At 41.2% G+C, this 57,671-nt stretch carries 54 protein-coding genes, 1 tRNA gene, 2 pseudogenes and 1 other annotated feature (1 of these 58 running past the window's edge); of the genes and pseudogenes, 28 read left to right on the forward strand and 29 right to left on the reverse strand.

What is annotated here, in order from left to right; all coding sequences use genetic code 11:
- Positions 1-140 precede the first annotated feature (140 nt).
- Complete coding sequence (locus tag V7K50_RS28875; RefSeq protein ID WP_334966178.1) at positions 141-965, forward strand: Rpn family recombination-promoting nuclease/putative transposase; 825 nt, start codon at positions 141-143, stop codon at positions 963-965.
- A gap of 125 nt (positions 966-1,090) precedes the next feature.
- On the opposite strand, the gene V7K50_RS28880 is transcribed toward V7K50_RS28875, so the two are convergent.
- The 3 genes from V7K50_RS28880 to V7K50_RS28890 all read right to left on the reverse strand — a co-directional run bounded on the left by V7K50_RS28880 (position 1,091) and on the right by V7K50_RS28890 (position 3,137).
- Positions 1,091-1,336, reverse strand: a complete 246-nt coding sequence (locus V7K50_RS28880) for a hypothetical protein (RefSeq protein ID WP_190960961.1) — start codon at positions 1,334-1,336, stop codon at positions 1,091-1,093.
- 239 nt (positions 1,337-1,575) lie between these two features.
- Complete coding sequence (locus V7K50_RS28885) at positions 1,576-2,124, reverse strand: phosphate-starvation-inducible PsiE family protein (protein ID WP_334966180.1); 549 nt, start codon at positions 2,122-2,124, stop codon at positions 1,576-1,578.
- Positions 2,125-2,213: 89 nt separating this feature from the next.
- Complete coding sequence (locus V7K50_RS28890) at positions 2,214-3,137, reverse strand: tetratricopeptide repeat protein (protein WP_334966182.1); 924 nt, start codon at positions 3,135-3,137, stop codon at positions 2,214-2,216.
- A gap of 266 nt (positions 3,138-3,403) precedes the next feature.
- Here V7K50_RS28890 and V7K50_RS28895 point away from each other — a divergent pair, with 266 nt between their 5' ends.
- A complete protein-coding gene (locus V7K50_RS28895) occupies positions 3,404-5,452 on the forward strand; it encodes an elongation factor G (RefSeq protein WP_334966184.1) in 2,049 nt (682 codons plus the stop codon).
- Positions 5,453-5,504: 52 nt separating this feature from the next.
- On the opposite strand, the gene V7K50_RS28900 is transcribed toward V7K50_RS28895, so the two are convergent.
- Positions 5,505-5,981, reverse strand: a complete 477-nt coding sequence (locus V7K50_RS28900) for a hypothetical protein (protein WP_334966185.1) — start codon at positions 5,979-5,981, stop codon at positions 5,505-5,507.
- 154 nt (positions 5,982-6,135) lie between these two features.
- On the opposite strand from V7K50_RS28900, the gene V7K50_RS28905 reads away from it, so the two are divergent.
- Complete coding sequence (locus V7K50_RS28905) at positions 6,136-6,789, forward strand: Uma2 family endonuclease (protein ID WP_334966187.1); 654 nt, start codon at positions 6,136-6,138, stop codon at positions 6,787-6,789.
- A gap of 320 nt (positions 6,790-7,109) precedes the next feature.
- On the opposite strand, the gene rplL is transcribed toward V7K50_RS28905, so the two are convergent.
- The 8 genes from rplL to rplS form a co-directional block, all read right to left on the reverse strand.
- Complete coding sequence (rplL, locus tag V7K50_RS28910; RefSeq protein WP_292743931.1) at positions 7,110-7,496, reverse strand: 50S ribosomal protein L7/L12; 387 nt, start codon at positions 7,494-7,496, stop codon at positions 7,110-7,112.
- A gap of 93 nt (positions 7,497-7,589) precedes the next feature.
- Positions 7,590-8,204, reverse strand: coding sequence for a 50S ribosomal protein L10 (gene rplJ, locus V7K50_RS28915; RefSeq protein ID WP_334966189.1), 615 nt, complete (start codon positions 8,202-8,204; stop codon positions 7,590-7,592).
- Positions 8,205-8,267: 63 nt separating this feature from the next.
- Positions 8,268-8,436: a sequence feature (ribosomal protein L10 leader region), on the reverse strand.
- A gap of 96 nt (positions 8,437-8,532) precedes the next feature.
- Positions 8,533-9,246 carry a 50S ribosomal protein L1 gene (gene rplA, locus V7K50_RS28920; protein WP_334966191.1) on the reverse strand — a complete coding sequence of 238 codons (714 nt, stop codon included), beginning with the start codon at positions 9,244-9,246 and terminating at the stop codon, positions 8,533-8,535.
- A gap of 164 nt (positions 9,247-9,410) precedes the next feature.
- Complete coding sequence (rplK, locus tag V7K50_RS28925; protein ID WP_334799956.1) at positions 9,411-9,836, reverse strand: 50S ribosomal protein L11; 426 nt, start codon at positions 9,834-9,836, stop codon at positions 9,411-9,413.
- Between the two features lie 6 nt (positions 9,837-9,842).
- Positions 9,843-10,484 (reverse strand): transcription termination/antitermination protein NusG, encoded by a 642-nt coding sequence (gene nusG, locus V7K50_RS28930; protein ID WP_334966193.1) that lies wholly within the window; start codon positions 10,482-10,484, stop codon positions 9,843-9,845.
- A complete protein-coding gene (gene secE, locus V7K50_RS28935; RefSeq protein ID WP_334799958.1) occupies positions 10,484-10,702 on the reverse strand; it encodes a preprotein translocase subunit SecE in 219 nt (72 codons plus the stop codon). Before secE ends, nusG begins: the two co-directional genes overlap by 1 nt.
- Before the next feature lie 289 nt (positions 10,703-10,991).
- A tRNA-Trp gene (locus V7K50_RS28940) sits at positions 10,992-11,064 on the reverse strand.
- A 153-nt stretch (positions 11,065-11,217) separates the two neighbouring features.
- Positions 11,218-11,580, reverse strand: a complete 363-nt coding sequence (gene rplS, locus V7K50_RS28945; protein WP_229546546.1) for a 50S ribosomal protein L19 — start codon at positions 11,578-11,580, stop codon at positions 11,218-11,220.
- 151 nt (positions 11,581-11,731) lie between these two features.
- Between rplS and V7K50_RS28950 the strand changes: the two genes are divergently transcribed.
- The 4 genes from V7K50_RS28950 (at position 11,732) to V7K50_RS28965 (ending at position 15,405) form a co-directional block, all read left to right on the forward strand.
- The gene (locus V7K50_RS28950) at positions 11,732-12,676 is read left to right on the forward strand and encodes a glycosyltransferase family 2 protein (RefSeq protein ID WP_334966195.1); all 945 of its coding nucleotides are present in this window, start codon (positions 11,732-11,734) and stop codon (positions 12,674-12,676) included.
- Between the two features lie 426 nt (positions 12,677-13,102).
- Positions 13,103-14,284, forward strand: a complete 1,182-nt coding sequence (locus tag V7K50_RS28955) for an MFS transporter (protein ID WP_334966197.1) — start codon at positions 13,103-13,105, stop codon at positions 14,282-14,284.
- Between the two features lie 71 nt (positions 14,285-14,355).
- A complete protein-coding gene (locus V7K50_RS28960; RefSeq protein ID WP_334966199.1) occupies positions 14,356-15,081 on the forward strand; it encodes a hypothetical protein in 726 nt (241 codons plus the stop codon).
- A gap of 156 nt (positions 15,082-15,237) precedes the next feature.
- The gene (locus tag V7K50_RS28965; protein ID WP_334966614.1) at positions 15,238-15,405 is read left to right on the forward strand and encodes a hypothetical protein; all 168 of its coding nucleotides are present in this window, start codon (positions 15,238-15,240) and stop codon (positions 15,403-15,405) included.
- An 18-nt stretch (positions 15,406-15,423) separates the two neighbouring features.
- Here the strand turns inward: V7K50_RS28965 and V7K50_RS28970 are convergent.
- A pseudogene (locus tag V7K50_RS28970) lies at positions 15,424-15,584 on the reverse strand (XRE family transcriptional regulator); the annotation flags it as partial.
- Between the two features lie 75 nt (positions 15,585-15,659).
- Here V7K50_RS28970 and V7K50_RS28975 point away from each other — a divergent pair.
- From V7K50_RS28975 to V7K50_RS29000, 6 genes are all read left to right on the forward strand, one after another.
- A complete protein-coding gene (locus V7K50_RS28975) occupies positions 15,660-15,890 on the forward strand; it encodes a DUF433 domain-containing protein (RefSeq protein WP_334966201.1) in 231 nt (76 codons plus the stop codon).
- 54 nt (positions 15,891-15,944) lie between these two features.
- Positions 15,945-16,241, forward strand: a complete 297-nt coding sequence (locus tag V7K50_RS28980) for a DUF5615 family PIN-like protein (RefSeq protein ID WP_334966203.1) — start codon at positions 15,945-15,947, stop codon at positions 16,239-16,241.
- Positions 16,238-16,396 (forward strand): hypothetical protein, encoded by a 159-nt coding sequence (locus V7K50_RS28985; protein ID WP_334966205.1) that lies wholly within the window; start codon positions 16,238-16,240, stop codon positions 16,394-16,396. Before V7K50_RS28980 ends, V7K50_RS28985 begins: the two co-directional genes overlap by 4 nt.
- 283 nt (positions 16,397-16,679) lie before the next feature.
- Complete coding sequence (locus V7K50_RS28990) at positions 16,680-17,834, forward strand: KamA family radical SAM protein (protein ID WP_334966206.1); 1,155 nt, start codon at positions 16,680-16,682, stop codon at positions 17,832-17,834.
- A 118-nt stretch (positions 17,835-17,952) separates the two neighbouring features.
- Positions 17,953-18,348, forward strand: a complete 396-nt coding sequence (locus tag V7K50_RS28995; RefSeq protein WP_334966208.1) for an SET domain-containing protein — start codon at positions 17,953-17,955, stop codon at positions 18,346-18,348.
- A gap of 320 nt (positions 18,349-18,668) precedes the next feature.
- A complete protein-coding gene (locus V7K50_RS29000; RefSeq protein WP_334966210.1) occupies positions 18,669-19,697 on the forward strand; it encodes a D-alanine--D-alanine ligase family protein in 1,029 nt (342 codons plus the stop codon).
- Positions 19,698-19,873: 176 nt separating this feature from the next.
- Here the strand turns inward: V7K50_RS29000 and V7K50_RS29005 are convergent, their stop codons facing one another.
- Both V7K50_RS29005 and V7K50_RS29010 read right to left on the reverse strand, forming a co-directional pair.
- Positions 19,874-21,250, reverse strand: a complete 1,377-nt coding sequence (locus V7K50_RS29005) for an MATE family efflux transporter (protein ID WP_334966212.1) — start codon at positions 21,248-21,250, stop codon at positions 19,874-19,876.
- Positions 21,251-21,646: 396 nt separating this feature from the next.
- Positions 21,647-23,842 (reverse strand): lytic transglycosylase domain-containing protein, encoded by a 2,196-nt coding sequence (locus V7K50_RS29010; protein WP_334966214.1) that lies wholly within the window; start codon positions 23,840-23,842, stop codon positions 21,647-21,649.
- Between the two features lie 250 nt (positions 23,843-24,092).
- On the opposite strand from V7K50_RS29010, the gene V7K50_RS29015 reads away from it, so the two are divergent.
- The gene (locus tag V7K50_RS29015) at positions 24,093-24,866 is read left to right on the forward strand and encodes an AIM24 family protein (RefSeq protein WP_334966216.1); all 774 of its coding nucleotides are present in this window, start codon (positions 24,093-24,095) and stop codon (positions 24,864-24,866) included.
- 18 nt (positions 24,867-24,884) lie between these two features.
- Here V7K50_RS29015 and V7K50_RS29020 read toward each other — a convergent pair.
- Positions 24,885-27,446 (reverse strand): annotated as a pseudogene (locus V7K50_RS29020) (beta strand repeat-containing protein); the annotation flags it as partial.
- Between the two features lie 112 nt (positions 27,447-27,558).
- The gene (locus V7K50_RS29025) at positions 27,559-28,914 is read right to left on the reverse strand and encodes a DUF3370 domain-containing protein (RefSeq protein ID WP_334966220.1); all 1,356 of its coding nucleotides are present in this window, start codon (positions 28,912-28,914) and stop codon (positions 27,559-27,561) included.
- A 159-nt stretch (positions 28,915-29,073) separates the two neighbouring features.
- Here V7K50_RS29025 and V7K50_RS29030 point away from each other — a divergent pair, with 159 nt between their 5' ends.
- The 6 genes from V7K50_RS29030 to V7K50_RS29055 all read left to right on the forward strand — a co-directional run bounded on the left by V7K50_RS29030 (position 29,074) and on the right by V7K50_RS29055 (position 33,129).
- Complete coding sequence (locus V7K50_RS29030; protein WP_334966222.1) at positions 29,074-30,123, forward strand: BMP family protein; 1,050 nt, start codon at positions 29,074-29,076, stop codon at positions 30,121-30,123.
- Positions 30,124-30,129: 6 nt separating this feature from the next.
- On the forward strand, positions 30,130-31,605 hold the full coding sequence (locus V7K50_RS29035; protein WP_334966224.1) for an ABC transporter ATP-binding protein: 1,476 nt from the start codon (positions 30,130-30,132) through the stop codon (positions 31,603-31,605).
- A gap of 1 nt (position 31,606) precedes the next feature.
- A complete protein-coding gene (locus tag V7K50_RS29040) occupies positions 31,607-31,831 on the forward strand; it encodes a hypothetical protein (RefSeq protein ID WP_334966225.1) in 225 nt (74 codons plus the stop codon).
- Positions 31,803-32,195 carry a zeta toxin family protein gene (locus V7K50_RS29045; RefSeq protein WP_334966227.1) on the forward strand — a complete coding sequence of 131 codons (393 nt, stop codon included), beginning with the start codon at positions 31,803-31,805 and terminating at the stop codon, positions 32,193-32,195. The genes V7K50_RS29040 and V7K50_RS29045 overlap by 29 nt, the downstream gene beginning before the upstream one ends.
- Before the next feature lie 2 nt (positions 32,196-32,197).
- Positions 32,198-32,371, forward strand: a complete 174-nt coding sequence (locus V7K50_RS29050; RefSeq protein ID WP_334801187.1) for a hypothetical protein — start codon at positions 32,198-32,200, stop codon at positions 32,369-32,371.
- A gap of 125 nt (positions 32,372-32,496) precedes the next feature.
- A complete protein-coding gene (locus V7K50_RS29055; RefSeq protein ID WP_334966228.1) occupies positions 32,497-33,129 on the forward strand; it encodes a YfbM family protein in 633 nt (210 codons plus the stop codon).
- Between the two features lie 56 nt (positions 33,130-33,185).
- Here the strand turns inward: V7K50_RS29055 and V7K50_RS29060 are convergent, their stop codons facing one another.
- On the reverse strand, positions 33,186-33,761 hold the full coding sequence (locus tag V7K50_RS29060) for a Uma2 family endonuclease (protein WP_334966230.1): 576 nt from the start codon (positions 33,759-33,761) through the stop codon (positions 33,186-33,188).
- Between the two features lie 6 nt (positions 33,762-33,767).
- Here V7K50_RS29060 and V7K50_RS29065 point away from each other — a divergent pair, with 6 nt between their 5' ends.
- Together V7K50_RS29065 and V7K50_RS29070 are read left to right on the forward strand one after the other, a co-directional pair.
- Positions 33,768-34,814 carry an ABC transporter permease gene (locus V7K50_RS29065; RefSeq protein ID WP_334966232.1) on the forward strand — a complete coding sequence of 349 codons (1,047 nt, stop codon included), beginning with the start codon at positions 33,768-33,770 and terminating at the stop codon, positions 34,812-34,814.
- Positions 34,815-34,885: 71 nt separating this feature from the next.
- Positions 34,886-35,824: an ABC transporter permease gene (locus V7K50_RS29070; protein WP_334966234.1), complete on the forward strand. Its 939-nt coding sequence runs from the start codon at positions 34,886-34,888 to the stop codon at positions 35,822-35,824.
- 190 nt (positions 35,825-36,014) lie between these two features.
- Here V7K50_RS29070 and V7K50_RS29075 read toward each other — a convergent pair whose 3' ends face one another.
- Positions 36,015-36,923, reverse strand: a complete 909-nt coding sequence (locus tag V7K50_RS29075) for a polysaccharide deacetylase family protein (protein ID WP_334966236.1) — start codon at positions 36,921-36,923, stop codon at positions 36,015-36,017.
- A gap of 442 nt (positions 36,924-37,365) precedes the next feature.
- Here V7K50_RS29075 and V7K50_RS29080 point away from each other — a divergent pair, with 442 nt between their 5' ends.
- Positions 37,366-38,424, forward strand: coding sequence for a serine hydrolase (locus V7K50_RS29080; RefSeq protein WP_334966238.1), 1,059 nt, complete (start codon positions 37,366-37,368; stop codon positions 38,422-38,424).
- A gap of 309 nt (positions 38,425-38,733) precedes the next feature.
- Here V7K50_RS29080 and V7K50_RS29085 read toward each other — a convergent pair whose 3' ends face one another.
- Positions 38,734-39,285 (reverse strand): NUDIX hydrolase, encoded by a 552-nt coding sequence (locus tag V7K50_RS29085; RefSeq protein ID WP_334966240.1) that lies wholly within the window; start codon positions 39,283-39,285, stop codon positions 38,734-38,736.
- 437 nt (positions 39,286-39,722) lie between these two features.
- On the opposite strand from V7K50_RS29085, the gene V7K50_RS29090 reads away from it, so the two are divergent.
- Both V7K50_RS29090 and V7K50_RS29095 read left to right on the forward strand, forming a co-directional pair.
- Positions 39,723-40,775, forward strand: a complete 1,053-nt coding sequence (locus tag V7K50_RS29090; RefSeq protein WP_334966242.1) for a dipeptide epimerase — start codon at positions 39,723-39,725, stop codon at positions 40,773-40,775.
- On the forward strand, positions 40,759-41,805 hold the full coding sequence (locus tag V7K50_RS29095; RefSeq protein WP_334966244.1) for a DUF1611 domain-containing protein: 1,047 nt from the start codon (positions 40,759-40,761) through the stop codon (positions 41,803-41,805). Before V7K50_RS29090 ends, V7K50_RS29095 begins: the two co-directional genes overlap by 17 nt.
- 144 nt (positions 41,806-41,949) lie before the next feature.
- Here the strand turns inward: V7K50_RS29095 and V7K50_RS29100 are convergent, their stop codons facing one another.
- The gene (locus V7K50_RS29100) at positions 41,950-42,150 is read right to left on the reverse strand and encodes a hypothetical protein (protein WP_334710182.1); all 201 of its coding nucleotides are present in this window, start codon (positions 42,148-42,150) and stop codon (positions 41,950-41,952) included.
- Positions 42,151-42,368: 218 nt separating this feature from the next.
- Here V7K50_RS29100 and mnmE point away from each other — a divergent pair, with 218 nt between their 5' ends.
- Both mnmE and V7K50_RS29110 read left to right on the forward strand, forming a co-directional pair.
- Positions 42,369-43,790 carry a tRNA uridine-5-carboxymethylaminomethyl(34) synthesis GTPase MnmE gene (gene mnmE, locus V7K50_RS29105; protein WP_334966246.1) on the forward strand — a complete coding sequence of 474 codons (1,422 nt, stop codon included), beginning with the start codon at positions 42,369-42,371 and terminating at the stop codon, positions 43,788-43,790.
- A gap of 92 nt (positions 43,791-43,882) precedes the next feature.
- Positions 43,883-44,494 carry a Uma2 family endonuclease gene (locus V7K50_RS29110; protein WP_334966248.1) on the forward strand — a complete coding sequence of 204 codons (612 nt, stop codon included), beginning with the start codon at positions 43,883-43,885 and terminating at the stop codon, positions 44,492-44,494.
- A 257-nt stretch (positions 44,495-44,751) separates the two neighbouring features.
- Here V7K50_RS29110 and V7K50_RS29115 read toward each other — a convergent pair whose 3' ends face one another.
- The 8 genes from V7K50_RS29115 to V7K50_RS29150 all read right to left on the reverse strand — a co-directional run bounded on the left by V7K50_RS29115 (position 44,752) and on the right by V7K50_RS29150 (position 57,120).
- Positions 44,752-48,417: a hybrid sensor histidine kinase/response regulator gene (locus V7K50_RS29115; RefSeq protein WP_334966250.1), complete on the reverse strand. Its 3,666-nt coding sequence runs from the start codon at positions 48,415-48,417 to the stop codon at positions 44,752-44,754.
- A gap of 3 nt (positions 48,418-48,420) precedes the next feature.
- On the reverse strand, positions 48,421-48,696 hold the full coding sequence (locus tag V7K50_RS29120; RefSeq protein ID WP_334966252.1) for a four helix bundle protein: 276 nt from the start codon (positions 48,694-48,696) through the stop codon (positions 48,421-48,423).
- 161 nt (positions 48,697-48,857) lie between these two features.
- Positions 48,858-52,166 carry a GAF domain-containing protein gene (locus tag V7K50_RS29125; protein WP_334966254.1) on the reverse strand — a complete coding sequence of 1,103 codons (3,309 nt, stop codon included), beginning with the start codon at positions 52,164-52,166 and terminating at the stop codon, positions 48,858-48,860.
- 118 nt (positions 52,167-52,284) lie between these two features.
- Positions 52,285-52,758 (reverse strand): chemotaxis protein CheW, encoded by a 474-nt coding sequence (locus tag V7K50_RS29130; RefSeq protein ID WP_334966256.1) that lies wholly within the window; start codon positions 52,756-52,758, stop codon positions 52,285-52,287.
- A 98-nt stretch (positions 52,759-52,856) separates the two neighbouring features.
- On the reverse strand, positions 52,857-53,219 hold the full coding sequence (locus tag V7K50_RS29135) for a response regulator transcription factor (RefSeq protein ID WP_334966257.1): 363 nt from the start codon (positions 53,217-53,219) through the stop codon (positions 52,857-52,859).
- 482 nt (positions 53,220-53,701) lie between these two features.
- On the reverse strand, positions 53,702-54,904 hold the full coding sequence (locus V7K50_RS29140; RefSeq protein ID WP_334966259.1) for a response regulator: 1,203 nt from the start codon (positions 54,902-54,904) through the stop codon (positions 53,702-53,704).
- Between the two features lie 705 nt (positions 54,905-55,609).
- Complete coding sequence (gene murQ / locus V7K50_RS29145; protein WP_334966593.1) at positions 55,610-56,536, reverse strand: N-acetylmuramic acid 6-phosphate etherase; 927 nt, start codon at positions 56,534-56,536, stop codon at positions 55,610-55,612.
- 149 nt (positions 56,537-56,685) lie between these two features.
- On the reverse strand, positions 56,686-57,120 hold the full coding sequence (locus tag V7K50_RS29150; protein WP_334966261.1) for a DUF3110 domain-containing protein: 435 nt from the start codon (positions 57,118-57,120) through the stop codon (positions 56,686-56,688).
- 373 nt (positions 57,121-57,493) lie between these two features.
- Here V7K50_RS29150 and V7K50_RS29155 point away from each other — a divergent pair, with 373 nt between their 5' ends.
- Positions 57,494-57,671, forward strand: the start of a protein-coding gene (locus V7K50_RS29155) for a translocation/assembly module TamB domain-containing protein (RefSeq protein WP_334966263.1). It continues 5,576 nt past the right edge of the window; 178 of the gene's 5,754 nt are visible here — the first part of the coding sequence; the start codon lies at positions 57,494-57,496; its stop codon lies off the right edge, out of view.

The following is a 57,671-nucleotide window of genomic DNA, read 5'->3' on the forward strand; positions in this document are numbered from 1 at the left end:
CTCATTACTCATTACTCATTACTCATTACTCATTACTCATTACTCATTACTCATTACTCATTACTCATTACTCATTACTCATTACTCATTACTCCAGAATCACCGTGGCTTCAGTCCGGTGAGGATGTCAATAAATCCAGGTGAAAACTGACAAAATATTTTATAGCTTATTTCAAGCTTTTCCTAGCATATTTTTTGCAATAGTTGGCGATAATACTGTTAATGCCAACGCCTACAAATTTGTTTCAGTTGAAGTAAAAGAAAATGCTTTTAGGATTGATGGGGTATTCATCCCCAGAAGTGAAACTACAAACCAGCCACTTTACTTTGTTGAAGTCCAGTTTCAATTAGACTCAACTTTTTATAGACGCTTCTTTGCTGAAATCTTCACTTACTTTCGTCAAAACCAATCAGTCAATTTTTGGCGTGCTGTGGTTATCTATCCCCAAAGGAGTTTAGATCCAAGCGATCGCCTACCATATCAGTTGCTGCTAGACAGTTCACAAGTGCAACGCATTTATCTAGATGAATTAGATACGGGGGATAACTCACTACAAGTTGCGATCGTTAAATTAATTATCGAAAGGGAAGAGACAGCCATTGACAAAGGTAGGGAATTGATTTTACAAGCAAGGCAAGAACTGATAGATGAAACAACCACCAAGCAAATTGTAGAATTGATAGAGACTATTCTGTTGTACAAATTTACCCGGTTAAGCCGAGAGGAGTTAGCAGAAATGTTGGGTATAGACGACGAATTCAAGAAAACAAGAATGTATCAATCAATCAAGGAAGACGGCTTAGAAGAAGGTCGCCAGGAAGGTCGCCAGGAAGGTCGCCAGGAAGCTAAGTTAGAAGCTATTCCCAGGTTGTTGGCATTGGGGTTGAGTGTGGAACAAGTGGCGGTGGCTCTCGATTTAACAGTGGCGCAAGTACAGCAAGCAGCCGAGAATCAGTCTAGCTGATAGTGAGCGCTGCTTGCGTCTAAATTTAATCAGCAAGTGCCTAGGCGTAGCACGTCGTAGACATCGCTTTTGGTTTAGTGAAACTAGATATAAAAGAAGCGATGTCTACGCACTTAAAACTTGGGTTACATCTTACCGTGTTGCAGCACTTGTTGTAGATGTTGGCGAATCTCTTGTGCGTGTTCAATATCAGATTGCCGCAATTTTTGGAACAACTCTACACAAGGCTGAGAACCTACTTGTTCTGCATCTTTGATGTAAGTATCGTAAGCTTTAACGGCTTCAGCCTTGTTGTGCAAAACGGTGACAAAATCATACTCCAAGTCGCTAATCGCTGTTTGAGACTGTCCGTTACCTGTATTTGTAGCCATTGCTTGAACCTCTTTTAGTATTTCTAATTAACTTTATACTCACCCTCAAAGAGCGATTCATCTTCCAAAAAGAGTATATTTCAATACGTCGGAAGTTCCTTGCAAAAATAGGTTATGCCATTTTAGATTTTCGATCCACCCAAGTTGCTGATACAGCCTTAAGCAAAGGAGTGCAGAGTAGGAAAATACTTTTTACCCACTCCTGACTCCCCCTCCCCACTTCCCATTTTCATAGAAGTTTATCCAAGCGGTTGATTCTCATCACATTGACGTGAATACTGTAGTTCCAACTCATTTTGCCGTTCCTTACCTCCTCTATACACAACCGGACAAAAGTTAGTGTTATGGCTCATACAATCCATGTGTGGCGTTTTAGCACATACCACCAGTAGTCCACCCAGAACAAACAACAAACCACAAATTGCCAGCGTATTAACCCAATAAATTTCCAGCGCTCCGTGAACTACTACCTCTCGCAGTAGAGATACAATTGTTACTTCAACTGCTACTCCCACAGAGATACTATGTTCTTGCAAATAGACCATTAATAGTCGGAATAACTCGACTAAAATCAACACAAATAGGATTTTTGCAGTCACATGTTTATAGTCTAGTGGCTGCGTGATGGCGATAGCTATGCCCCACAATTGGATCAGCATGACGGCGAATAAACCCAAACACAAAACAATCACAATTAAGTCTTGAAATGCTTCCATGTTGCGAACAATTGATTGCCGATCAAGCCAGCGATCGCTAAATAAAAATCGACTCTTTAGGCGCTTTTTCATGTACGTTTTATTCCAATCGTGACTAGTTCAGACAACACCAGCGAGTCAACCCAATAGTTTTATGTTATGCAATATTAAGTTTTTGCGCCTCAGCGAGGTTGGTAATTTAAATTTTGTGCTTGTTGCAACAATTTTTCGGCATTTTTCGCCCACTGGGGATTAGCCTGAGCATTATATAAATCTCTAGCAAATTGTAATACTTGTACTGCATCTCCATATTGCTTTAACTGCATAAAAACTAACCCCGCACCATAATAAGCATTGGGATAGTTAGAGTTAGCTTCGGCTGATTTTCTAAACGCCTCTAATGCCTCTTTTGATTTGTGTTGGCTAAACCAAATTGAACCGAGATTGTAGTAAGCTTCTGGATACTTCGGATTAATTTTTACTGCCTGATTAAAGGCATCTCTGGCTTGATCGACTTTGCCTTGTTGGAGATAACACATCCCTACATGGTAAGGAGGTTCTGGTGCATTTTTGCTATATTCTATGGCTTTTTTAAAAGATGCGATCGCTCGCTTACAGTCTCCTTCTTGTTCTCGTACCAATCCCAAGTTATAGTGGGCAAATCCGAGTTTGGGATCAAGTTCTAAGGCTCGTTGCAAATAATCGCTAGCTAACTGTAAATTATTGCCTTCTAATAACGCTCCGCCTAAATTGGCAAACGCTGGAGCAAATTTAGGATCGGCTTGGGTCGCTCGATAAAATGCATCCGCAGAGGGTTGTAATTGTCCTGTTTGTCGGTATGCTAGCCCTAAATTATAGTGCGCTGGTGCTAATGTCGGATCTAACTTCGCTGCTTGTTTAAAGGCGGCGATCGCATCTTGTACCTTTCCCCCCTGAATTGCTTGTAAGCCTTGGTTTAACCAGTCTAGGGCAGTTTTAGCATTAGATTGTGCCAGCTTTGAGTCCACAGGAGGAGATAGAGAAAGAGAGGGAGAGGAAATACTCACAACCAACAAAGTTAAACTTACTAACCCTGCTACACCATATTTAGAGAATGATAATCCCATTGATTTTCTGACTCGCAACACTTTCAGTTAAATTTACTTCATAAAAAGTTTTTTACAAAAATTTTTTATTCAGCATGAAAGTTTGTGATCCTTAACTTTTCTTAAGCTAAATCTTACGACAGGCTACATTTTTTTTAAATTTCGATTAAAAGGAGCATAATAACAAATTAAAGAAGGGGTAATTTTGACTCCAGAGAACCATTTTTTTATCCCTTGATAGATACAGAATCATGCGGTTAATAATAAATTACCGCAAGGGAGGTTTTATGAACGAAAAAGTAAAATCGGGTTCGCGCAATGTTGCAATTGTCGGCCCTTATTTAGGTGGAAAAACCACTTTACTAGAAAGCTTGTTATTTGTCACAGGGGGAATTTCCCGCAAAGGCAATGTTAAGGACAGCAATACAGTAGGAGATAGTGCTGCCGAGTCGCGCGATCGCCAGATGAGTGTAGAAGTCAGCGCCGCTAGCACTGAGTATAACGGCATTCGCTTCACCTTGATTGACTGTCCCGGAAGTGTAGAATTTGCCCAAGAAACGTACAATGCTTTAATTGGAGTGGATGCAGCAATTGTAGTTTGCGAACCCATCCGCGAGCGAGTCCTCACCCTTGCCCCTCTATTTAAATTTCTGGACGATTGGGAAATTCCCCACCTCGTCTTTGTTAACAAAATGGATCGGGCGAATATTCACGTTCTGGAAACATTACACGCCCTGAAAGCAGTATCTAGCCGTCCCCTGGTAGCGCATCAATATCCCATCATGAACGGGGAACAACTCACCGGCTTTATTGATATGGTGAGCGAACAGGCATATAAATATCATCCCGGCGCACCTGCTGACCCCATTCCCTTCCCCGAAAGTTTAAAAGAAGAAGAACATACAGCACGGGCAGAAATGCTCGAAGCCTTAGCAAATTTTGACGACCATTTACTTGAAGAACTTTTAGAAGACATCGAACCACCCCAAGAGGAAATTCTCAAAGATTTAAAAATGGAATTAGGGGCAGATTTAGTTGTACCCGTTTTCTTTGGTGTAGCAGAACAAGATTATGGTGTTAGACCTCTATTAGAAGCCTTATTACGGGAAGCCCCCGAACCAGAAAGCACAGCAGAACGTCGTTTAAAAAACATCAAAGGTGATACAGCTTTAGCGCAGGTATTAAAAACTTTCTACACTCCCCAAGGTGGCAAACTCTCTCTAGTGCGTGTTTGGCGGGGCAAATTAACTGATGGCATTGTCCTCAATGGCATTCGCACTGGTGGAATTTATCGCCTCATGGGACAACAACAGCAGTTTGTTAATGAAGTTTTTGCTGGTGAAATTGTCGCATTGAGCCGTTTGGAAGGAATCAAGACAGGGGATACAATCTCCACAGAACAGCAGTTGGCGATGGAATTACCCAAAGCTGTACAGTTGGAACCTGTGTATGCCCTCGCCATTACACCAGAAAAGCGCAACGATGAAGTTAAACTCAGTAGTGCTATTACCAAGTTGTTAGAAGAAGACTCCTCACTTGCTTGGGAACAACATGGCGATACCCACGAAGTAATTCTTTGGGGTCAAGGCGAGATTCACTTGCAAGTTACCCTAGACAGACTGCGCCGCAAGTATAACTTGCCAATGACAACTCATTTGCCGCAAGTGCCTTACAAAGAAACCATCCGCAAAACGGTGGCTTCAGTTCATGGACGCTACAAGCATCAAAGTGGTGGTCATGGACAATTTGGTGATGTATTTCTTGACATCAAGCCTTTACCACGCGGTACAGGCTTTAATTTTAATGAAACCATTGTCGGCGGCGTGATTCCCAAACAGTACATTCCTGGGGTAGAAATGGGCGTGCGGGAATTTCTGACACATGGACCTTTGGGCTTTCCAATAGTGGATTTGGCGGTAACTCTGACTAATGGTTCGTATCACAACGTTGATAGTTCCGAACAAGCCTTTAGGCAAGCTGCCCGATTGGCAATGCAAACGGGGATACCCCAAGCGGAACCTACGCTGTTAGAACCAATTCTGCGGGTGGAGGTGACAACACCGAGTGAATTTACCTCCAAAGTACTCCAACTGGTGAGTGGTAGACGGGGGCAAATTTTAGGTTATGAGGGGAGAAACGATTGGCAAGGCTGGGATAATGTCTCTGCATACTTGCCGCAAGCAGAGATGCAGAATTTTATTGTAGAGCTGCGATCGCTCACCTTGGGCGTCGGTTCTTTCCACTGGGAATATGACCATCTCCAGGAAGTGCCGGAAAAGCTTGCTGAACGTGTGATTCAAAGTAATGGTAATGGTGGTAACGGTAACGGCAAGTAATTTGGGATTTATTTAAACTCGAAGCCCCGCACTTAAATGTACGGGGCTTTTATTAATGAATATTTAATACGTTTTGGACATGCTGTTGAAATGCTAATCCTTCTTTACCCCAACGGGTTTGGAACTTTCGTAGATTTTCCAATTTTATTGCTTTTCCAAATGGAGGAAAATAAATGGAACAATCAAATACTTTGTTGTTTTCTGGAGGATACTCCCAATTATCCGTCATCCAAATCACCTGGACAAGGCGATAAATATTAAATTCATCTCCAGCATTTTTATCAGGATAAAGTTGCTTATTCAGCATTTTAATAATGTGCGTTACTTTGCTACGTTGTCTTAAAATCATCAGTTCAGCTTCTTGTGGCGCTCTTGCACCTTTTTCATCTCTATTTTCTAAATTTCTCCAATGCAAGGCAAAAATCTTTAATTCTGGATGTATGGTAGAGGTAGGTATGTTTTGATAAGCCCAATCTTCACCATTTAAGGGTTTTACGTTTTTAGTCCAAATTAATCCATTTAAATCCATAATTATTTCTCAATCTTGTTCTAACAGTTATAGTTTTCCCTAAAATCTCGCTAAAATAACAATTTTTTTTGTAAATATCACCAAGACTATTTCTTGGTAAGATAGTTACATCTTGGCTTTTGCAAGCTTCAACATGAAATTTTAATGGAAAGTAATGGTAACACTTCAATTAAGACAATTAAGTGTTCCGCCGGGACATAGAGTAATACTCCACGATGTTAGCTGGCAAGAATTTGAGGCGATTTTAGAAGAACTTGGCAACCATCGAGCCACTCGATTGGCTTACAGCCACGCAACTTTAGAGATGAAAATGCCATTACCGAAGCATGAGAAAGCCAAAGTCATCATTGGCGATTTGGTAAAAATTCTGCTGGAGGAGTTAGAAATTGACTGTGAGACATTTGGCTCAACCACTTTCAAACGTGAAGATATGGCTGTTGGTGTAGAGCCTGATGATTCTTTCTACATTCAAAATCATGCTCAAATGATTGGTAAAGAGCGAATAGACTTGAGGGTTGACCCGCCACCTGACTTAGCAATTGAAGTTGATGTTACTTCCAAAACTCAACTTGATGCTTACGAAGCGCTAAGAGTTCCTGAACTTTGGCGATATGAAAATGGGAAACTACAAATTAATATTCTTCAGGATGGCAAATATCTTGAATCTGAAATTAGTCCTACTTTTCCCAACTTACCTATTTTTGAAGCAATTCCTCGTTTTGTCGAACAGAGCCAAACTTTAGGTAGAAGTCCAACGCTCAGAGTATTTAGGCAATGGGTGAGAGAGAAAATTCAAAATAATTCGTAATTAGAACTCAATACCGTTCAGTTAAGCCCAAAACCCTTGGTAGAGACGCGAAATTTCGCGTCTCTACAGGTCTAAAATCAGCACCAAAAATCCTTAACTGAACCTTATTGAATTATAACTTTCTTAATCTTAGGCGTTGGTGCGATCGCTCAAAAAATATACACGTTTCTATAAATGAGCGTTGTAATACTTAATAAATATTTCCATATATAGCAATTCGTGCAGGAGTCACGAACAAAAAGATCCCCGACTTCTTGAAGAAGTCGGGGATGTGAGCCTCTCTGTGGAGAGCAAATAAAAAACTACTAATGTAATTGTGACTACTTAACAGTCACCTTACCGCCAGCTTCTTCGATGCGCTTCTTAGCATCTTCAGCAGCATCCTTAGCAATACCTTCTTTAACTGCCTTGGGTGCAGCTTCCACCAAGTCTTTAGCTTCTTTCAGACCCAAACCGGTCAATTCCCGGACAATCTTCAGCACGGCAATCTTCTTATCAGCTGGTACTGATTCGAGAATCACTTCAAACTCGGTTTGCTCAACAACTTCCTCAACAGCAGCAGCAGGACCTGGGCCTGCGAATGCTACACCAACAGGTGCAGCAGCACTGACGCCAAAAGCTTCTTCAATTTGCTTGACTAACTCAGAAGCTTCCAGCAAAGAGAGGGTTTTTAGTTGTTCTAAAATGTTATCGGTTGCAGCAGACATTGATATAACTCCTGTAATTTTGATTATTTATTAGTCATCGGTCATTAGTCTTTAACTATAGACTTTTGACTCTTGACTGATGAGTTGCGAAGTCTATTCAGCAGCAGTTTCGGTGCTGCTATCAGCTTCAGCAGTGGTTTCGGTACTGCTATCTTCAACAGCAGCAGTTTCAGTGCTACCACCACTTTGCTCTTGGTCGGCCACAGCCTGCAAAGCACGAGCCAGTGAACCAGGAACTTCGTTGATACCCACAGCAATCTTGGTAGCCAAGGCATTGATAGCTCCAGCAATTTGGGCTATCAGTTGTTCCTTAGATGGCAAGTCTCCTAGTATCTTGACATCAGGTTCTTTGAGTAGGCGACCTTCCAGTACACCACCACGAAGTTCAGTCTTCTTGGTGACTTTTTGGAATTCTTGGTATGCCTTAATTGCCGATGAAAAATCTTCTTTTACCAGCAAAAAGGCGGAAGAACCGTTGAGCAATTCTGACAAAGGTTGCCATTTTTCATCATCTTTAATGGCAATGCCCATCAGAGTATTCTTCGTCACCTTACAAACGGTGCCACTGGGACGCAGCCGCCGCCGTAAGTCTGTGATTTCCGAAACTGTTAGCCCCTGATAGTCAATTACCAGTGCCAGAGTTGACTCACTCAAAGTTTCTTTGAGGTCAGCTACTATCTCTTTTTTATTTTCTAGTGTTCTACCCATTTCAATCTCACCTCCTTAAAATAATCGGTGAAGTGCCCTACTTGTACGTTTTTTCTAAACCTGAACCCAAACAACAAACCCCAGCTAATATAGCCGGGGTTGAGTAGTAAGACTCGTGATGCCATAGTTATCACACCTTTACGCATGATGATTTTGACAATTAGAGTTTTAACCTCGGCAGGATATTTAAACTATTAGCACCTGCTGTCTCCGGCTTTGCCTATTTAATTAGGTACTGGTGATTGGGTATTGGGTACTGGGTATTAGATAGTGAAGATGTGGTATTACCCACAGTCCCCAGTCACCAATCCCTAGTCACCAGTACCTTTTACGCTGCTCCGCTCAGTTTCAAATCTCGTAGGGCGCTGATATCAACTTTAATTGATGGCCCCATAGTGGCTGCCACATAAAATGTGCGCCAATAACGACCTTTAGCTCCTGAAGGACGGTTACGGTCAATGGTCTCTTGCAATGCCTTCAGGTTGACTAACAAATCTTCAGGCGAGAAAGTTGCCTTACCAAACATAACATGAACAATACCAGTTCGATCAGCTCGGAATTCTAATTTACCAGCTTTGAATTCTGCGATCGCACCTGCTAAATCAAATGTCACGGTTCCACCCTTGGGCGATGGCATCAAACCACGCGGCCCAAGCAATTTACCCAGCTTTGCCACCTGTGGCATCACATCGGGTGTGGCAATCAGCTTGTCAAAATCCATTCTACCTTTTTGGATTTCGTCAATCAGTTCTTCTGACCCGACTATATCAGCACCAGCGTTGCTGGCTTCGTTGACCTTTTCGCCTCTGGCTATCACCGCCACCCGCACGATTTGTCCTGTACCTTTGGGCAGTGCTACCGTTGTCCGCAACTGTTGGTCTGTATACTTGGGGTCAATTCCCAACCGGATATGCGCTTCAGCAGCTTCAGAAAATTTAGCTGTCGCTGTGTCTTTAAGAAGGGCTAAAGCCTCTAAAGGATGATAGTCCTTATCTTCTACTTTTGCTTGCAGTCCCTGCAAACGACGTGATATTTTTGGCATTTGTTCTCCTGGGGTAATTCCGAAGCTTCGCCTCTCCCCCGATAATTTTTAATTATGAGTCCTTTGTCATTTGTCCTTTGTCATTTGCTAGTTTTTTGCTAATGACCAATACTTCTCTACGAGAGGCTGCGCCAACGACTACGCTCAGTACAAGTGACCAATGACTAATCCGTGACTGTGATGCCCATATTTTTAGCCGTTCCTGCCACAATCTTCATTGCCGCGTCGATGTCGTTGGCATTAAGATCGGGGAGTTTCGTTTGGGCTATTTCTTGCAATTGTACTTTGGTAATTGACCCAACCTTCTTTTTGTTGGGTTCATTGGAGCCTTTTTCTACTTTCGCTGCCTTCCGAATCAGCACTGATGCTGGTGGCGTTTTGAGTACAAACGTAAAACTCCGGTCTTCAAAAACCGAAATTTCTACAGGTATTACCATTCCAGCTTGATCGGCTGTTTTGGCATTGTACTCTTTGCAGAACATCATGATGTTAACGCCGTGTTGACCCAACGCGGGACCCACTGGCGGTGCTGGGTTGGCTTTTCCAGCATTCAGGGCCAGTTTAATGACCGCCACTACTTTCTTCGCCATTTGTATTTAGCTCTGTTTCTCTACCTGATTAAATTCCAATTCTACTGGTGTATCCCTGCCGAAAATTGAGAGCAAGGCTTTGAGCTTACTCCGTTCTGGAGAGACTTCAATTACCTCGCCTTCAAAGTCTTTAAATGGACCAGAAAGCACCATTATCTTATCACCAGTAGCCATGTCAATTTTAAGAACCGGCTCTTGTTCGCTGGTTTGTTTGAATATACGTTCAACTTCTGAAGAACTCAGTGGTATGGGGTTGACATGACCACGACCCTTACTGCTACCACGTTTTTGTTCTGAACCCACAAAATTAATTACATGGGAGGTGTTTCTTACCACCTGCCAGGTATCATCATCCATCATCATCCGCACCAGCACATAGCCAGGGAAAACTTTTTCGTCTGTATGCTGGCGACTGCCATCTTTGCGGATTTTCACCGCCGGCGTGTGCGGAATTTCTACCTGGATAATTTTGTCAGCTACATCAAAAGTTTGAATGCGTTGCTCTAAGTTAGTCTTTACACGCTTCTCACAGCCGGAGGCTACTTGCACTGCATACCAGCGTGCTTCTTTTGACGCTGCTTCTGCAGTTTCTGATGTTTCCTCTGACTGCAACATTGAGTTGCGTGGTTCATCTGTTGCAAAACTCATTAGAACACCTGTTTTGCTGCCCAACGAAACAATCCATCGACCAAGTATATCAAAGATGCGGACAGTGCCACCATTAACAACACAGCAGCAGATTCGCTCACTATTTGTTTGCGACTAGGCCAAACTACTTTTTCAAGTTCTTCTTTGATTCCCTGTATGAAGTTGTTAAAGCTAAACCCAGTAGTTTCTGGCAATTCTGCTTCACTTTTTTTGGCCACGACCGTTTATCCCCCATTTATCACTCAATTTTGGATTTCGGATTTCGGATTTAACCCATACCTTAAGGCAAAGGTGGTTGATTTCAGATTTTGGTTTGTCGATTTTAAATTTCTTCTTAATCCAAAACCTCAAATCTAAAATTCCTTTATCCCGGTTTGCAGTTTCGACTCTGTTTCACTACTGAAAGCAAAACAACTGCAAATACAATGAGTTTGCCCGAAATTATTAACGCTAACTGCTATGTTAGCAGCTGCATAATTATTTCGGGCTTTGTTTTTTGCTCTTGAGCGCGCCCTGGAGGACTTGAACCCCCGACATCAGGTTTTGGAGACCTGCGTTCTACCAACTGAACTAAGAGCGCACAAGCTGTTTTTGATTCACTCATTGCGCTGAACTAGATTTTAGTTTAACGCAATATGCGATTTATATCATACCTCAATTTTGTTGGAAAAACAAGTTAGCGGCAGATGCCGCTTTCGGCTTGAGATTTCTCCCATAATGATTGAAGGACGAATCACAAAGGGCGGTCAAACCGTTGCTTGATTCGGGTTGCCTTACCTACGCGATCGCGGAGATAATAAAGTTTAGCACGGCGGACTTTACCACGACGTAATACTTTGATGCTGTCAATCCGGGGAGAATGCAACAGAAATACCCGCTCAACGCCTACGCCTTGGAAAACCTTACGGACTGTAATAGTTTCGTTGATGCCGCCATTACGCATGGCAATCACTACTCCCTCGTAGGGTTGTACGCGATATTTTTCGCCTTCCTTGATTTTCACTCCCACTTTTACGGTGTCGCCCACATAAATGTCGGGCAAATTCGATTTTATGTGTTCCGCTTCAATGGAGCGGATAATCTCTTGAGCATTCATAGTCTTTCTGTCTGCTTAAAAAAACTCCCAATCATCAATGATAAATCGATAATCCTATTTCAGTCTACTTGTTGGGATTGATAATTTTACTGATCCGACAGCCTAGAGATCAAAGTTATATTGCAGAATGCTGTACCACAGGGGGAATTTTATGAAATTTAGCGTCGTCATCAGTACCTATAATCGCTTGAATTTGCTGCAAAGAGCAATTGACTCGGCTCGTAACCAAACAATGGAGTGTGAGGTGGTTGTTGCTGATGACTGTTCATCTGATGACACCCAAGTATATATCCAAAGCTTAGGGGACAAGGTTGTTTACCATCGTAACGAGGTGAATCAAGGTCATGCCGCAACGGTAAATGCTGGAGTTGCTAAAGCTAGCGGCGACTGGATTAAGTTTTTAGATGATGATGACTATTTAGCGCCCAACTGCATAGAAGAGATGGCAAAGGCGATCGCACTTCGTCCCGATGCTGTAATCTGCTCTTGTGTGGCGGCTCAGGTGGATGGCAATGAAGTCGAACTCTCTCGCACCCCCCAAGTTGGCCCAGGTTTAGCTTTTTATGTCCCACAAGCCGATATTCACTATGGTATGCTTTTAGAGCTTCTGCCCTTTGGCACACCCGTACAAGTAGCTTGTCGGCGTGATGCTTTTCTGCAAACTGGTGGTTGGGACTCCACACTCGATGCTAACTGTGATGACATCGATTCCTGGATTCGGATTGCCCAGTTTGGCGATGCGATTTTCTTCAATCAGTGTCTTGCTTACCGGACTATCTGGCCGGGTGCGTATAATCAAAAGTTTTCTTTGTCTCGGCGGTTGTCAACAAATATTTTGATGAAGGAGAAAATTTACGCCTTGGTAAATGACCAACATCGCTCAAAGATTCCCGTCTTTCAAGATATCAAAAATTACCTAACACTTCATTGGATTTTAGTAGCACTAAAGCAAAAAAATATCAAGAGTTTTCTTTCAATGATCGATCTGTCTATACTTTCTCCTCAGTCTTGGAAGTTTTTGCTAACTGCTGTTTCATCACGCCGCTCTCAAGGAAACAATTCTCAAGTTCGCAAACTTGTATTGATTGATCCCTAATTTTTTCAGCGTTGGCGATGGTTTTCAGTGTTACAAACTTAGTTTTTACAGAACAAATTTGAAAAAGAATGTAACAAGGGAACAACTAGCAAAGCTTGTCTAATAGCGATCGGATTCAGAACTAATAGTTGATGATATCAGAAAATCTAAGCTGTTCCACAAATAACCTTGCATAATTAGGGCGCTCATGTTGCCTACCCCACAGGAGTTATATAAATTTTGGATCTGCAAATTAGATGTGGTTTAGCTTAGTATACCGATAACTGTCTAAATATTAAATCTGAGCGAGAGAAAATCAGTAGACGTTAGTGTTGAGAGTAAACATTGGTAGAGACCCTATTTAGTAGTGATATGATAATTTCTCCTTTATTGTCTGGTTTTAGCTGTACTGTAAACCAGTTTTTTCCTGTATAAATTTTAGGTTAAATGGAAAAACAAATCTCAAGTAACGGATTAACTAAAGTCCAAGTACTGATTATGGCGATCGCAGCTGGTGTCTGTGTTGCTAACGTTTATTATAATCAGCCAATCCTCAAAAATATTGCATCATCTTTTGGAGTCACTGAAGGCGAAGCGGGTAGCATCTCTGTGCTTACCCAAGTCGGTTACGGTCTTGGACTTTTCTTTTTAATCCCCTTGGGCGATAAAATCAACAAGAAAAAATTAATTCTTTGCTTACTGATATGTTTGTTCTGTTTGTTGATATTCATGGCATTTTCACAAAATATCGTCCAAGTTTGGATATTGAGCGTAGCAATTGGGATTGCGACAGTCTCCGCTCAGATTATTCTTCCTTTAGCAGCAAGTATAGATAGAGTAACTACAGGTCAAACAGTAGGCAACATTTTTACTGGTATATTGATTGGAGTTTTAGGAGCAAGGGTTTTTAGTGGATATATTGCTGAATGGTTGAGTTGGCGTTATGTATATGGATTTTCAGCAGTAATGATTTTAATTGTTATTGTTTTACTAAAAATATATTTACCGAATGTAAAAAATGAATTTAATGGTTATTATTTGGAATTATTAAAATCAACACTTCAGCAATTAAACCGATTTTCATTATTAAGAGAAGCATCTTTAATTAGTGGGTTATTGTTTGGTGTATTTTGCTCATTTTGGACAACGCTAACTTTCCATTTAAGTGGAGCGCCTTTTAATTTTCAATCTGACACAATTGGGATGTATGGCTTTGTGGCGATCGCAGGTGCATTAATGGCACCAGTTTTTGGTAAACTAGCCGATCGAGGTAACTCCCAACGTTCTTTGACTATTGCTGTATCGATGGTGATTGCAAGTTTAGTAATTGCTAAAATTGCTGCTAATTCTGCACTGGCGATCGCTGTTGCTGTATTGTTACTAGATGTAGGTGTACAGGCAACCCAAGTCACCAATGTTGCAAGGATATACACTCTTGACGCTCAATCGAATAGTCGCATCAATACAGTTTACATGACTACCTATTTTATCGGCGGTTCTATAGGTACTAGCATTGGTTTATTATGCTGGAATCTTGGTGGCTGGAATTTGGTGACTTGGCAAATGTTAGTTTTTACTTTGATCGCATTTTTTATTATCGTCAGACCGAAAATAAATACAGCCTCTTGACAAGCTCAAATTAATTACTATAATCTATTAGTTTATACGCATCTCAGCATAACAAAATACGAAATAAACTGATGAACAATCAAGTTAGGATTTTGATAGCAGCAGTATTACTTGTAAGTTCTACAGTAGTTAAACCTTCCAGTGCGGCAGAAAAAAATACTGATTTTTTTGGTGAAAATATTAGCTCTATAGCTGCAGAGCAAATCAAAATAGCACAAGCTATAGAACCTAGAGTTATTAAGCTTCGTCTAGCAGATTCTGGTGTTTCAGTAGGAAGTGTCTTGTCTTGGGGATTTGCTGGTTTGATCCAAAAAAGATCAACCGATTGGGTTCGTTTAGAAATAAGCGATCGCCAAGTAAAAGTAGTACATACAACAAGGACGACTAATTGGTTAACTCAGGTTTCTAAATGGTGGGATCATCCCGTCAGAAAAATTGCTTTTAAGCCAGATTCTTGTAAAATAGATAATGTCCAAAATAAAGGTGGCTCAGATATAGAAACCCAATTGAGAGATATAAAAAAGCTGTATGATTCTAAACTAATAACAGAGCAACAATATCAAGAATTACAGCGCAAAGTTATTAATCAAATAAATACCACACCCAACGAAACTAATACCAATAAAGAGGAATGTGTTCTATTAGGAGAAAATGCTATAGTCCAACTTCAAAATATGAGTTTGTTAACTAAAGGAGAATTTAAAATTGAATATTTAGAAGGTAATGAGTGGAAATATGCAGCTTTTAGAGTACCAGAAAAGAATATCAGTAGCAACCTGCGAACAATAAATTTTTAGCCTTAAATATTGCGAGAGGACAACCCACCTGTACACCAATATTTTTACTCACATATTTGACAACCTTCTTTTTCCTCAACGGACAAATTCTGAATACCTGCTTTATCTTGTCGCACAACAGTTACCTGTATAAATTAGAATGAATAAGCGCACCTTGTGTTATGGTACTTAATGGAGATTTTTAATGCAGTAGATAATTGGCGCAAGCGATCGCTAACTTCTAAGTTAGACTCCTGCGATCGTAATTCTGGTGGTATCTATGCCAACAGAAGTGGATTTTCTTGCAACCAATTGATTCTAGATTCTTTCCGAACATTCCCTTAACGGCTGAACAGATTTTTGCAATGAGTCGCTGATTTCGCGCTGTTTCAGGTTGCGTTGAGAAAGGAGGCGCAGTACCTGAATACCTATGTTGCCCCGATAAAAAGTTCCGAAGCATCCTCTAAACCGAGATCAGCGAATACGTTACCACTGCTTTCTTCAAAAACGGGTTCCTGTGCCATTATTGTTTCTCCCTTGCCACTGCGTCCTTATATCGCGTTATATATATTAATCATCTATCTAAATAATTTTAATTCATGCAGAAAATTGTATCCGATCCAAAAATCATGATGGGCAAACCTGTCATTTCAGGAACTCGTATTACAGTTGAATTAATTCTCGAAAAACTTGCTGCGGGTGAAACACCTCAGCAAATACTCGAAGCGCATCCGCGACTTAGCGATGAAGGAATTAAAGCAGCTTTGGCATTTGCTGCTCAAGCTTTGCGGTATGATGTGATTTATCCAACAATTGAGAAAGCTTCTTGAAGTTTTTAGGGGACGAAAATTTAGGTTGGCAAATCGTTGAAGGTCTGCGACTTGATGCTCCCCGAAGTTTTGTATGTTGTGGAAATGGAACCAGAAATTCCTGACGATGAAGTTTTGAACTTGGCTAATAATGAAGGTGCAATTTTATTGACATCAGATAAAGATTTTGGTGAGTTAGTTTTCCGTTTGCGTAGAATTGCAGCAGGTGTGGTGTTAATTCGGTTATTCGGTTTATCTCCAAATGATACGGCAGAAATTATTACCAATGCCATTAATAAACACGCAGATGAATTATTAGGAGCTTTTACTGTTATTTCATCTAAAAGTATTCGCATTCGTAAAATAACGTGAATTTTAGATGCGATCGCAGATGCAATCAAGAGTGCGAGCCGTTAAAACGCGATGCTTCGGCACTAAAAGCTGCTGCTAGTTCAGGGCTGGCGATCGCACTCCCAAATCCTTACCTGAATAAATATATCCGATTTATGTACGTAATAATACGGTAAAGCTGACCTGCTGAAGTTGACAAAAACATTGGAAAAGCGATCGCTGTAATCCAGTTCTTGAGTATACTGGCGACAAGCCGAAGAAACCTCTACGCCTTTCTGGAGTTTAGTGGCGGAATAAAATTTAGATTTCGGTTTTTCACCTGCATCAAAAAATAACCTGTCAAAAATGCCCCAAACATATTCTGAGTATAGATTGTGACGAGGGCGATCACAGGACTGATGATAAATGCGGGATAGGCTGTGATTGGTTTATTATTCTCAGGTTAATTTAGTTCTAATCATGCTCAAAAACACTACTTTAGATCCTCTAGTAACCGATGTTCGGTGTGAAGAAATTTGTCAGATTTTGGGAGAGACTTACAATCAAGAACGCTGGAACGATTGGCGCTGGCAAATGCGGCATCGGTTAACTAAGCTGGAACACTTTCAGAAGTTATTAAGGCTTAGTGCTACCGAAGAACAGGGACTTTTAATCGCACCAGAGAAGTTTGCTGTAGCCGTAACCCCATATTTTGCATCACTACTTGATCCAGAAGATCCCTTTTGCCCACTACGGTTACAAGTGATTCCACGGGAAGAAGAACTAATAGTTAGTACAGCAGACATGGTAGATCCATGCGGCGAAGATCATGACACTCCAGTACCAGGACTCGTACACCGCTACCCCGATCGCGTGTTACTCCTTGCCCTAGATACTTGCGCTGCTTATTGTCGTTACTGCACCCGCTCTCGTTTGGTGAGCCAAGGTGAGATGTACCCAGTAACACGGCGGTTGGATGCGATCGCCGCTTACCTGGAGGAACACACGGAGATCCGTGATGTGCTAATTTCCGGTGGTGATCCTCTATTGATGGCTGATGAACCTTTAGACAACTTGCTTGGGCGGCTACGTGCCATTAAGCATATTGAATTTATCCGAATTGGTTCTCGCGTGCCGAGTTTTTTACCCCAGCGAATTACACCAGAACTGGTTGCTTTGCTGCGTAAACATCGGGTGTGGCTGTCTTTGCACTTTTGTCATGTGCGGGAACTTACCCCAGAAGTAGCACAAGCTTGCGATCGCCTAGCTGATGGGGGGATTCCTTTAGGCAGTCAAACTGTGCTATTAAAAGGTGTAAATGATTCGGAAAAAGCCCTGAAGGATCTGTTTCACGGTCTTCTCAAGCTGCGGGTGCGACCTTATTATCTTTACCAATGCGACCCAGTTGTTGGCACCGCACATCTGCGAACAAGTGTTCAAACTGGGCTTGATTTAATTTCTAAATTGCGTGGTCATACCACTGGCTACGCTGTACCAACCTATGTGATTGATGCCCCTGGCGGTGGTGGCAAAGTCCCAATTCAAGCCGAGACTCTACTTGCTTATGAGAAGGGCACAGCGACAGTGCAAAATTGGGCAGGTAAGACATACACTTATGTAGATCCAGTGGAGTAGAGGTAACACTATATATTTGTATACGAGTTGATCGCCATCATCTAAAAGAGCCAGTTGGAATGATTCTTTTAGATTATGGCAAACCAAAAAACTGAGTAATTGCCGGAGATTAGTTGAAATGTTGATTGTTGGTAATACAAACATAAAAGGTCGAGGTATCTTCGCACAGAAGCGCTTTTTGAAAGGAGAACTGATTGAGAAAGCGCCAGTTGTTGTTATACCCGCAGAACAGGTTGAATTGCTAGATAAAACAACTTTGGGTAACTATTACTACGATTGGGAAGATAAAGCGGCGGCGATCGCTTTCGGTTTAGTGTCCCTGATTAATCATTCTTACTATCCCAATACTTACTATGTGAAAAAATTCGCTGAAGGAGAAGTGGAATATATTGCCTACCGAGATATAGAAGCGGGAGAAGAAATGACTGCCAACTACAACGGTTCTCCTGAAGATAAATCTCCTATATGGTTTGATGTTGTTGATGAGCTATCTTCGACTCCATTAAGGATTTAGTAATCGGAATTCCTCAATTAGGGGCTTCCAAATAAAAAAACATCCCAAAACTGACGCAAAAATCCTCTCTACTTCTCTTCTCTCTGTGTTCTCTGCGCGGCAGTCGCTCATGGGGGAAACCACGCCAGATGCTCCACTTGGGGAGACCCCAAGACCGCACTGGCTCCCCAAGACCGCGCTGCCTTGCCTCTGTGGTAGCCTTCGGCAAGCCCTTCGGTCTACGTTTCTTTGGATAATTTATTTCTTGGAAATCCCTTAAGACACCTAATTTAGACATTCAAGCTAACAGCAAAAGCTTTCTCACTGGGAATTATCGGGCTATGGGGTTATTAATTGGTCTGTGTTATGACCTGAAGGCAGACTACCTAAAGGCTGGTTTTAGTGCCTCTGAGGTAATGGAGTTCGACGACGAAGAAACTATCATCGGGTTGGAAGATGCACTATTTCAGTTAGGTCATCAGGTTGAACGTGTGGGCAATGGTAGAGAACTTGCTCTGCGTTTGGTAAAGAGCGATCGCTGGGATCTGGTTTTCAATATTGCTGAGGGTTTGAAGGGTCGCTCTCGTGAAGCCCAAGTCCCGGCGGTTTGCGAATTATTCGCTCAACCTTACACCTTTTCCGATCCGCTTACCTGCGCTTTAACCCTCGACAAGGCACTTGCTAAAAGAGTAATGCGCGATCGCGGTTTGCCTACAGCTCCCTTTGAAGTGGTGAGTACTACCGCCGAAGCCGCAGCCGTATCGCTGCCAATGCCCCTTTTTCTCAAACCTGTGGCGGAAGGCAGTTCTAAAGGGGTAACAGGGCGTTCTCTTGTCAAAGAACGCAAAGAGCTAGTAAATACTTATCAATTGTTAAGCGAACTTTTTCAGCAACCCATACTGGTAGAAACCTTTCTTCCCGGTAGAGAAGTAACAGTGGGCATTGTTGGCAACGGCAGCAAATCACGGGTAGTAGGTGTGATGGAAGTAATTTTTACAGACCAAGCAGAAACCTCCGCCTATACTACCCTCAACAAAGATGAGTATCTAGAACGGGTATCTTATCGTTTGGTCATAGATCCCGAACCACTGGCAGCACAGGCAAGGCAACTGGCGCTGGATGCCTACCATACTCTTGGTTGCCGTGACGCTGCCCGCGTGGATCTGCGCTGTGATGCTTGCGGTGTGTTGCAGTTTCTGGAGGTTAACCCATTGCCAGGGCTACACCATATCCGCTCAGACTTGCCAATTATGGGACGTTTGGGTGGTGTGACATATACAGAAATCATTGCTGAAATAGTCGAGTCTGCATGGCAAAGGTACAAATTTGGAACTAGGGACTGGGGATTGGGGATTAGGGACTTGTACTGAGTTTCGACTACGCTCAACTACCGCGACTTGTGCCGAGCCTGTCCTGAGCGTAGCCGTTCGCGCAGCGTCTCCGATAGGAGAAGGGCGAAGCCGAGGTAAGCCGAAGTATTGGGGACTGGGAAGATACAGCAGATTGCGAGTTGGTGAGGTACAAATGTTCAAGTTTTTAGAGATGTTCAACCAGACTCAATCTCAGAAGTCAAAAGATAAAAACGCCCAGTTAAAAGCACTGCACCCATGAGTAGCCCTAATACTAAACCCAACCATAAACCTATAGCACCCCAGCCTAAAGGGAATGCCATCAGATAGCCCCCACCTAGACCTACTCCCCAGTACGCAAACATAGTGATTAACGTTGGTATTTGGGTATCCTTCAACCCGATCAAAGCACCAGCAGCAATAGTCTGAATAGAATAAAATATCTGGACTATTGCCCCCACAGCTAGAAAAGAAATTGCCGTTTTAACTATCTCGATATTATCTAGATTGCTGGTATCTAAAAACATTGCCACAATATACTTTGGAAACAGCCAAAAAATTAGTGCCACAATGCTCACAATGGGAGTAACAAGGGCAATGCAGACAAATCCCGCTCTGCTTGCACCCTTGAGATCATTTTGTCCCCTCAACTGTCCTACTCTCATGGTGACAGCATAGGAAATACCTATAGAAACTGTTTCGACAAAACTTTCTGTCTCGACGGTAATTTCATGTGCTGCTAATGTCTCTGTTCCAAACCACCCCATCATTAAAGCAGTGGCAGTGAATACTCCAATTTCTGCTCCATACTGCAACCCCAAAAACCATCCAGTTTGGAAGATATCTACAAACATCTCCCGATCGAATTTATATAAAGCGCTATTAAGTTCGTATTCTTTAAAGTAGTTATCGAAGCAAATCCAACTGGCGGCGGCGATAAAATTCAGCCAAAAGATGAGTGTGCTTCCCCAACCGATACCGGCTAAACCCAGGGCTGGTAAACCAAATTTGCCGAACATTAACACGTAATTAGCAGCCGCATTTAATAATAGTCCTGACACCGTAATTACTGTTAGGAATTGGGGGCGATTGAGGGCAGAGGTAACTTCTTTTAAGATACAAAAACCGAGTGCGGCCGGAAAAGCCCAAACAATAGATCGCAAATAGGTTTGAGCCAATAATACATTGCTTTGTTCTTGACCCGTCAGCAGCAAGATATAGTCAAAGTGCCAAATGATAAACATCACAGGTAAGCACATTGTCACAGCTAACCAAATTCCTTGACAGGTAGCACGGCTAACTTGGTCTATTTTTCCTGCACCAAAAGCAGTTGCGACACTCACACCCGCAGCTGAAAGAATAGAACGACAAACGGAAGCTAGGGTAGAAAAGGCAACAGCCCCTAAAGCACCCGCAGCTAAAGCTTGGCTGTTAAGTAAGCCCATCATCACCCCATCTAATAAAGGAATGCCCGCTTCTAATATTTGAGTAATTACTAAAGGAACTGCCAATTGCAGGCAGGCTTGGACTTCTAATATCAGTTCTGATTTAAATTCTTTTGAAGTTAACTCCATTGGGCAGAAAAATTAAGGAGGGTGCGAAAAAAGTAACAATTAATATATTAAGATATATTAACCCTTACAACTGCGAGTAATTTCAGTTATTAGCGATCGCTTCACCCTCTCAACAGAAACAGGACTTAGGCAAACAATAGCCCAAACCCTGATTTTTGAGTAGGGGCAATTCATGAATTGCCCCTAACGCGCGTAGTTTTGCGATGCCCCATCTTGACCTTAGCTAAACACACATCACTAAGCTAATCGGCATTAAAGTTGCATCATTAGGGCGGGCAAGACTTCGGCGTGAGCGCTCAGTCGAACGCTGCCCACCCCACAAGATATTGAGAAAATTTTAATATGCAATTTAGATGTGTTTTAGCTTATGAGTTGTGAACTTTGAATTTTGAATTGTTAACGCGCCGGCAGCTGTGGGTGTGTAGTCGAGTACTTGGCGACGATGCCAGAAATCTCCGGGTTGTAAAGTCTCAAATAATTCCAGTAGTTGCCAAATACTTGCCGCACATAATTTTTGGTTTCATCAAAGGGAATTTCTTCAACAAACTCATCTGGATCTTGTGTAGTTTGAGTTTGCAGCCATTTGGAGACATTGCCGGGGCCAGCATTGTAACTGGCGATCGCTAGCAGGGAGTTATTGTTATATTGCTGATGGGTATGATCCAAATACCATGTACCCAACATGATGTTATCGTTGGGATTTTCTAAGTTTATGGTTTTAATGTCCACCTTGATTTGTGGGGCAATCCATTGAGCTGTACTCGGCAACAGTTGCATTAAACCAGTAGCGTTAGCAACAGATTTGATTTTTGGTTCAAACCGTGACTCCTGACGAATTAAGGCAGTGACTAACAAAGGATTGAGTTTACGCTCAGTAGACCACTTTTCAATCTCCCGAAGATAGGGAAATGGATAACGGGCTTGCCAGTAGGTGATTTGTTTGCTGAGAGTCTGATATTGGGCAAGTTCTGCTGGTGTTTCCCGATCTTCCAACTTAGAAATTTTGTCAATTCCGATGAGATTTTCTCCCTTAGCCTGCCGGATCAACCCTTCGGTAAATTGCTCTGTTACCGTTGGCTGAATTTTGTTCTGAAATTCTGTTTGCCATTGTAACCAAGCATCGCGGTCTTGACCCAGCAGATATAATTCTTTAAAAGTATCAGAACCAGCAGGCGGTAATGGACGCTGGGGTGCGATTACTTCCGGGTTCATGACGCGCACATTGTCAAAGTTGCCGACATTTAGCCCCAACATGGTCGCGGCTCGCCATGCATAGTAAGAGTAGGGAAACTGTTTAATCACATACTCATAAGCAGTTTGAGATTCCTGGTGTTTGCCTAGTGAAGCTGCCCATTTCCCAACCCAAAAGCCTGCTCTTGGAGCCAAAATACTGTTGGGGTTGTTGGTAACAATTGGTTCTGCCCATTGCCAAGCACCGACATAATCTTTAGCTTTGGCTTTATCTTGGGCGACTTTCCAGCGATACTCTGCCGCATCGTCAGAATTTCCGTACTTGGCTATCAGTAATTGCCACGTTTCGCTTGCTGACTTTTGGCTATTCGTGGCCTGGAGAGTTTTGGCTTTTTGTGCCAGTGCCGTACCAGCTTGTTTGGGAAATTTACTAATTACCTGCTCAAGATAGGGTAAGCCATCTTTAGGAGTTTTTGCCATTTCTGCTAACCGCAGTAGAGCATTTCCAGTATCTTCGGTATTGGGAAATTGCTGCACCAATTGTTTATAGGTGGCGATAGCTTTTTCTTTATCTTTACCCCCGATCTGTAACCCTCGTGCGGTACGGTAGAGGTTACGGGATGTTTTTGGTGCTTGGGTATAAGCATTGGCCGCTTTGAGAAATTGACTATTTTCCCAATAGCTTGTACCAATTAGTTCCCAGTCTTCGGGTTTGAGGTTAGGCTGTTTTACTAGCTGATCCAAAACGCCCACTATGCCTGGTTGATCGTAAGCATATTTAGCCAAAATCAATTGTAATTTTGGCTGATTGGGATTTTCTTGCAAGCGTTTGCGAATAATTTCCCAAGTTAGAGGATTGGAGGGAAATTGAGCGATCGCTATTTCTTGTTGCTTTGGTTGGGCAATCAGATATAACGCTTTCACGCTGGCCGCTTCTTTGGGATACTGTTTCAGCACGCTTTGCCTGAGATCCGAGGCTTTGCCATCTTCGCCCAGCATATCCTCTGCCTGGGCTTGTTTCAGCAAAATATAGGGCGCGAGAATGGGATAGTCTTTCTCTAGTCCGTCCAGTAAAACCAGGGCTTTTTTCCCTTGGGTTCTTTCAACGTAATCACTTGCCAAAAGATAACGAGCGCGATTCCGGTCTGGCGAAGGAGGCTGCCCAGCGATCGCTGCTAGTTTTTCCGCCCGTTCTGGCAGCGATTGTGAAATCAGTGGAAAGACGGCTGATTGGGCAATAGTAGCATCAGATGGTTGCTGTGCCTGATTCTTACCCAGTTTGAGCCATTGCCCAACGGTTTTACCAATCTCTGGTGCTGATACCATTGCCCCAGCTAAAAAGGCAAACAGTGCTGCACCCGCAATTATCGAAATTTGCTTTTTCTGTAGTTTCTTCACCATGAATACCTGCTGAAAAGTTCCGGTGAATTTCTTGAAACTCTAGCATTCCTAACCATCAGTGTGACCAAATTTTAATTTTAGATTTTTAATTTTATGTAGAAAAATACTAATTTTCAATCCTACGATTGGCAGTATTGAGTAATTAGCACATATTAGATGCTATTACATCTATCTTGGGTATATCATAAATGCAATTCGTTCCCACCGTTTGTTAAGTCAAAACCCAGTCCCTAATCCCCAGTACCTTACTATGTCTGACTTCAGCAGCGAACCGATACCAGAATTGAGAAATCCCCAACAAACCTTTCATTCCGGTGACTTAAGTTTAAGAATCGAAGGAGAAGTAGTACCTGTAGTAGATGTCCATCTGGGACAACAGCAATCAATTTACTTTGAGCATCATATTCTCCTGTGGAAACACCCCAATGTTCGCCTCGGTGTCAAAGGTTTAAAAGGGGCAGCCAAGCGTTTCTTTGCCGGACTGCAAATTTTTATCAGTGAAGCACACGGCCCAGGGAATATTGCTTTCTCCCGTGAGGCTCCAGGACAGATTGTGGTGCTGCAATTAGAGCGAGGACAGACAGTGGATGTGCGCGAACATCAGTTTTTGCTAGCTACCAGCAATGTTGAGTACAGTTTCTTTTTCCAGCGAGGACTAGCGAACCTCTTTTTCAGCCGCAGTGGTGGGTTATTCATCGATCGCTTCATTGGTCAGCAACAAGGGGGGCTGCTTCTAATTCATGGTTACGGCAATGTTTTTGAAAAGCACCTCGCTGCTGGAGAGGTGTTGGATGTAGAACCAGGGGCATGGTTGTGGAAAGACTCATCAGTGAAGATGGAGACGGTAACGGCGCTGCAATCTAGTGGTGGCATCTTCGGAGCAATTGGGGTGATGCTTGGTGGCATTTCATTTACTCTTAACCGGTTTATTGGCCCTGGTCGCTTAGGGTTGCAGTCTATGACTTATCACCCTCCTGCATCTGAGGGTGCAACTCAAGTCGGTGGCAGTGTTAATATCGGGTAAGCTACCCGCTAATCAAGGTTAAACAAGCACAAAATTGTTTTTGGTTAGTGACGATCCAGGAGATAATTGTGCAAATTGTACCTGAGTAAAGGCGATCGCACTACCATCTTGGTCAAAGAACAATGCCCCTGTAACATCGTTGTAAATAAATCGCTGAGTGCTAGTGGTTGCAGATACTCCGATGGCAAACTGACTTGTATTAAGTGAACCTGGTGATAATCCCCCACCAAAACCAGCAACTGATACTTGAATCAGTTCATTAGTAGTGCTGAAATCATCAAGTCTATCAATGCCTTCATTGAAACTATTAAAAGCAAAGGTATCAGTACCACCACCACCATTGAGGGTATCATTACCGTTGGCACCTGTTAGGATGTCATCGTATTGTGTACCTGTGATATCTAATCGTTCGATATTCTTGTAGCTAATCCGATTCGTGCCATCTGTAATTGAGCCTTGGTTAGTGGTGGCATTGAATGTTGTTGTGATTGCATCGCTACCATCGCTGTCATCGACGATCAATAAATCGTCACCTTTGCCCCCATCTATTGTGTCATTGCTATTAAGATACCTACTGGTATATAGGGAAGTCGGCGCGGAATATGCAACGTTTCCTATTATCGTATCGTTGCCATTGCTCCCCACAATATTGTCATCCTCGAATGAACTTGCGATATCTAATCGTTCGATATTCTTGTAGCTAACGCGATTGCTGCCCGCCGTAATTAAGCCAGTATTAGTAGTAGCATCAAAAGTTGAAGTAATTGCCTCGGAATAGGAGCCATAGGACAAGAAATCGTCACCTGCGCCCCCATCTATCGTATCATTGCCCCCATACCCGGAAAGCGTATCATTGCCATTGTTGCCTACAATATTGTCATTGTTGTTTGTACCTCTGATATCTAATCGTTCGATATTCTTGTAGCTAACTACTCTCGTGCCTCCCGTAATTGAGCCAATGTTAGTAGTAGCATTGAATGTCGTTGTGATTCCCTTGTCACCTGAGCTATCCAACCTCAACAAATCATCACCTGCGCCCCCATCTATTGTATCATTCCCATCAACTCCCCCGGAAAGCGTATCATTACCATTATTCCCCACAATCAAGTCATTGTTGGATGTACCAGTGATATCTAATCGTTCGATATTTTTGTAGCTAACCAGTCTCGTACTCGCCGTAATTAAGCCAATGTTAGTAGTAGCATCGAATGTCGTTGTGATTCCCCCGGGATAATAATTATTTTCGTCATTAATCCTCAATAAATCGTCACCAATTCCCCCATCAACCGTATCATTGCCACTATTGCCTAGGTCAAGGGTATCGTTGCCGTTGCTCCCCACAATCAAGTCATCGTACTGTGTACCTGTGATATCTAATCGTTCGATATTCTTGTAGCTAACCTGATTCTTATCTAGGGTAATTGAGCCAACGTTAGTAGTAGGATTGAATCTCGAAATGATTCCCCTGATAGAAGAACTGGGGTTATAGGACAACAAATCGTCACCTTTACCTCCATCTATCGTATCATTGCCATTGTCGGACTCGGAGAACGTATCGTTGCCATCACCCCCATTCAGCAAGTTGTTGCCTTTTGAAAAGTTAACAATCAAGTAATCGTCACCAACACCACCGTTGAGGGTGTTATTGCCATAGGAGTAACGGGTGTCATAGCGTCGGTCGTAGCCGGAGGCAGAGAGAGTATCGTTGCCATCGTCCCCAGAGAGCAGCTGATTGCCTGCTTCTGCTAAATGATCAAAACTCAAAGAACCAACATCTAAGCGATCGCCACCAGCACCACCAAAAAGGGTATCATTCCCCGTACCAGCAAGAAGGGTGTCATTGCCCGTACCACCCCACAACAGGTCGTTACCACTATCACCCTTAAGGTAGTCATCCCCTTCACCACCGTTGAGACTATCATTGCCTGTACCACCGCGCAGCAGGTCGTTACCACTCTTGCCATCGATTTTGTCATTACCCCCCTGACCATTTACCACATCATTTGAGTTGTCAAAACCTGTAATGTTGTTGTCGAGGTCATTGAGGAATGTCACCGTGTTCTTGTTGAACAGGTTAGTTTGAGTGGAGTTGGCATTAAACACATCAAAACTGTCGGTGATGCTGGTTTGTCCATCAAACAGGATATTCCCAATAGCGGGTCGTGAAGAAGTTGCTGGCAGATTATCCAGGTTTTCTAATTTGAAGTTTTGAAGGATGACTTTTGCACCTAACACATCATCTTCAAAGGTGATTTCCAGATTGCTGCCATTCTGAGTCAGCAGCAAATTTTGAGCAGTCAACGTAGCACCTTGGAATTGAATGGTATCCACTTCGGCAATGACTCCTGCTGAGGGAGTTACGCCTTTACCTACGCCACCGAAATCAGTGATAGTATCGGTGTTGCCAAAATTAAACCCGTATAAGTTGTAGACAAATTTATCCTTGCCACCGCCACCAGTCAGAGTGTCGTTGCGAAAATTACCTGTGATAGTATCGTTACCTGCTTTACCATTAATCGTATCCTCGCTGTCAGTGCCTAGTAGGGTATCATTCCCGTTGGTTCCAATGATATTTGCCATAAGTTTTTCCTAGCTGAATTGATATTTTTGACTAGATTAAGTTCTCAAGTTGCAGCAAAAGCCTAAAAGCTGATCATTGTATTTATTGCTGATTTTATTTTTTGAAAGTCTTTTATAAAGTTTGAATTGTTAGCATTTGAGGGGGTGTAGCATCGGGTGGGTAGAGAAAACCCACTTCTACCAGTCGCCGTTGACCAGGAGATATTTTTAATTGAGCAAGGGGTTTTCCCATCTGTCCCTCTTGTTGAACTAAATGCCAATATTGGGTTCTGGGTAAGCCGCCATCGTCCTTGTAGCGAATACGGACTGTACCTCGAAAAAAGACGCCTGGTTCGGGTGGTGAAAAAAAGCGTAGCCCTGGTTTAATTAACTGATCTTCTTTGATAGGTGTTTGGAAAAGCACATTGACAGTTTGCAACTTATCTGTATTATTGATTAATGGTAGAGAAATGTTGTATTCAATGCCGTAGTTGCCGTGAGCTTCGTAAGCAGTACCAGGATAACGGGCTACTAGTTTGGCGGTTTGGTTTTGTCCAGTACCCATTTTCCCTGCTAAAAGGGTACTTAAACCGTAGGAAAAAGCTTGTCCTGATTCGGGAATTGTCAGGTATGAACTATTTGAGTCAGTAAGTTGTGATTGCCAACGAGAGCCAACAGCTACCCCTGCTACCCTACCATAAATTTCTGTTGCCCCTGCAAGCTGATCTGGAGGACTGGGAGCAGGTTCACGGGGACCTGCAAAATCACCATTTTCTAACAAATTCTCCCATTCTTCTAAAGTAGGCGATCGCTCACTACCATCTGCATTGGGTTTGGCAAACATCGCCAGGTTCGCCAGATAAACTGGATTGTCACTATATAAATGCAACAATGTCGAACGTCCATTTAATGGCGGCGTTAAAGTCCGCACTGGAATGGGAAGATTCATTAACATCCGGCTTTGTTTTGCTGGAATTACCAACTGGGTTGGCCATCCTGACTGCTGTTTGACTCGTAGCAAATCATTCATGACGCGATCGCCCGGCCCAGCATAAATATTTCCCGAATTATTTTCCTGCATCGGGGGAAGTTTGATAAAAGGTGCATCAGGTTGACTAACATAACTGGCTGCTTGCAATATATTGACAGTTGCGGTGCGATCGCTTGGATTGTAAACAATCACCCCCAAATAAAGAGTCCGCAAATCATTTGGAGTCTCAATCGCTCTGGCAATATGGTGAGAAAATAAATCAAACCGCCCCTGAAATGGAAAGTTCAGGTGGGCGCTGGGCACTTTTTTGCCTTGAGGAGGAAATGTAGACAGCAGAATCCCTTCACTCTGAACTACTTCGGGGTTATTACTGTTAAATACTGGTACTGTATCAAGATGTCCTGTTAAAGGTCTTGTTTGTTGGGGAATGAAGATTTCTTGTGGTGCAGGTGCAGGCGTTGCTTGAGCCAAAAACAAGTAGGAAATTAAATTAAACATTTATTCAAAAAGCAATTTATCGCTGAAGTTAAGAATACAGCATACCTTCTGCGATCCATGACAAGTTAGAGGATGTTTGCCAAAATTCTGACTAACTGGTAAAATCAGCCACTATGCTAATTTTTACCACAAAAACAACAATATATAGTCAAGTAGTATATGACACTAAATTTTAGCCGGCGTAAATTTGTTTTGTCTAGTTCAGCTACTTTTGCTGGTAGCTTATTGCTGAAAGCATGCAGTAGTAATCAAAGCACGACACCAACAGTTAGTAGTGGTGGGGAAGGTTTTAAAATAGCGATCGCACTCCCCGGAACAATCACTGATAAAGCTTGGAATCAGTCTGGTTACGAAGGCGTAAACTTAGCTAAACAAAAGCTAGGTGCAGAAGTTGCATATCTGGAACAAGTCGCCCAAGCAGATCAAACAGAAGCATTAACAGGCTTTGCCCGCAAGGGTTATAATGTTGTATTCGCCCACGGTGGACAATTTGATGCAGCTATAGAGCAAGTTGCGGCACAATTTCCCAATACATTTTTTGTGGGTGTAAATGGTAATAACAAGGGAGCAAATATTGCCTCTTTGCGAATAGATCATTTGCAAGGTAGTTATTTATGTGGCATTATTGGCGCGGCGATCACTAAATCTAATAAATTAGCTTATATTGCTGGACAAGAATTTCCCGCTACCCAAGAAGAACTACGGGGATTTCAATTAGGAGCAAAATCAGTTAAGCCCAATATTCAAATTACTTCTACATTTATCGGTGATTGGAATGATGTTGCTAAGGCGAAAGAAGCTACACTTGCTTTAATTTCTTCCGGTAATGATGTAATTTATCAATGGTTAGATAGTGCTTCACCCGCAGTTTTACAAGCAGCTAGCGATAAAGGAGTTTATGCTTTTGGAAATACAAAAGATCAGTCAGATTTTGCCCCCAAAGCAGTGTTAACAAGTGCTGTTAAACGATTAGATATAGCAATAGCTTATTTAGCAGAACTCGCAAAACAAAAAAAACTCCAAGGGCAGATATATTCTATAGGTTTAGAAAGAAAAGATATATTATATTTAGGTAAATTTGGGGTAGCAGTGCCGGAAACCGTTAAACAAAATGCTTTGAAAGTGAATCAGGAGATTGTTGATAAAAAAATTATCTTTGAAAATTGTCAGGAAGCTGGTAAAGATACCCGTTGTGTCAAAAAAGCATGAAATTCAATGTATTTACGTTTAGAAAATATTAGTAAACGTTTTAATTCATTTGTTGCTAATCAGAATATTACCTTCAGTGTTGATGCTGGTAAAATTCATGGAATTTTAGGTGAAAATGGCGCAGGTAAGACTACTTTAATGAACATTATTAGTGGTCTATATCAACCTGATGCCGGAACAATTTATCTAGAAGATAAACCAGTAAAAATTACCTCTGCAAATGAGGCAATAAAATTAGGTATAGGCATGGTATATCAACATTTTATGCTTGTACCTAACTTAACTGTTACCGAAAATATCATCTTGGGTAGAGAAAATAATTGGTGCTTAAATCTGCGGGAAAAACAACAAGAGATTGCGGCTTTATCCCAAGCCTACGGGCTAGAAATTGACCCCACAGATAAAATAGAAAATTTACCAGTAGGGACACAACAGCGAGTAGAAATTCTCAAAGTATTATATCGCCAAGCCCAACTCTTAATTCTCGATGAACCAACAGCAGTTTTGACACCAACAGAAGTAGAATTATTAATTAATATCTTGCGAAAACTGGCGTTAGCTGGCAAGACGATTATTTTTATTAGTCACAAGTTAGAAGAGGTAATCAATCTCTGCGATACAATCACAGTGCTACGACGAAGTAAAGTAGTAGCGACAACCACAGCTAAAGAAGTGACTCCTCAACAATTAGCAGAATTGATGGTGGGGCGCGAAGTTGTTTTACAAGTCAACAAATCTGCATCTGTACCGGGAAAAGCGATCGTGTCGGTACAAAATTTGTCAGTTGTTAATGATCGGAATATTCCTGCTATCCGTAATCTTTCATTTCAATTACGCGCTGGGGAAATCTTAGGAATTGCTGGTGTAGATGGCAATGGACAGCGAGAATTAGCTGATGCAATCGTAGGTTTAACAAGTATCAAGAATGGTAAGATTGAGTTTAGTAGCTCCCGTACTCGCCAAAAAATAGGTTACATCCCCGAAGATCGGCAAAAAATGGGTTTAGTGTTGCAGTTTACCATTGCCCAAAACTTGATTTTGAATGCTTTTAAAAGCTTACCATTCTGCCGCAATTTTTTATTACAACTACCAGCAATCAAAAATCATGCTCAAATTGTCATGGAAAAATTTGATATTCGGGCGACTGGGGAAGATGTCAAGGTAAGCCAACTATCGGGGGGAAATCAACAAAAGGTAGTATTGGCGAGAGAACTGGCGGGAGAACCAGATTTAATTATAGCAATGCAACCCACACGGGGATTAGATGTAGGGGCGATCGCTACAGTTCATTCTCAGTTGTTAGCACAACGCGATCGCGGCGCCGCAATCTTGTATATTTCTACAGAGTTAGAAGAAGTCATGGCCATGAGCGATCGCATTGCTGTAATCTACAGAGGTGAATTTGTCGCTATTTTGGATGCACAGACAGCGACTAGAGAAGAAATTGGTTTATTGATGGCTGGCGGGACGCGCAGAGGATAAAATGCCAAGTCTTTACATCATTGGTGGTGCAAATGGTTCAGGAAAAACCACCGTGTCCATGAGTTTATTACCAAATTTTTTAGACTGCTTTGAGTATGTGAATGCAGATGCGATCGCCTCCGGCGGGCGGTTACGCCATCGCTGCTGGGTTATCCCCATTAAATCCAGATTCAATGGCTATAGAAGCAGGAAGATTAATGATTACACGCCTGCGGACGTTATCTAACTCTGGTAGTGATTTTGCTTTTGAAACCACATTAGCCGCGAGAACTTTTGCACCTTTTATAATTGAATGTAAAACAAAAGGTTACATAATTAATTTAATTTACTTTTGGTTACAAAGTCCTGATTTGGCAGTAGAACGGGTAGCACAAAGGGTTGCTAGCGGCGGACACTCGATTCCAGAAGATGTGATCCGAAGACGCTACCAGAGAGGGAGAGTAAATTTAATTTCTTTATATTTACCTTTGTGCGATCGCTGGATTATTTATAATAACTCTAGTAATGATGCTAGCTTAGTAGCTGAGTATAGCTATAGTCAACAGCTTATTGTATATGAAAGTAGAATTTGGAATCAAATCAGAGGATAAAAATGGCTGATCAAGAATTAGAACTTTTATCAAGTAAAATTGATGCTGGAGTTAAAGCCGCAATTGCCGCAGCCATAGAACGACATCGTAAACTTGGTCAATCTATTAGTATTATGCAAGATGGGAAGGTTGTAACTTTAACTGCTGATGAAATTACAGCGATTCAGAATCAATAGAATAATATAAATCAATGTTCGTAAGATTTGGAAATAGAGGGAATGTGATCGCTATAAAAAATTAAGACGTTGCTGAATCCGGGGATGAATTTACCTCACACAAAGGGCGCAAAGGAAAACTAGCTATGGGCATAAACGGAATATTTATGCAATTATCTCATAATTTACTAGAAAAACTAAAACAAGAGCCTGGATTAATTAGAGTGTTTACTCATGCCCGATATGTATCTGAATCAGATTTAATGCAAGGTAAAGGGATTTTTTTATATTATAAAGAGTTTGATGAAATAAAAGCAGATATTCCTTTGGTTATTGCCGAAGGTAGAAATGAAGAATTAGATATTGATAAAGCTTGGCACATTATGCACTTTATACTAACCAATGATTCATCTTGGAAGGCGCTTCAGCTACCTTTTTTAGTTTACGAAAACTCAGATTCGGATGGTTTATCTTTAGTAAATGCTGTTATGGGAGGAACTCCAATAGAAGAGTATGATAGAGATTTTACTCCTGTCAGATACTTAACAAATGATGAAGTAAAGCAAGTCGCAGAGGCTTTACCCGGAATTACAAAAGCAGATTTAAAAAAAAGATTGAATCAAGCTATTATACTTAATATTGATATATATAAATATACCGTCTGGTTAGGAGAGGATGATGAGCTATTGGAAGACTTAATAGCTATCAAACAGGAAATTACAGAATATTACCAAGATGCTGCTAAAAAAGGAAACGCTATGTTGCTATATCTCAGTTAACTGAATAAAGATTGATTCTTTAACTCTTCTTTGCATCTCTCCATGAAAACATATATTTATTCTCGATTCTCAAAACTCACACCTTCATAAATCAAATCAATTTCACAACTAAAACCAACACTTTCTATAGTGATATCGTCACCAATTGTATAGGGAGAATACAGCCACATTCTGCCTTCTCCTCGACGATAAAATTCAATTCCAATTTTTTCGGATTCAATCAAAATATATTCTTGCAAACTGGGCATAGTGCGATAAGAAGCAAACTTTTCTCCTCTATCTTTAGCTTCTGTCCCAGGAGAAAGAACTTCCACAATGATTTTGGGATATTGAATAAATTTCCGTGCATTTAAATCTCTAGCATCACAGCTAACCACCACATCAGGATAGTAATATGGGCTTTGAGTACTGACTTGCACTTTGACATCTGCAACGTTAATTCGACAACCTCTAGCACGCAGATGGGGATACAATGCTCTGTAGAGATTTAGGGCAATATCATTGTGAGGAATTGTCCCGCCAGTCATGGCAAACACTTTGCCATTAACGTATTCATAGCGACTCTCTTGTAATGGTTCCCATTCAAGATATTGGTCGATACTCATTTTTTGAGGTTGAGGGATGGCAATCATCGCATCATGATCACAAATAAACGCTTTCAACTCCTGCTACCAATTCTATCACCGCTAATTGCCATCGCCTCTGCTCTCATCGTCGGTGCTATCCTCATATTACTCGCCAGAGCAAATCCTATAACTGCCTACACAGCTTTATTTCAAGAATCTCTCTCTACTTACTTTGGCTTTGGCAACACCCTCACCAAAATGACACCCCTATTATTCACCAGTTTAGGGGTATTAGTAGCATTGCGGGCTGGTCAATTTAATATCGGTGGCGAAGGACAAATTTACCTTGGTGCGTTGGGTAGCACTTTAATCGGTTTATATGTGCAAGGATTACCAGCTATCATTCACATTCCCTTAGCGCTTCTCGCTGGCTTTGGATTTGGTGCGGTTTGGGGTTGGATACCTGGTTATCTCAAAGCAGTACGGGGAGTCAATGAAGTCATCACTACCCTCTTACTGAATTACATAGCAGTGAATTTAGTTAGCTACTTAGTGCAAAATCCCTTAAAAGCACCAGCTGCACCTAGTCCTTATTCACCTTTGATAGCTAAATCTGCACAGTTGCCGATTATCTTACCCGAAAGTCTTGCCCATGCTGGCATAATACTGGCGTTAATGGCAGCAGTCATATTGTGGGTGTTATTGGTGCGATCGCCTCTAGGATACCAAATTGCCGCCGTTGGTTTTAACCCCACAGCAGCCCATTATGCCCGAATTTCGGTTAAAAATACGATCATGTTAGTAATGGGGTTAGCAGGTGGTTTAGCTGGGTTAGCGGGTGCATCTGAAGTGATGGGATTGAAGTACCGCCTATTTGAACAGGTTTCATCTGGTTATGGATTTGATGCTGTGGCGATCGCCTTCTTAAGTCGCGGTAGTATTAGCGGTGTAGTATTAACTTCTTTATTTTTCGCCGCCTTGCGTAGTGGTGCCAATGTCATGCAACGTAGTGCCGGCGTACCCGTAACTGTAGTTTATGCCATCCAAGGATTAACCGTCTTATTCATTGCCATCAGCCTCGCCGTAGAAACACGAATAAAAACCCAAAGTAACACTTGACGTTTAACGCGAAAATTTCTCTGCGATACTCTGCGCTTCCCTTAGCGTTCCTTTGCGTTTAAAAAAAAACTATGAATAACCTTAACTTCCTCTCTGATTACTTAATTGCTAGCTTAAACTTAGCCGTACCCCTAGCATTTGCTGCCCTTGGGGGAATGTACTCAGAACGTTCAGGAGTATTAAATATTGCCCTAGAAGGAATGTTAATAACTGGTGCTTTTACCAGTGCAGCCGCTACCTTTTACACTGGCAACCCTTGGCTTGGTGTTCTCTGTGCGTTGATTGCTGGGGGATTAGTCGGTTTACTCCATGCCTTTTTATGTGTAACTTTATATGTCAATCAGTTAGTATCAGGGCTAGCAATTAATTTAGTAGCTGCGGGGTTAACATCGTTTTTAGCGCGGTTAGTATTTGCTAGCAGTAGCACTCAAAGATTACCAGGAATTGAGCCTATAATTATTCCTGGTCTTGCGAATATACCGATACTTGGTGCTATGTTGTTCCAGCAAGATGTGCTTGTATATTTACTGTTAATTTTAGTTGCTTTAAGTACCTATATTTTATTTCGTACTAGCTTTGGGCTAACTTTGCGGGCGGTAGGGGAATATCCCAAAGCGGCGGCGACGGCTGGGGTTTCAGTATCAAGGGTGCGATATTTGGCTGTAATCCTGAGTGGCTGTCTTGCCAGTTTAGGAGGTGCTGATCTCGCTTTGGTACAAATAAAATTTTTTACAGAAGGGATGAGTGCAGGTAAAGGATTTATTGCGATCGCAGCTTTAATTTTCGGTAGGTGGCATCCTTTAGGTAGTACTTTGGCTTGTTTATTATTTGGCGCTACGGAAGCTTTACAGTTAAGAGTTCAAGCCTTGGGTGTAAATATTCCCTATCAATTTTTAGTCATGTTACCATACGCGATCGCTCTATTTGCATTACTGGGATTAGCTGGTAAATCTATACCACCCCAAGGGTTGGGTGTTCCTTACTCGCCAGAAAATCGCCAAGACAATTAAGGACAAGATCAAGGAACGCTTTTAGCGCTAGTTATTCCTCCAGGTGCGATCGCTTAATCTGTAATTAGCAACTTGTATATGACTTCTATTTGATTTTTTATTTTTGAAAAAACTCTGTACAACTCGAAAGGACTGATTCCCTATTCCCTAGCTACGCAAATAAGTAAAAAAATCAAATCGAATTGCTATATTATTTTTTATTGACAATCAATTTTTGATTTTTATCTTCCATTTCTAAGAGTTCAGGGATAGTCACAAAGCTATAGCCCTGCTTGCGAAAGTTGGCAATAATTTCAGGTAAAGCTTGTACAGTCTTAGAACGATTACCACCACCATCATGCATCAACACAATTCCACCAGGTTTTGCCTCTCGGAACACATTATGGATTAATTTGGGTACAGCAGGACGCGAATAATCTATAGAGTCAGATGACCACAAAACAATCGCGTATTTGCTATTTCTAGCGTAATCAACCACCCCATTATGCATAATTCCTCCAGGTGGCCGAAATAAATTTGTTTTTAACCCTGTAATTTTATAAATCAGATTTGCTGTCTGGTCAATTTCATAAGCGGCGGCTTGTGGATTCAAGAATTGATACCAATGATGCCAAGTATGGTTGCCAATCACATGACCTTCAGCAATCTCCTGCTTCAGTAAGTCGGGATAATTTTTCACATTTTGCCCAATCACAAAAAATGTTGCTTTAATCTGATTTTTTTTCAGAATATCTAAGACTTCTGCTGTACTTTCGGGCCAAGGACCATCATCAAAGGTGAGAGCAATTACTTTCTGAGGTGGAGAGAGTTTTGCCGAGTCAATTATTGCACCTTGAAAACTGGATGGTATAGAGTCAGAAAAACCCTTTACTTGGGCTTGTTGCTGCCAACTTGTCAGCATTGCTGCCTTTAATTCCTCAACTCGCTGCTGGGTTCCTACATCTGCCGTTATATTATTTACATTTACACTCTGTTGTGATAGTGCTTTAAAAAGATTTATTTTTATCAAAAATATTAAGCTAAGACTAAAACTACTACATAAGGCAAGCAGCCCAACTAATTTTGCTGGAGTCCAAAGGATCGGCTTATTATTGATCACGTTAAGTTCCTTTAATAGTCAAATAATCAGTCATTATACTGAATAGTAAGTTAGATTTTGTATCTGCTTACTTTCAGGGAAAGTATAACTATCTATTCATGGATTGCCAAGAGTGCGTAGGCGTAGCTCGTCGTAGACATCGCATACCCACGCAACTTAGGTGTTCTCAATATATGATTGTAAGGGCAATCATATAACTAAAACATCCTTTCGTCATAATTTTGTAATATTTTCATCAAGAATGTATGTAAAAATTTCTAGTTATAAACCAAGATTTACTGGGAATTATTGATGTCCCAAATAAAATAATCAATTTAAATATTGACATCGTAAACAAATATAACTATGATTTTGACATATTATTTGACATATTATATGTAAAATATACAAATTCTTCAAAAAAGCTGTCCAAGCAAGTAAATTTATCCTCGGAAATAAATCAATGAGATTACGCTGGTTTTTACTAACTATTATTAGTACTTTGTTACTAACATCGCCCACATTGGCAGCAATATTAAAATCTCCAAAAATTAACTCGAATCAGAATCATCGAGAGTCAACAACAGATTGGAAGTCTTTACTGGCTAACTTTCAAAATGAAGGAACCGGGCAGAGAAATCTTATTCCTAAACTCAATCAACCGGAGATTTTCAGCAATACAAATGATCCTTCTTTATTTGGTGGCATTATTCCATTAGGCCAAGAAATAACAGAGCTAAAGTCTCAAGTTAGAGCATTAATGGCTCATTATAGTTTTCTCAAACCTGGGATGTTTTTCTTAGATATAGAAACAGGTAACTATTTGAATATTGATGGCGAGAAGGTATTTCCCGCAGCTAGTACCATTAAATATCCGATCTTAATTGCTTTATTTGAACAAGTAGACTCTGGGAAAGTCAAACTTGACGAAAAGCTAGTGATGCGGCGTGACTTAGTAGCAAGTGGTTCGGGTGAATTGCAGTATAAACCAGCAGGAATCAAACTGAGTGTCATCGAAACTGTTAACAAAATGATTACGATCAGTGATAATACTGCAACTAACATGATTATCGACCGTTTAGGCGGGAAAGCAAAACTCAATCAACGTTTCCACACTTGGGGACTAAAAAACACAGTAATTCGCAATATGTTAGGAGACTTTAAAGGCACTAATACAACTAGTCCAGCAGATTTAGTAAGGTTGTCAGCCTTGGTTGACCAACATAAATTGATTTCAGAGAGTAGTCATTTACAAGCTTTAGATATTTTGCGTCATTGTCATAATAATAAGTTGCTGGCGGCTGGTGTGGGTAAAGGTGGAACTATTGCTCATAAAACGGGAGATATTGGATTTTTGGTTGGGGATGCAGGGATTATTGAAATGCCAAACGGTAAGCATTATTTAGCAGGGATTTTTGTTAGAAGACCCCATGACGATGAGCGAGGAAGGGAGTTTGTACGTCAAGTTTCTCGCCTAGTTTACCAGTACCTCGATCAACCAAAATTATCCCAGAAGTATTGATTTTAAAAGCTGCTGGCATCGCCTTGGGTGACTGACATCTTTGGCAAGCTAGATGAAAACCTTAAATGTGCAGCTTTATTATATCAAGCTTTAATTACATTTTCTTGACAAAGTTATTACCAAGTTGTGACAAAAGTGTGACTAGACTGATTTTGCTACGTGCCTCTATTTTTCCTTAGTTCAACCCAACCTACATATTTTTATTTTTTGGGCTTAACCAAACCGTGTTTCTCCCACCCCTTGAAGCGATGGGATTCCGGCGATTTTTGTTGATTTTGTTGGGTTTCTCTGTAATTAACCCTTGAATTATTAATAATTTAGAAAATTTAAACCTAAAAACAGAGCCGCTACAGTACCAGCAACAGAAATTTCTCCCTGAATAATTTTATCTAAAACTAATTCTACAGGAATAAATACAACTTCAATCTCTTCTGTAATATCTAGTTTTTGCTCTCCAACTTTACTCACATTTTCCGCTAAAAATAAGTGTATTTGATTGGTATCCTTACTCGGCTTATCGTATAGAGTTCCGATCTTTCTAAATTCTTGGGGAATATAACCAGTTTCTTCTGTAAATTCTCTAATTGCTGCTACTTCTGCACTCTCTTTTGTGGGATCGAAATTCCCTGCCGGCAGTTCCAAGAAAAATTCACCTATAGCGTGTCTATATTGCCGGACAAAAATAATTTCTTTATTACTAGTGATTGGTAAAACCATCGCAACGTCAGGCTTAATACTGACAAAATAATCATCTATAATTTTACCATTGGGCAATTCTATTTCATCTTGCCTTACCTGACACCAGTAATGATCTAAGACCATTTTTGATTTTAAAGTCTTCCATTTTTTTAAGTTGTTCATCAAAATGAAGATATGAAAATTTTAGTCATTAAGCAATGAATGTAAAAAAGTATAACAGATGCATCCAATAATCTAAATTTTGAACTTATACCAATTCTGTATGAAGATGCGCCAAACTACATGAGGAACGAACCGCAAAGGGCGCAAAGGGCACAAAGAAAGAAAGAAAGAAAGAAAGAAAGAAAGAAAGAAAATTTGGCGCAGCCTCACAAAGAAATGGTATTACAGCGATTTTCAGCTAAATGAACCACAAATAGACCTCACTTCCATTCCTCTCTCCTACGTTCGCGTAGCGGCACGAAGTGCGGAGAGAGGCTTTGATTTTCTCCCCTTCCCTACAAGGGAAGGGGCTGGGGGTTAGGTCTTATAATTGTGGTCTAAATACATGAAAACTGCTGTAAACTGGCTTTTGCAATAGCATAATATGTATAACAAGTATGCAAATAAATGTAAATCTATTCACAGTCAATAAGAGATTTCCATTAACCATAAGTCGGGGTACAACAGCGCAGACAACGAATGCCTGGGTGACGATTTCAGCCGATGGCATCGAAGGCTGGGGGGAAGCATCACCATTTGGCGTGGGTAATCATCGCCAATCCACTGATGCAATCAAAGACGCCTTACAGCAAGTTGTGCCACTGTTGCAAGCATTCAGCCCTTTAAAAAGACAGCAAATTGAGCAAGTTTTAATCCAAAACCAGGTTCCTTCTGCTGTTAGAGCCGCCCTGGATATGGCAATGCACGACTGGTTGGGTAAGCGTGTAGGATTACCCTTGTGGCAAATTTGGGGACTCGATCGCAATCAAATAGTCCCGACTTCTGTGACAATTGGGATTAATTCGCCTGAAGCTGCCAGGGCGAGAGCGCGAGACTGGTTAAAATTTACAGATGTCCGCCTTTTCAAGGTGAAGCTAGGTAGTGCAGATGGCATAGATGCAGATAAAAAAATGCTATTAGCAGTGCGTGAAGAAGCACCGGAACCAGAATTTTTTGTTGATGCTAACGGGGGTTGGAGTTTAGAAGATGCGATCGCAATGTGCAATTGGCTGGCTGATTTAGGTATAAAGTATGTAGAACAGCCATTACCACGGGGACAAGAAAAAAGTTTAGCAAAACTCAAAGAAAACTCTCCTCTGCCCATCTTTGTTGATGAAAGTTGTTTTACAAGCGCCGATATTCCCCATTTGGCAAATTACGTGGATGGTATTAATATCAAACTGATGAAATCAGGAGGACTAACGGAGGCAATGCGAATGGTACATACAGCGCGAGCATATCAGTTGCAAGTAATGTTCGGTTGCTATTCTGACAGTTCCCTAGCTAATACAGCAGCATTACAGCTAGCACCACTAGCTGATTATTTAGATTTAGACAGTCACCTTAACTTAATTGATGATCCCTTTACGGGTGCATTGCTAAAAGAAGGGAGAGTTTTGCCAAACGATTTACCAGGTTTGGGAGTACAACACAGTGCGTCTACCACTTAATCAACGAGTAGCTATCTTACTTCATGAAGGAATTACTGGGCATCATGGCAAAACAGGCCTAGCAATTTTACGTTACAGTGAAGCCCCAATTGTAGCCGTAATCGATCGCGAGTCTGCTGGTAAATCCCTACCAGAATTAACAGGTATCAAGCGTGATGTCCCAATTGTGGCATCGCTAGCCGCAGCCTTGGAATACAAGCCAGAAGTTTTGGTAATTGGCATTGCCCCCGGAGGTGGTGCTGTACCAGATGATTACTGGCTGGAAATCAAAAACGCTTTAGAAGCTGGAATGTCTCTGGTGAATGGTTTACATACACCAATGGCAAGTATCCCAGAATTAAATGCACTGCTCAAACCAGGACAATTAATTTGGGATGTGCGTAAAGAACCGTCTAATATTAGCGTTGCTAGTGGAATGGCACGCACCCTCTCGTGTCGGCGGGTGTTGACAGTGGGAACCGACATGGCCATCGGTAAAATGTCAACTAGCCTAGAATTACATTGGGCATCGAAACTGCGGGGCTGGCGTTCTAAATTCCTCGCCACAGGGCAAACTGGGGTGATGTTAGAAGGGGACGGAGTGCCTTTAGATGCCGTGCGGGTAGATTTTGCCGCCGGTGCTGTGGAACAAATAGTCATGCGCTATGGCAAAAACTATGACATTTTGCACATTGAAGGACAAGGTTCACTATTACACCCTGGTTCAACGGCAACTTTACCCTTAATCCGTGGTTCGCAACCAACCCAACTAGTGTTAGTACATCGGGCGGGACAAGTTCATGTACGTAATCATCCTCATGTATTAATTCCGCCTTTACCAGAGGTGATTCGGCTTTATGAAACCGTTGCTAGCGCCGGAGGTGCCTTTGGAAGTGTTTCTGTAGTAGGTATAGCATTGAACACAGCCCATCTAGATGAGTCTGCGGCCCAGGAAAGCATCGCTCAAACAATAGCAGAAACGGGGCTACCTTGCACCGATGTAGTCCGTTTCGATGCTAACGTGCTTTTAGATGCGGTGATGAAGAATTAGGTGCTGGAGAATGCCTTAATCCTGACAAATTTCGGTGTTTGGTTTCCACAGCACAAGAAGAGAAGCAACGCTGCGATCGCTTGGCGGCAAAAGTGCGAGAATATAACTTCCACACTATCTTGCTTGTGCCTGTTGGACTAAATCCTATGGATCTTCAGGAAAAACCCATTTTGGCGGTTCCGTCATTTTTTTTCGCAGACGTTCTTGTGCCAACTCCAGCATTTTATCTAAGGGAGTCTCTTCAATAAATTTCGCGGCTGCCTCTCTAAACTCGATATTGGGGCATTTATCCCCTAAAACACATCCGTTAACACAAGCTTGGGCGCAGTTAATTTTTTGCTCCACAGTAAATTCCTCTCTAAAAATTATGAGTTATGATTTTCACACCTAACTCTTCACTATCAGGCATCACGCTCCAGATAAATTTTAACTTGTCAGTTGCAATGTCATTAGTCTAAATATCTACCATTAAAAAAGTTATGAGTTCTGATTTTACCCCGTGTGAGACTTGATCTCAAACCAAACTCCTAACTCCTAACTCCTAACTCTCATAAAGGGCGCTCATGTCGGAAATTTTTGCTACTACTGGAACTATAGCCGCGATCGCTACTGCTGTTGTCCCCCAACAGGGTAGCGTTGGTATTGTGCGGGTGTCTGGTTCTCAGGCAATGGCAATCGCCCAAACTCTCTTTCATGCACCAGGGCGACAAGTTTGGGAAAGTCATCGGATTCTCTACGGTTACATTCGCCATCCCCAGACGCAACAACTAGTGGATGAAGCCCTGTTGTTAATTATGAAAGCACCCCGTTCTTATACCCGTGAAGATGTCGTCGAATTCCATTGCCACGGGGGAATTATGGCAGTGCAGCAGGTATTGCAACTGTGTTTGGAAAATGGCGCTAGACTAGCGCAACCTGGAGAATTTACTCTCCGCGCCTTTTTGAATGGAAGATTGGATTTAACTCAAGCTGAAGGTATTGCTGATTTAGTGGGAGCTAAATCGCCCCAAGCTGCTCAAAGTGCTTTAGCTGGTTTACAAGGAAAATTAGCTCATCCGATTCGTCAGTTACGCGCTAACTGTTTGGATATCTTGGCAGAAATTGAAGCTCGGATTGATTTTGAGGAAGACCTACCACCCTTGGATGATAAAGCAATCATATCACAAATTGATAAAATTGCCGCACAAATAACTAGATTATTGGAAACCAAAGACAAAGGTGAATTGCTACGCACTGGTTTAAAAGTGGCAATTGTTGGGCGTCCGAATGTGGGTAAGTCCAGTTTATTGAACGCTTGGAGCCGGAGCGATCGCGCCATTGTGACTGATTTACCAGGTACAACCCGCGATGTTGTCGAATCCCAATTAGTTGTCGGGGGAATTCCCATACAAGTGCTAGATACTGCGGGGATTCGGGAAACAACAGACCAAGTGGAAAAAATTGGCGTGGAGCGATCGCGTCGTGCCGCCAATGCAGCTGATTTAGTCTTGCTTACCATTGATGCTTCCGCAGGTTGGACTCAAGGCGATCAAGAAATTTACGAACAGATACAACACCGTCCGTTAATTATAGTGATTAACAAAATTGATTTATTAGAAGCAGAGGATAGGAAAAATATTCAATCGAAAATCCCAGTGGCGCTGTCAGCGCACCAAAGGTGCAACCCAAAATCCCAAATTGTCACAGCCGCAGCCCAGAATCAAGGTATTGATGTTTTAGAAACAGCAATTTTAGAGATAGTTCAATCAGGGAAAGTGCAAGCTGCTGATATGGATTTAGCCATTAACCAAAGACAGGCAGCAGCCTTAACTCAAGCTAAAATATCTTTAGAACAAGTACAAGCAACAATTGCCCAACAATTTCCTCTGGATTTTTGGACAATTGACTTACGGGGTGCAATTCAAGCTCTAGGAGAAATTACTGGAGAGGAAGTAACAGAATCAGTTTTAGAGAGGATTTTCAGCAAGTTTTGTATTGGAAAATAATCTAACTAGATTAAGCCACCTCACAGCCAATGTTTTAAGGCTTGATAACCAGATTTTCAGTAGCCTTTTAGTAGCATCTAGAGGAAATACCGATGTTTTCATCCCCTTTGGTTTTGCAAATTCCCTCATCCATGCAAATGACAGACGAACAATTTTTTGAGTTCTGTCAGGTGAATCGTGATTTACGCATTGAGCGAAATAAATTTGGAGAATTGGTAATTATGCCTCCGACTGGTTCAGAGACAGGAAACCGAGAAGGTAATATATTTGGGCAGCTATGGGTTTGGTCGGAACAAGATGGTACAGGTATAACTTTTAGCTCTAGTACCGGATTTAAGTTATCAACAGGTGCAGAGCGATGTCTGACGACAAGCCACTCCGTGTCTACGCCAGATGCTTCCTGGATTAAACTAGAACGGTGGAATAGTCTCTCAGCAGAACAGCAGCGAGAGTTTGCTCCCATTTGTCCAGATTTTGTAGTTGAACTCAAATCTCCCAGCGACAACCTCCAGACTTTGAAGGAAAAAATGGAGGAATATATGAAGGAACCAGGAATACAGCTAGGCTGGTTGATTGACCGTAAGCACCGTCAAGTGTATATTTATCGTTCTGGATTGCCAGAGGAATGTTTAAATAATCCTGCTAGCGTTAGCGGCGAGTTAATATTGCCTGGGTTTATTCTGAATATGAGTAAAGTTTGGTAGACTGATATATTGCCCCTACACCTCGTCATGTAACCTTGTACTGCATCTGAATGGAAACCGCTATAGGGTTTTTAGCGGATGAAGAAAACCGACTTCTTAATTTTGGATAAAGTCGGGCTAAGAGGTTGTTTGAAAAGACCACTTTTCAAACAACCTTTTACACCAGTCGCACAGAATTCAAGTCTGAGTTCTGGCTCACTTCGACTACGCTCAGTGACCACCTGACTTCTGACTTCTGTTTTTTCAAGCTAAAAGCATCAATGATTTACCACCATGAGTAAATGGTTTGAATCACCTGTATTACTGTTAATTAAGCTGTTAATTGTAGAAAGAAACTCATGCTCTAAATAAGGTTTGGTCAAGTAAGCCTTTGCACCCAATTCTTGAGCAAGCTGGCGATGTTTTTCAGCGCTGCGAGAAGTGAGAATTACTACAGGTATTTTTTCTAAATTTGGGTATTGACGGAAATTGCTCAACAACTCAAAACCATTCATTCGGGGCATCTCTAAATCGGAGACGACAACTTGAATTTCAGGATGTAGCTGTAACTTTTCTAGAGCTTCTACACCATTTTGGGCTTGTATTACTTGATAGCCAGATTTTTGCAGAGTGAGAGAGAGAGTTTGTCGGAGACTAATTGCATCATCTACGACTAAAACAACTTTTGGTGATTTATTATCTGGCTCTTGAGAATAACTGGGTTGTTCTTGAGAATAACTGGGTTGTTCTTGAGAATAACTGGGTTGGGTTTTTATAGTTGTTGTGGAAGTCGATGCAGTGAGTAATGGTGTAGATGGAAAAGTATGTCCTGATATCGGTAAGGCTTTTTTATTTGACGAAGAAGCTACTGGTAGTGCCCTGATATTAAGTGTTGTTTGTTGGATCTCGCTAGACTTTACCAGCAATGAAGCATCAATCACTAAGATGAGATTACCATTGGCTAAACTACTACAACCATAAATGTATTTTGGCGGTGCGATCGCATTTCCTAAAGGTCTAATTACCAGTTCTTGTTCACCAATTATTTGGTCAACTTCCAAAGCAAACATTCCCTGATTTCGTCGTAGCAAAAGCACCGGATTTTTCGCCACGCTTGGATCATGACTATTTGATGGGTTGTATGGAGTGGCACTATGAATGAATGAACCATTATAATCAATCAATTTTGAAAGTTGACGGAGGCTGACCATAGTCTCATCATTGTCTGTATTCCAATGAAAGACTTTTTTACCTTCAACTTCTTTAATTTGTTGTTCAGAGGGAATCAATATTTTTTCGATACTGTCCAAAAGAAGTCCATAAACAACACCTTTGGCTTGAACGAGCATTAACTTTTCTGTAGTCATAGAAAAAGGAATTTTAAGGATGAATATTGTTCCTTGGTTTGGTAAGGATTGAACTGAAATTGAACCATTGAGTGCGTGCATCTGAGTACGCACAATATCTAATCCCATACCGCGCCCAGAAATTTCGCTCACTTTATTAGCAGTAGAAAATCCGGGCGAAAATATCAAATCTAAAAGTTCAGGATCACCCAGATTAGAAGCATAGCTCCTAGCTTTTTCTTCACTTTCTATGGGATAAAATTCAACAGCTTTTCTGCGAATTCTGTCTAAATTCAATCCCTGTCCATCATCCCGAACTTCGATAACAGTTTGGCTACCCTGATGATAGGCGCAGATTTCGATTAAACCTTGTTCTGGTTTACCAAGCTCTCGGCGAAATTGCGGTGCTTCAATACCATGATCAAAAGCATTACGCACTAAGTGCAATAAGGGATCATAGAGCTTTTCTGCGATCGCTTTATCTACTAGTACCTCAGTACCAGTAAGTTTCAATTCTACAAGTTTGTCATAAACATTCCCCAACTTACTTACCATGTGGGGGAAGCGATTCAGGATATTGCCTAAAGGTGACATCCGTGCTTCTACTAAGCTATCTATAATATTAAGAGTTAAATTCTCTTGTTTGTCACTAATTTGAGCAGCTTGCGTCACGAGCAAGTCCAGAGACTCTGTGGTTTCTTGTAGTTGCAGTGTCTCTTCTATTGCTTCATGCAATGTCATGTGAAATTCTGTATATACATCCATTTCTAGAGAGTCAAAATTCACTGCAAAATTTTGAGTTTGTGGTGAGCTAATATTTTGTATCTGTAATGGCAAATCACGTAATTCATTTAAAGTTGTTTGGTGTCTAGCGAGTTGCTGTACTAATTGCTCAATTATTTCTTGGACTTGTTCATCTTGCAAACTACGCCGTTTTTGGTAAATCAGCAATTCTCCAGCTAGATAATTGAGGTGTTGCAGCCTCTCTGTATCTACTCGAATAAATGAAGGTTGGCGCAAATTTTTAGTTTGAACATACTGTGATTTATCTTCTATTTCTTTGTTGATTTGTGTAGCTACATTAGGCATAACTTCAATAGCTGTTTCAGAAATACCTACAACTACCTGCTCACTGACAGTTAATGAATCAAGCTTTTCTGAAGAATCATTAGTCTGGATATTCACGACTTCAGCAGCAATATTTTGGTTAGCTTCTTCTCCCCATATTGCTTCTAGTAAGTTATCAATTGCTTGAGGAAATACACATATCTCTTTAATAACTAACAGTGTTTGTAACTTGGGGCTATCAAGCCAATTTTTCTCTTCACCAGTTACAGGAGGATACTTTTTATATTCTTTTGCTACTTTATGAATTTGGTTCTGTAGGATTTTAATTATTGAGAGGTAGCTATCAGACTGGTTAAGAGAATATTGAAATTTTGCAACCGCAAATAGGATGATTAAGATGATACCACGTCGATAAATACAAAGACTTTGACTATCTTCTTCACCTTGGACAAAATCAAGAAAACTTTTCAGCCAATTTTGGATATAATCAACCAGACTTTTTCTTTCTAATGTGGGAACCAGTAAAGTCAACCTGAGTTCTGGCTCTGGTATTTGCATCTCGTGATTAAACCAGCCAAAAATGTAACGAATTACTTTTAAATAAAACTTGGCAGTTGTTGGGTTGACGGATTCGTTTTTATTGTGATCAGATGTAGTGATAAACTCATAAAATTGTTCTTCATTGATGACAAATGTGCTAGCAGATGAATTATTTTGCAATTCTTCAGATAACTCATTATTTGCTACTATTGTAAGTTTTCGCAAACCTGGAGAAGGTTCTCCACCAGATGTGCGATCGCCTGCTAACACTAATTTTTGTGCTTGTTGTAAATCTGCAAGAGCAATTTTTGCAATTTGCTGCACCTGGCTAGGATTTGCTTGCAGCGCTGATAGAATTGTTTGGGCAATTTCTCCTAATCCAGGTAAATTTAGAGATTCTGCCAAGCCAAAAAATACTTCAGCTTGAGAGTGTAAAAATTCAATAAATTCGCCACTATTTGGTGGATTATTAACAGCGTCAGCAATACTGTTTAGACGTTGTTCCACTCCTACTTCAAAAACGGACTCTACAATATCAAATCCCAATTCTTCAGAAGTGGGAATATGAGACTCAGCACCAAATGCATCACCTAGTTTCTCTTGCAACTCTGCAAACACTGAAGTTGCTCGATGTAGCAGTTCTTCATCATTAACATTACTGCCTATTAGTTCAGTATTTAATGCTATGCTCAAACACTCATAAGCTTGTAATAAAAGTGTTTGTAACTCAGCATCAACTACCACCTTAGGATTATATAGAGCCTTAAAGACATCTTCTAAAAAATGGGCTATCATCTTAATTACTTCTAGCCCAACATTAGCAGCACCACCTTTAAGTGTATGAGTAGCTCGCATTAAGTTGTGAACTTTAGCAATGCTATAACCTTCCGACAAGCTAAATAGTTCTTGCTCGATAATTTGAACTAATTCTGGGGCTTCAGCCAGAAAGTAGATGTACCCTTGTTCGCGAATTTCGTTATCTGTGATCATATTTTAGATTTTGGATTTTAAATTTTGGACTTCGGCTACGCTCAGTCGAACGATTTTGGATTTGTTACGTAAAGTTTTGATTGATGCAACTGTCATTGCAAGAATTTCGGTGTTTTCTGACATCAAGCTGCTTACTTTTTCTAGTGGTAATAAACCAACCTCAACGATAAGTTCCATCCAATAAAGACTTTCATCGGCTTCTTCCTCTACCAAACTGAGTTGAGCAATGACATCGGCGATTGACTTACCACGACAAGCTGACCGATAATTAGCTCCCACAGATGTTGCTGAACGGATTAACTGCTTGCCAATTACATCTGCCGTTCGGCTCTGTGGAGTGGCTCTCTACTAAGCGGATTACTCGCAATGCTAACTGCTTTGTTCTCCGCTTAAAATCCTCTTCATTCATAATCCAAAATCTAAAATCTAAAATCTAAAATTCATTTGACTTTAAACTTACCAGCAGTTGTTAATAGCTCTTGCGCCATTCCTGATAAATCTTGGAACACAGTTGCAATTTCTTGGGATTCAGCAAAAGTTTTATTGGCAATTTCTGCTACATCTTGCATTGATTTAGTTACTGTTACAGATTGCGCCATTTGTTTTTGAGTCGCTGCGGTAATTCGCTCGATTAGCTGACTAATTTCGGCAGTTGCAGAAACGATCGCATTTAAGTTTTGGCGAGTGTCACTGACAAGATTTGTACCTTCTACTACCTGCTGAATACCAGTTTCCATTGCTACTGCAACTTCCCCAGTTTCTGCTTGAATTTCCTGGACTAATTTTTCGATTTCGATGGTTGCTGCTGCTGATTGACGAGATAAAGAACGGACTTCATCAGCTACAACTGCAAAGCCTTTGCCATATTCACCGGCACGGGTGGCTTCAATGGCTGCGTTCAAAGCCAGTACGTTTGTCTGTGTGGCAAAATTACCAATCAAATTCACCACTTTGGAGATTTTTTGCGAGGATTCGCCGAGGCGTTTAATCTTTTTGCTGGTTTGAGCAACGGTTTCGCGAATTCCTTGGATTGCTTTTACAGTCAGGTTCATGGCGGTATCGCCAGACTCTACAGTTTGATTGGCTTGTTGCACTGCTAGTTGAACCAACTCAGCATTTGCCACCACAGCTTGAGTAGAGTCCACCATCTGTTGAATTTCGCCTAAAGCTGCGGTAATTTCCTCAGATTGTTGTTGCGCTAGATTGGTCAGTCCCGCTAGTGAAGCCTCGCTATTGGTAGAAGTTTGGGCAACTTGTTGAGCAGCCCCCTGTACCTGAACAACGATTTGCCGCAGCGCTTGCAGGGTATTATTGTAAGCATCAGCGATCGTACCTAGCTCGTCTTCTGTGATCGGTGCGCGTACCGTTAAGTCACCATTGAGAGCGGGTCTCAGGGCTGTTAGGAGTTGAATAGACCGTTGTTGTAGTAATTCCTTGGCGGCCTTTTCTCGTGCTGCTGCTGCTGCTAATTTTGCTGACTGCCCTTCTACTTGTTGCAAATATTCCGCCTGTTGTAATGCCAGTCCCAACTGACTGCCAATGCGTGTTAACAAACTGACTTGGGATTCTTCCCAATCACGAGAACCTGAGTTTTGATAAGCTCCCAACAAGCCCCACAATTGTTCCCCAGCAAATACAGGAACAATCATATAAGCTTTGGCTTCAAACTGCTCTAAAATCTCAATGTGGCAGGGAGCAAGCCCTACTTGATAGATGTCATTGACGATAAAGTTTTCACCTCTGACATACCTACCTCCCTGAGTTTCTTGCAAGTAGGTATCGTCTAAAACGGTTCTAATATCAGGACCTACCAGTTTTGTCCAACTATTACCCACTGACTCAGACACAAATTCGCCACCCCAGTTAGGGCTAAAGCGATAGACTGCGACGCGATCGCATCGCAATAATTGTCGCACTTCTTGAGTGGTTATCTTGAAAATATCTTGCACATCGAAGATTTGCCGGATGCGGTTACTGATTTTTGTGAGAGCTTTTTCTTGTTCCGCTAACTGAACAAGTTGTGCAGATTTAACTCGCACTTGTTCAACATATTCTGTCTGTGATATGGCTACACCAAATTGCAAGCCAATTTGAGTCAAAAAGCTGACTTCCCAAGATTGCCAATCACGATAACCGGAGTTTTGATAAGCTGCTAATAATCCCCACAATTTTTCCCCAGAAAATACAGGTACAATCACATAGGCTCTAACTTCATATTTCTCTAACATCTCAATATGGCAGGTAGAATGACCTACCTGATGGATGTCATTAGCGACAAAGCTTTCACCTTGGACATATCGACCTCCTTGATTTTCTTGCATGTAACTATCTGCCCAGATAGTTCTAATACCAGGGCCTACCAGTTTTGTCCAACTATTACCCACTGACTCAGCGACAAATTCACCACTCCAGTCAGGATTGAAGCGAAAAACGACGACGCGATCGCATTTTAGTAATTGGCGTACTTCTTGGGTGGTTGTTTTGAAAACACTATCTACATCTAAGCTTTGTCGGATACGGTTGACTATTTTGGTTAAAGCTTTCTCTTGTTCAAGTATTTGAGCTAGTTGCTCAGATTTTTTATCCACTTGTTCCAGATATTCACCTTGGGAGATAGCCACACCAAATTGCAGCCCAATTTGAGTCACAAAGCCTTCTTCCCAAGGTTGCCAATCACGAGGCCCAGAATTTTGGTAAGCTGCCAGCAAACCCCATAATTTCTCTCCAGAAAATATCGGTGCAATGATGTAAGCTTTCATTTCATACTGCTCTAAAATGTCAATGTGACATTGATAATGGCCCATTTGATAAATGTCATTGACCACAAAGGTTTCACCCTTGGCATAACGTCCTCCTTTAGTCTCTTGTAAGTGGGTATCTTCCCACACCATATAAAAATCAGGGCCTACCATTTTTACCCAACCATTACCCACTGATTCAGCGACAAACTCGCCACTCCAGTCAGGTTTGAAGCGATAGACAGCGACGCGATCGCATTTTAGTAATTGACGTACTTCTTGAGTAGTTGTTTGAAAAATTTTATCAACACTTGATGCCCGCAGAATTTTATCGATGACTTTAGCCACCGATTTTTTTGCTAGTATCCGGTGTTCTTCTTCTTTTTGGAATTGAAAGCTCTGCAATTTGTAGGCCAGTTCTGTTGTAATTTGAGATAGGAGACTAATTTCTACCTCTTGCCACTGCCGCGTTGAGTAGCAATTATTTACTGACAGTAACCCCCATACTTTACCTTCTACTAAAATTGGTAAAGTCAAACTAGCTTTAATTTGAAATTTCTCTAGCAGTTGCTTTTGATAAGGGGTAAGTTGTATCTGATTGATATCGTCAATAACTACAGGTTCTACATAGTCTTGATTGCTATATAAACCAAAAATAATTCCGGGAATATTTTCGCCTAAAGTCGGTGTCCAACCTAGTGTTCTGGATTCTGCTAAAACATTACCTGAATCTAGGGAAGTAAACTGATAAATTGAGGCGCGATCGCAGCTAATCTTTTCTCTAATTTGCGCGACAGTGATTTTGAGTAGTGTATCAAGGTCTGGTGCTTGGCGCATATAAGTTGCGATATCTTGCAACTGCCGACGCCAAGTTTTAAATTCCTGAGCGATCGCATTTAATAAAGATATTTCATTACTAGCAATATTCGCTATATGAGCGTTACCATTCTGATTTTCTAATTCCGAGATTAGAACCTCATTTTCATGGCTATTGTTATACAAAAACGTCATGTGATTAACCTCAAAAATTGTGATGGGTAATAATTTGATCTGTGGCAGTTAAGAATGATCTGGTACTTGGTTATTAAGTATTAGTAATTGCCAAATACTCTACCTAATCACCCAATATTCAATTATGAATGCACCATATCGGAGCTTGGATAATACTTGTAGCATCCAAATTAAAAATCATGTCCTCCGAATCATTAATAAAGTATCCCTGTAAAAAAGGGGATATTTTAGGATAAAATAATTCAGCATTTGCGGGTTTCATTTCCTTGCTATCCAGCCATTCAATATCTATAAGCTGTCGCACCAATAGTCCCAAATACTTACCCTTATTTTCGAGAACAATCGCCATCATTTTTGAAAGTAAATTTGGCCCTTGGGAAATTGGAGGATAACCTAACATTTCCTCTAAATCAACTAACCAAAGCATCTCACCGCGCCAGTTATAAATGCCCAAGACGCTACTAGGCATCTGAGGAACACCACATATTTCTGGTAATGATACTTGCAAAACTTCTGTAATGTGTTGTAACGAAATTACGGCTGTATCGCTTACTCCCAAATTAAAACTTAAAAACTTTTCCTGGGTTTCCAAAGTTATTGATCCTTTGTCCTTGATTATTTATTTTTAGCCACTATTTGCAGTTTCTTTTATCTAGTAGAGGTTCTATCTGAAAAATAGTGACTTCTTTACTAATTAAGTAATCGCTTTAAAATTACCACTAGTTCGTCTCGATCAATCGGTTTTGATAGATAACCATCAGCGCCCAACATATTACCCCAAATTTTATCTACATCACTATTTTTTGTAGAGCAAAAAACCACAGGTATTTTGCTAGTTTCAGGATTGTTTTTCAGCTCTCGACAAATTTCAAAGCCACTTTTACCCGGTAAAATTACGTCGAGAAATATTAGGTCTGGCTTATTTTTATCTATTTTATCTTGAGCCTCTTCACTGCTTGTGGCACTCATCACAGAATAACCTGCCTGTTGTAAGTAACGGCTGATTATTTCCATATCTGTTAAGCCATCTTCAACAACTAAAACAGTATTCATGGCAATTACTCGTTAACTTTTTCTCAAAATGGAAACACAATTAGACATACAAATCCTAAATGATTGCTTAAAAAAGACATGGAAGGGACTAGAGACTAGCCCTAACCCCTTTGCCCTAACCAATATTTCACAAACCAAATAGGACTGCTATAAATACAAAATTTGTATTTGTCTAATTTTGATTCAATGTTTATGTATCAACCTCAGAAAAAGTACGTAATATATATAACTTAATATTTTTTTGTAAATAAAATAGTTCTATCACCTCAATACTTTAATTTTTACTGAGGTGAAAAAGTCTATAAATTTTGACGAATAATTCCGAATTAAAAATTAATCCGCTTGGGTTAAGGATTTTTGGTACTGGTTTTTGACCTGTAGAGACGCGTTAGCGTAGCGGGACGAAGTACAATTGTGCGTCTCTACCAAGAATTTTGGGCTTAACTGAACGGGATTGAATCAAAAATAGCTTCTAATTCTCTCTAATTACAAACCTCTAAATTAGATTTACTATTGTCAGTGGATACACTCGGTGTAGGTAAATACTTACGTACTATACTCATTACCTTGTCAGCCATTACAGGTTTAGTAAGAAAATCTGTAGAACCAACTACTTTGGCACGAACTCTATCTAAAAGACCATCATTGCCTGTTAATATAATTATTGGTGTGTTAGAAAAGGTAGATATTCGTCGTAACTGAGTGCAAATTTCGTAACCACTGGCAACTGGCATAATCAAATCTAAGAAAATCAGGTCTGGTTTATCCTGAATTAGGGTTGGTAAAGCTTGTACAGCATCTTGAATTTTGACAAATCTTAATCCATTGGAAGTGATAATATCCTCTAGCATTTTACATACCTGAGGGCTATCATCGACGCAAGCCACTAGTGGAGCAATTCGCTTCTTTGTTTGAGTGCTGGTAGAGTTCTTGTTGACTTCAGTAACTCCTAAGGGCAAGTCAGGTACTTCCACTAATTCAATGATTCCTTTAAGGATATAGGGAAGCAACGAACGGGTGAGTGGTAGTACACTCTGCTTCATTTTTATGGCTAAATCTCGCAGAGTCAATCTGCCGTTGATTAAATTCACAAAGTTTTTGTACACAGATGGACTTACCATCTGCTCAAGTTGCTCTGGTCGGCGCAGAACTGGGGCTAAGTCAGGAGAAAAATTTGCTAAACCAGCTTCTGACCAAATTTTCCACGAGTCTTGCATGTGCTTTAGAGACATTTCTGCACTCGTGAAGCTGATGGGGGTTTCTAAGATAACTTCTTGGTTACGATTGCAAGTTATAGAAGCAAAGTTTCCTTGCAAAGCTAAGTCAAATAATAGTTCTGCTATGGTATTTTCGGCAATAGATTGAATCTGTTCTCTCTGAATTTTCTGTTTTTTATAAAAAACTTCTATCAGTTTATAATCCCAGTAATCGATTGATAGGTCTTGCAAACGTAACTGCAACTTATCAACATCGATTTGGGGACAATTTTGAGCTATATGTCTACGCCAGCGCCGGAAGGGATGAGTTCCTCCTGTTGCCCAAACTATCCGTCCTAGCCGATAGTAAAAAGTCCATTGACTGCCCTTTGAACTCTTAATATTTAATTTGCCATTGTATTGTAGCTGAGTACAAGTTTGAAATTCATTTACTAGGTTATTTGAAACTATCACTTCCGGGTGAGTCATATCATGTTCCTTTCATTAAAAAGCTAGCCATTGAAAACCGACACTACTAGAGCATGGCGTAAATCTAGTTACCATCTCAACTAACCAGATAAGTAGAGGCAATTCATGTAGACACCTTCGCGCACCGTCTCTAAGAGTTGCGGCTTCCGCAGGGTATTGCCCCTACTTGAGCAACTGGTTAAAGGTAGGCAACACTTCTGCCACAGTGTTCTAGCTATATAGTGATAAGTGCAAATACATTTGGTATATAGCAGTCTAAATCAAGATTATTAAAAGTAAAGTAGATGAGAAGATAGCAAACTATTGCTAGTAAATAATTTATCTAGCATAGAGTTTTTATTGGCAGATTTTATTTTTCTGCTAAGATTTATGACTCAAGTAGGTTGCCATCGTCCAGATCATGATGTATTAGTGTTGATATCTTATTTTAAGAATTTATATACTGAATTATATCCGTATAAGTTCTGAATTTATCTTTAAAAAAGATAAGCAGTCTCTAGAGATTTCTGCTTTAGTTATTGAGAGTGACAATAAATGTTAAAAATATTTATTTAACTTTACTATTCTTAATTATGCTAATTAGAGTACTTCTTTTAGGACTTACGCAAACAATAGCTAAAACCCTGATTTTTAGGTAGGGGCAATTCATTAATTGCCCCAGAGCGCGTGTAGTTTGCGTAAGTCCTATCTTTAGCGAAAATTTCTTTAAGGTTGATTGTGGTTTTGATGGCTCACAACAGCTGCCCTGAGATTACTTTGGTGTTCTGAAAGAAGCCGATCGCCTTCGTCTTTTTCCAAGCCAGTCCAGTGCATCAATAGCGCTAGCTTCACCCATTTACCACTGCGTTCTAGTAAAAAACCAGCCGCTTCTCGACTTAAACCTGTGAGGTCTTGTAAAATTCGCAAGGCGCGATCGCGTAACTTTTGATTTGTTACCGCCACATCCACCATGCGATTGCCATAAACTTTGCCTAGTTTGACCATCACGCCGGTAGAAAGGATATTTAAAGCTAACTTCGTGACTGTACCAGCTTTTAGGCGAGTTGAGCCGGCGATTATTTCTGGCCCTGTCAATAGGCGAATGTCAATATCGGCATCAAAGCTAACTTGTTCAGCCGGAACACAGGCGATAAAAATCGTAGTGGCTCCCCGTTGACGGGCAGCATGAAGGGCACCGTGGACATAAGGTGTTGTGCCACCGGCAGTAATGCCGACTACTACATCTAGTTGGGTAATGTGTCGCCCAGCGATCGCAGCCTCGCCATCTTCGATGCGATCTTCTAAATCTTCGGAACTGCGTACCAGTGCGCCAGCACCACCAGCAATAATCCCCTGTACCAACTCTGGGGGTGTACAAAAAGTAGGTGGACACTCAGCAGCATCTAACACTCCTAACCTGCCACTTGTACCCGCACCGATATAAAATAAACGTCCTCCGTGGCGCAAACGCTCTGCGATGCGATCAATTGCCTCTGCCAACTGAATTTTTGCCGCCGCAACTGCTGCGATCGCCTTTTGGTCTTCGTTATTAAACAGCTCCACCAATTCCAGAGAACTGAGCTGGTCTAAGTTTAGACTGTTAGGATTTACCATCTCGGTTAAAAGATGCCCGCGTTCCTGCAAGTTTGTCATTTCTCCTCTGTGCTTTGTCTTTTGTCCTACCCTACGGGAAGCCGCCCTTTGGGTGTCTATGTCCGTTGTCATTAGTCAGTTAGCGACCAATAGCCAATGACCAATACTTCGACTACGCTCAGTACAAGTGACCAATGACTAATGACTAATTACAACAATCCTTCCAATTTGCGACGAACCTTCTCTAGTTCAGAATCAGACAATTCTAATTCTGGTTCTTCTAGTGGCTGTTGATTTAGAGGGAAGGTATCTTCAACAGTATCCTTCTTCTCGGCCTCTGCTTGCCAGTCAGTTTTTTCCACATTCAGTTCTGGGACTTTACTAACTAAAGGACTGTTTTCTGGGATGATTTCCCATTCATATCCAGCACTTTCGCAAAATTCCTTGATTTCCTCAGCATCCATCGGCTCTGGTGTAGGTGAGGGGAAATCCTGAGCTTCTAACATCAGGGCAAAGCGCGTGGCATCGTCTTCTGACTCGAACATCAGAATTTTATTGCGATTGCCCTCCCGAATCGTGTGAATCCCCTCATTTTCCGTTCGAGCATTAAAAATTAACACAAAGACGCGCATTGGTGTAATCATCTGTCTTTTTAAGGTCTATTAATATTAAAGTTCGAGATTAGACCTCTTGCAAAAGTCCCTAACACCCCTCCCCGCTCTTCGGGAGGGGAGAATTTGACGTAAGTCAAAGGCGGGGTGGGGTTCTTTTTTTGATTTATGCAAGAAGTCTATTGTGCCTCAAGGAAGGTCACAGAAACAATTTTCACTCTATGTCAGATTTTCCTGAAAACGCCAATATTATTAAGCATAAGTATTGGATGCTCCCAAATACCGTAACTTAACCTATGAGGTCTTGGGTTTAGTTGGCGTATCCTGGAAATGGCATACTGAATCAATGTGCCAGTTAATGCTTGTGTGTGCCAGCGACATCCGGCAATTAATGCAGTGAAAGCAAATGACTAAATCTCCCAATCCCGATCATCACTCCCCGTCCCCTAATCGCAAGCGTTTGTGGTTGCTGGTGTTGAGTCGGGGTAGCATTGCCTTGGGCGGACTTTTACTGTTAGGAACTATTGTCGGTATTTGGCGGTTGTGGACTTTTGTGCAAACAGAGTTAACACCCTTGGCACAAC

The sequence above is a fragment of the Nostoc sp. genome, from assembly GCF_036917135.1.
In the GTDB taxonomy this organism is placed as follows: Bacteria; Cyanobacteriota; Cyanobacteriia; order Cyanobacteriales; family Nostocaceae; genus Nostoc.

Bases quoted from the DNA above. Each gene is read 5' to 3' on its own strand.
- V7K50_RS28880 (WP_190960961.1), bottom strand. From the start codon at position 1,336: ATGGCTACAAATACAGGTAACGGACAGTCTCAAACAGCGATTAGCGAC.
- V7K50_RS28885 (WP_334966180.1), bottom strand. From the start codon at position 2,124: ATGAAAAAGCGCCTAAAGAGTCGATTTTTATTTAGCGATCGCTGGCTT.
- V7K50_RS28890 (WP_334966182.1), bottom strand. From the start codon at position 3,137: ATGGGATTATCATTCTCTAAATATGGTGTAGCAGGGTTAGTAAGTTTA.
- V7K50_RS28895 (WP_334966184.1), top strand. From the start codon at position 3,404: ATGAACGAAAAAGTAAAATCGGGTTCGCGCAATGTTGCAATTGTCGGC.
- V7K50_RS28900 (WP_334966185.1), bottom strand. From the start codon at position 5,981: ATGGATTTAAATGGATTAATTTGGACTAAAAACGTAAAACCCTTAAAT.
- V7K50_RS28905 (WP_334966187.1), top strand. From the start codon at position 6,136: ATGGTAACACTTCAATTAAGACAATTAAGTGTTCCGCCGGGACATAGA.
- rplL (WP_292743931.1), bottom strand. From the start codon at position 7,496: ATGTCTGCTGCAACCGATAACATTTTAGAACAACTAAAAACCCTCTCT.
- rplJ (WP_334966189.1), bottom strand. From the start codon at position 8,204: ATGGGTAGAACACTAGAAAATAAAAAAGAGATAGTAGCTGACCTCAAA.
- rplA (WP_334966191.1), bottom strand. From the start codon at position 9,246: ATGCCAAAAATATCACGTCGTTTGCAGGGACTGCAAGCAAAAGTAGAA.
- rplK (WP_334799956.1), bottom strand. From the start codon at position 9,836: ATGGCGAAGAAAGTAGTGGCGGTCATTAAACTGGCCCTGAATGCTGGA.
- nusG (WP_334966193.1), bottom strand. From the start codon at position 10,484: ATGAGTTTTGCAACAGATGAACCACGCAACTCAATGTTGCAGTCAGAG.
- rplS (WP_229546546.1), bottom strand. From the start codon at position 11,580: ATGAATGCTCAAGAGATTATCCGCTCCATTGAAGCGGAACACATAAAA.
- V7K50_RS28950 (WP_334966195.1), top strand. From the start codon at position 11,732: ATGAAATTTAGCGTCGTCATCAGTACCTATAATCGCTTGAATTTGCTG.
- V7K50_RS28955 (WP_334966197.1), top strand. From the start codon at position 13,103: ATGGAAAAACAAATCTCAAGTAACGGATTAACTAAAGTCCAAGTACTG.
- V7K50_RS28960 (WP_334966199.1), top strand. From the start codon at position 14,356: ATGAACAATCAAGTTAGGATTTTGATAGCAGCAGTATTACTTGTAAGT.
- V7K50_RS28975 (WP_334966201.1), top strand. From the start codon at position 15,660: ATGCAGAAAATTGTATCCGATCCAAAAATCATGATGGGCAAACCTGTC.
- V7K50_RS28980 (WP_334966203.1), top strand. From the start codon at position 15,945: ATGCTCCCCGAAGTTTTGTATGTTGTGGAAATGGAACCAGAAATTCCT.
- V7K50_RS28990 (WP_334966206.1), top strand. From the start codon at position 16,680: ATGCTCAAAAACACTACTTTAGATCCTCTAGTAACCGATGTTCGGTGT.
- V7K50_RS28995 (WP_334966208.1), top strand. From the start codon at position 17,953: ATGTTGATTGTTGGTAATACAAACATAAAAGGTCGAGGTATCTTCGCA.
- V7K50_RS29000 (WP_334966210.1), top strand. From the start codon at position 18,669: ATGGGGTTATTAATTGGTCTGTGTTATGACCTGAAGGCAGACTACCTA.
- V7K50_RS29005 (WP_334966212.1), bottom strand. From the start codon at position 21,250: ATGGAGTTAACTTCAAAAGAATTTAAATCAGAACTGATATTAGAAGTC.
- V7K50_RS29010 (WP_334966214.1), bottom strand. From the start codon at position 23,842: ATGGTGAAGAAACTACAGAAAAAGCAAATTTCGATAATTGCGGGTGCA.
- V7K50_RS29015 (WP_334966216.1), top strand. From the start codon at position 24,093: ATGTCTGACTTCAGCAGCGAACCGATACCAGAATTGAGAAATCCCCAA.
- V7K50_RS29025 (WP_334966220.1), bottom strand. From the start codon at position 28,914: ATGTTTAATTTAATTTCCTACTTGTTTTTGGCTCAAGCAACGCCTGCA.
- V7K50_RS29030 (WP_334966222.1), top strand. From the start codon at position 29,074: ATGACACTAAATTTTAGCCGGCGTAAATTTGTTTTGTCTAGTTCAGCT.
- V7K50_RS29035 (WP_334966224.1), top strand. From the start codon at position 30,130: ATGTATTTACGTTTAGAAAATATTAGTAAACGTTTTAATTCATTTGTT.
- V7K50_RS29040 (WP_334966225.1), top strand. From the start codon at position 31,607: ATGCCAAGTCTTTACATCATTGGTGGTGCAAATGGTTCAGGAAAAACC.
- V7K50_RS29045 (WP_334966227.1), top strand. From the start codon at position 31,803: ATGATTACACGCCTGCGGACGTTATCTAACTCTGGTAGTGATTTTGCT.
- V7K50_RS29050 (WP_334801187.1), top strand. From the start codon at position 32,198: ATGGCTGATCAAGAATTAGAACTTTTATCAAGTAAAATTGATGCTGGA.
- V7K50_RS29055 (WP_334966228.1), top strand. From the start codon at position 32,497: ATGGGCATAAACGGAATATTTATGCAATTATCTCATAATTTACTAGAA.
- V7K50_RS29060 (WP_334966230.1), bottom strand. From the start codon at position 33,761: ATGATTGCCATCCCTCAACCTCAAAAAATGAGTATCGACCAATATCTT.
- V7K50_RS29065 (WP_334966232.1), top strand. From the start codon at position 33,768: ATGATCACAAATAAACGCTTTCAACTCCTGCTACCAATTCTATCACCG.
- V7K50_RS29070 (WP_334966234.1), top strand. From the start codon at position 34,886: ATGAATAACCTTAACTTCCTCTCTGATTACTTAATTGCTAGCTTAAAC.
- V7K50_RS29080 (WP_334966238.1), top strand. From the start codon at position 37,366: ATGAGATTACGCTGGTTTTTACTAACTATTATTAGTACTTTGTTACTA.
- V7K50_RS29085 (WP_334966240.1), bottom strand. From the start codon at position 39,285: ATGAACAACTTAAAAAAATGGAAGACTTTAAAATCAAAAATGGTCTTA.
- V7K50_RS29090 (WP_334966242.1), top strand. From the start codon at position 39,723: ATGCAAATAAATGTAAATCTATTCACAGTCAATAAGAGATTTCCATTA.
- mnmE (WP_334966246.1), top strand. From the start codon at position 42,369: ATGTCGGAAATTTTTGCTACTACTGGAACTATAGCCGCGATCGCTACT.
- V7K50_RS29110 (WP_334966248.1), top strand. From the start codon at position 43,883: ATGTTTTCATCCCCTTTGGTTTTGCAAATTCCCTCATCCATGCAAATG.
- V7K50_RS29115 (WP_334966250.1), bottom strand. From the start codon at position 48,417: ATGATCACAGATAACGAAATTCGCGAACAAGGGTACATCTACTTTCTG.
- V7K50_RS29125 (WP_334966254.1), bottom strand. From the start codon at position 52,166: ATGACGTTTTTGTATAACAATAGCCATGAAAATGAGGTTCTAATCTCG.
- V7K50_RS29135 (WP_334966257.1), bottom strand. From the start codon at position 53,219: ATGAATACTGTTTTAGTTGTTGAAGATGGCTTAACAGATATGGAAATA.
- V7K50_RS29140 (WP_334966259.1), bottom strand. From the start codon at position 54,904: ATGACTCACCCGGAAGTGATAGTTTCAAATAACCTAGTAAATGAATTT.
- murQ (WP_334966593.1), bottom strand. From the start codon at position 56,536: ATGACAAACTTGCAGGAACGCGGGCATCTTTTAACCGAGATGGTAAAT.
- V7K50_RS29150 (WP_334966261.1), bottom strand. From the start codon at position 57,120: ATGATTACACCAATGCGCGTCTTTGTGTTAATTTTTAATGCTCGAACG.